Raw genomic sequence first — 57,671 nt, 5'->3', positions numbered from 1 at the left:
TTCTAATCGTTGTCGAGAGGTTGTCGTCTATAAAATCAACCACCCGACGGATTTGCCAAGGAGCCAGTGTGCCGCGGTTTCGGTTTGGCGAGCTTGGATGGAGAAATTTCAGCTTGTCCGAGAGAGTCTCTGGCAAGGCCGTTGGAGCGGCGGATTTGCAGATGCTTATTTGGGAATGAGCGTTCAAAGCGATTACCTCAGCAGTTTAATAATTTCGCTGATTTTGCTTTGTTTTTCCTCGAAACTCGACTGAACCAAGGGCTCGCGGGCATGGACCTTTGTATAGGTGCGGGGAAGTCCGGTGTTTGCTAGCTGCCCCGTTCGCTGCGTTTTTAGGAGGCTTTTGTTCCAGAAGCCGTCGATCTAGATGGCCGGAGCTGAAGTTGGCCATAGCTGGAGAAGGTGCGACGTTGCATGAGTGTTATAACGCCCATTCCCGAAATTCCCGAGGCTATCAGGATCATCACAACGATCAGGAACTGATAAATTCCAGCGTATAGTGGACTGGATCCTGAGACCATCATCCCTGCCATAACGCCAGGGATCCAAACTAAGCCAAGCGATTTGAGCATATCAAGCCGGGGAAGCAAACTAGCATAAACCGCAGTTTGAATGTAGGGCGCCGCACTGACCGAGGGCTCCGCGCCAAGGCAAAGCGCCGCCTCAATTTGTCCTTGATGGCTGTAGACATCCGCACGGAAGCGTTCCATTGCCTGTGCGCACGCATTCATACTGTTAGCGATTATCATACTCCCGACAGGAACAAGAACCGAGATGTTGGCATCAAGGCTTTTCGACACCAGCATGAACGCAATAGCGGATCCGCCGCCCGCGCCAATGGAATAAAGCGATACTTCGAAAGCATATGGAATATCGGTGAAACGCCTCGATGCGGTAACCGCCGCCGCTACCACCATCGCAAGAAGGATCAGCACCCCAATCATCAGGCTGCCCTTTAGCAAAACCGCAAGCAACAGGCCCACAATGCACATTTGAACCAGGCCACGAAGCAATGAGATACGCGTTTCAGCCAAAACATCAACGCTGAACCGTCGACAGATCAACACCACGCCAAGGGCGAGTGCCGCTGCAAACGCCGCTTGAATCGTGACGGTGATGACTTCGGGGTCAATGAGGTTCGTAAGCATCCAACACCTCCTTCGTTGGGCCGAGCGCTGTCACCTTACCGTTCACCAAGTACATAGTTCGAGGCGCGATCCTCGCAGCCTGAGCCACATTGTGTGTGACGATCAAACACGCCATTTTCCGCTCGGCTGCGATATCCACAACCAAACGTTCGATACCCCGTGCCGTATCCTCATCCAGTGCCGATGTCGGTTCATCCAGAAGGAGGACGTCGGGCATATTCGCCAGCGTTCTCGCGAAGGACACTCGCTGAGCTTCACCTCCCGATAAGGTTGTAACGTCGTGATTTTCGTAGCCGGTCAATCCGACTTGGCTTAGCAATGCATCGATTTGACCGTCAGTGACCGTTTCTCGGTGCTGCGTTGGACCAAAAAGCAGGTTCTGCTTTACCGAGCCCGGAAACAAGTTGGCCGCTTGCATGACCATGCCGACACGCTTGCGGAGTACTGATGGTCCAATCTCCGTATAATCCTGTCCACAAACCAGAACTAATCCCGATGAAGGTTCGTCGAGCCGATTGGTCAGCCGTAAAAATGAGGATTTTCCCGCACCACTCGGGCCTGTGATCGCCAGGATCTCTCCTTGGGCAATCGACACAGAGACGTTGTCGACAAGAGTTCGATCCCCAACTTTGCGACTGAGGCTCCGAGTCTCTATGAGCGCGGTCGATTTTTCGTGGGAGCCGTCCGTTTGCATGCTCATGCGAGATTTTCCGATTTTCGTACACGGAGCGTTTCAAATGATCCACTGCCGAAAGGCCGCGACCTGATAGTGGAGTGAGTGCGGCACCCGGGGATGCCGCATGAGTCGTCCACCGAGTGGGACGACGCGTGTCATCAGCCTTTGATGAACGCAAGGAGATCCGGGTTGATTACGTCCGGATGGACCGTCAGCATGCCGTGCGGGTAGCCGTCGTAGATCTTCAGTACGCTGCCCTTGATCAGCTCGTGCTGAAGGATGCTGGCGTCCTTGTAGGGCACTACCTGGTCATCGCTGCCCTGCGTGACAAGCGTGGGAACGCGGATTGCCTTGAGGTCATCGGTCTGATCCGTCTCGGAAAATGCCTTGATGCCTTCGTACTGTGCCTGTGCGCTGCCCATCATCCCCTGTCTCCACCAATTATTGATGATGCCCTGAGAAATCTTGGCGCCTGGGCGGTTGAACCCATAAAACGGGCCTGCGGGAACATCGATGTAGAACTGCGCTCGGTTGGCAGCCAGCGCCTCCCGGAAACCGTCGAAGACTTCCATCGGCGTGCCTTCGGGGTTGCTCGGCGTCTTCAGCATCAGAGGAGGTACCGCGCTTACCAGGATCGCCTTGGCGACACGTTCTTGAGGCTGGCCGAACCGGGCTACATAGCGGGCGACTTCGCCGCCGCCGGTAGAATGGCCGATATGGATAGCATTCCGCAGATCGAGGTGTTCGACAACGGCCGACGCGTCAGACGCGTAGTGGTCCATATCGTTGCCGTAGCTAACCTGCGTCGAGCGGCCATGGCCACGACGATCGTGAGCTACAACGCGGTATCCCTTGCTGAGAAAGAAGAGCATCTGGTTGTCCCAGTCGTCGGACGACAGCGGCCAGCCGTGATGGAAGTGGATCGGCTGTGCATCCTTGGGGCCCCAGTCCTTGTAAAAGATTTCCACGCCGTCTTTGGTGCGCACAAAAGCTCCACCCTGCATGCGTGCTTCAGATGCGTTGGTGGGGGAAGCATGCTTCTTCTCCGCTGCAGAAGCTGAATTCGCGGCAACAGCAACAGTAGCTACTGCGCCACCTACGAGCGCCTGGCGACGGGAGAATGAGCGGTTGGTTTCTTCGAGCATAGTCTCGGCTCCTTTAAAGATCAGCAATCGCTTGCCTTGTTCAACGCCGACGATCTTAACGCGATGTTTCGTGGTGGATTGTCGATTTCTTGGATTGCGTGTACGGTGGTCGTCTTACGTCCGTTTGGCTATTCGGACTTTGATTTGGAATTGCGCCGCCGGTAAATATGTCAACTTTGAAGTGCATGAAACCGTCTGTCTTCTCGTTCTTTGCAGGCGTCAGCCTTAACGAAGCTGCGGGTGATGAGCCGCTTAAAGTGTCTAGTTTCACATTAGAATTCTCAGCGGCCAACCTTTCCCAATCGCTCAGGTTCGAGGAGGCTTCAGAATTGAGAAGAACGACTCCTACCATCACAACATTTGACTGTTACGTGTGGGAATTGGGCGCGGTCTGGGCGCAAAGATTTTGTGGTTTTTGCCGACAGCGTGATAGTAGGCTACATCGAGCATTTCGTTTGGTACGGAGAAAGGTCGTTGCCTAAACACGTCGCTGCTGACAATCGTAATATGGAATACCTCCGCACGGTGGGTGTCCCACAAGTGTCGTCATCTCACCTCCGTGGTGGTTTGCTTTCCGCCTCAAGGTTTACACGCACGACGGCTGGACACGGTCTGTCTGATGACCATGTGCAGGAAGACGCGTTTATGCTCGCGGTGCAACTACGCGACTATCAGGGTCGACTTTGGCTTGAGCGAAAGCAGCTTGATTTCACCGGAAGCAAAGAAGGAAATTTTACTCTTTACGATTACTCTCAAGCTTGGAGGGCAGATCTTTCGTCGCCATTCGACTGCGTCAACTTCCACATATCGAGAGCAGCGCTAAACACTCTGGAGGAAGACATCGGCACGAAGAGCGTCGGTTACTTCAAAATTGAGCCGGGTGCCGACATCAGCGACTCTGTTGTAAAAGGCATTACCAGCGCAATTCTGCCCGTTTTTGATGGACCATACGAAACCAATCAATTGCTTCTAGACTACGTCGGCGCCGGGTTGATAATTCACATTGCGTCCACTTACGGCGGGGCTAAGCCATTAGCCGGAATGGTAAAGGGTGGTTTGACGCCTTACCAGTTAAGCAAGGCCACGGCGATGCTGGACGCTAACTTGGATGGCAATATCGCGCTCTCCGATGTGGCTCGAGAGACTGGTCTTTCCTTGTCCTACTTCTCCAGGGCATTCAAAGTCTCTACGGGCTCATCACCGTATAAATGGCTAAGCCAACGTCGTATCGAGCGTGCTGTCGATCTGCTCCGAAACACCTCCCTTTCTATCAAAGAAATAGCGGCAGCGTGTGGGTTTGCCGATCACGCTCACTTCACGAGATCCTTCGGTGAAGCGAAAGGAGTGCCGCCAGCCACGTGGCGACGAAACGATCGGAAGACTCATTTTATATCAGGGAGAGGTCTCAAGATCTTCGAGGACTGATTTCCTCGATTTGTGAACCAGATGCCGGTGTCAAACTGGCCCGTGCCTCAGTATAGAAAGCATCGAATTTCCGCGCACAGGCTGAAAGCCCCACCGGCGTCTTCAAGCTGTTCGGGTGATGGGCCAATGGCCAGAAAAATCTGCTCGGGGGGAATCGTTGGCGATTGAGAGAAACTGCGGTCTTGAAGGACGCCGACTGTCATGTATCATTCGCCGGGGCTTACCTATGACTGGATGTAGTGCAACGCCCACTCCTTCAGTGCTATCTGCTATCCCTGCATCGAGACTAGGGGTGTGACGAAGCGAACCGGGCTACGCGTTATCGTCCGCGGCGCGGAGTGTTTGCCCCACCCACCGGGAAGTCGATAATCGCGAAGGAGCGGAGCATATGAGTGCCGACGGACCAGCACCGAAGACCGTTATAGAAGCTCTTGAACTGATTTCCAGCTACATCGGGTCATCAACAACAATAGCCAATACCGAGGTAAGTCATTCACAAGGGCGTGTTGTTGCCGAGGACGTATTTTCGCCGATCACGTTCCCACAGTTCGATAGCGCTGCAATGGACGGTTTTGCCGTTTGTTCGGAAGATGTATCTCCGGATGGAACTGCGATGCTGAAAGTCAAGCATGTCATTCCTGCAGGTCAAACTGGCCGGATTGCCATTTCGAGAGGCGAGGCTGCTCGGATCACGACCGGTGCGATGCTTCCATCTGGCGCTGACAGGGTCGTGATGCAGGAAAATACCCGAACAGCAGGAAACGAGGTTCACCTGTTTGTTCCAATGGGTAGCAAACCTCACGTTCGCCGGGTCGGCGGCGATATCCCTGTAGGAGCCAAGGTGCTGAGCGCAGGTGAGGTGGTTACTGCGGGTCATGTGGCTATGTTAACCGGGCTCGGTATTCGCACGATCAAAGTGCATGCTCGGGCAAAGGTCGGGCTCCTATCGACCGGGAACGAGCTCTGTGATGCGCCAAATCTAACCTCCGTGGGCCAAGTGTACGATACCAACCGGCCAATGCTTTCCATTATGGCGAGAGCAATGGGCGCAGAGGTTACTGACCTTGGCATTGTTCCCGACAATCTTGACACAGTCCTCTCTGTGCTTGTCGGTGCCGCCGCTGAGCATGATCTGTTGATTTCATCCGGGGGCGCATCTGCCGGATTTGCCGATTTCCTGACCGAAGCTGTCTCGCAGCGTGGCCGCGTTGAGTTTTGGAAGCTTAACATGAGACCCGGGAAGCCCATCGGATTCGGCGATGTTGACGACTGCCCGATCCTCATTTTGCCAGGAAATCCAATTTCTGCGATGGCGGGATTTACGCTGTTCGGGCGCCCTATCCTACGGCGTATCAGTGGTGATCGTAGCGGTCAGCGAAAAAGCCTTAGACTTCCTATAAGTTGTGATTATCCGAAGCCCTTTGGGCGCACCCAGTGCCTTCCTGCGACGCTGGTAGTCGATGAGAAGACAGGCCAAACTACTGCACGACCGTTGCCGGACCGTGGTTCCGCTAGCTTAACCGCACTAGCGACCGCAACTGCCTTGATTGTCTTGAACGATCTGCAAGGCGATATCCGAAGCGGAGACGTAGTCGATGTCCACCTTCTCGTCAGCGATCCACTGGGCTTTTGATTCGACTGATGAAACCTGCTGGGCCCGCGTCTGTGCAAGATTTTGAGGGAATCCCAGCTGAATCGCCTCTATTGCCTATGCTGCGGGTGCAACGCGCTGAGTGGGCGAACATCAACTTCAACGCAACTCATACGAAGGTACATACCAAACAAACTCACGTTCAGTCGAAATCAGCGATCAAACAAAGCAGATTCGTGGCTCTAATGGACGCGGTGAGGCGGTGTTTTGTACGTAAATCTAGAAGCCGATAGTTATAGTGCTGCGACAACCGATGTAAACGGGAGCGCTCATGTCGAGCTGCCGGAGGCACCTGCCAGTATCAGTGGAAGGCTCGCGCCCTGGCAGGTTCGTGGGGTAATTGACTTCATCGACAATAACCTCTCGATTGCAATCCGGATTACGGAGCTTGCCAATATTGCTCGTTTGAGCCCTAGTTACTTCGCGTCGGTTTTCAAATCGGCGTTCGGTGCCACGCCCCACCAATACATTATCGATCGTCGTATCGAGAAGGCTACTGCTCACTTGCTGCACTCCGACCTATCCATTAGTGACATCGCTATTGAGTGCGGCTTCGCCGACCAACCCCATATGTGCCGCTTGTTCCGCAGGAAGCTGGGGACAACACCAAGGACATTGCGCAAGCGCAAACGGCAAGATTGTGCACCAGGTCAGACGAACGTTACGACGTCAAGTTAACGAGCTACCGGGAGCCTCAAGAACATTGTTGTCCCTGCAGCGTCAGAGCGTGCTATATCTAGACTACCGCCGTGGAGCTGGGCAATCGTACGGGCGATCGCAAGCTTAATCCCACGGCCTCCGTCCTTTGCAGTATATGTCGGATCGAAGATCGCATCCTGAGCATCTGGCTGAATTCCTAAGCTGGTGTCGGACAGCGACAACTGAACGTGGGTACCCTGCCGGACCGCGGATAATCGTAGCTCGCGCGGCCCTTCTGTGTTTTTCATTTCGCTGATGGCGACACTGGCCAGATTAACTATCGCTTGTTCGATCTGAGGTGCCTCAACACACACCACGCTTTCGCCTGAGAAGTCACATTGGCATGTAACGTTGTTTGCTCGCATCTCCGGGCCGATCAAATCCAAGGCACGTCCAACAAGTTCGTTTAGCTCGGTATTTTGGACGCCCAAGCGGTTTGGATCTGCGACCGACCTGTAAGCGGAGATCACGCGACCTGCGGCGAAAGTCGAAGCTGCAATTTTCCTCAGTGAACTTCTCGCCTTGTCGATTTTTGGTGGCTCCTGGCTTAACCATTCAAGCCCCGCACTAGCGTGAGCTACCACTGCCGACAACGGATCGTTCACTTCTATTGCTACGGACTCAGCGAGCCCACTTAAGATACAAGGGTCTAGATTTTGAACAAGTTTGTTCTTCGACTCCAGCTCGGAGTGAAGGTGTGAAAGCGATAACTCCCGGGCACCAGCGGTCGTGTCTTGATTCCCGTCTGCTCTACAGCGCAGTGCCTCCAACAGGGCTAAGCCGAACAGTTTTAGAGCCTTAGTGGTATGCTCGTGCAATCGTTCGTCCTCTGGCTGTACTTCGACGTACAGCACGAACGACATCGTTCCTGAAGTCGCCATGACGATACAAAAATTTGTGCTGTTGTCTGCTACTGTTAGAGTGTCGGATTTTGCAGCGTGTGCCGTCGCATAATCGAGCGCGGCGCGATACTTTGTCATCGCACGGCTAATTGCGAAAATCTCGTGGGGCGCCAACTCTGCCGCAAGAAGCGGTTCTGTGGCTGGCTGCCCGCAGTGCCGGAACGCTATGCCTGGAAGCAATAGCTCCCCCTTCAAAGGAATCAGGTATCCCACTTTGCCGCCTGTGTAGTCGACGGCTGCAGCAAGTAGATTGCCGATGCGATCAGAGTCAAAAAGATAGTTTTCGCTTCTCAACCGATTGCGTGCGTCACCCACAGCCGTCTCCACACCTGTTTTCATGTCCGTTAACAAACGCTGTCAGTGATAAAGGTCAACGCGAATGATGGAGGAGGACAGATTTTGGGGGCCGAGCCTTCAAGTTTGGCCCACTAAACGGCAATATTGTTCAAGTGAGTGATCACGCCACAGCAGACCGATTACGTGGCAGGCGCGAGGCGGCCCGAGTGAGACAGCCCTTCCAGCTGGCAGTTACGGCGCAACGATCAGGACTGTCTTCCCTATTGTCTCACATGGTGTATAGCCGCGCTGGTTACGTCGCCAGAATGCTTACGGTCATATCAACGAAAGCTCGTAATCTTGCAGACCTTCGGACATCACGGTGATAACCCATCCATATTTCTCGCGATGGGGGGTCGCCACCGAGGTTTATCCTGCGTAAGCGGGCTTGTTGATCGCCCACGGGCCGGGGCAGCACGACTACGCCGACCCCCGCGCAGCTCATTTGAGCTTGAACATTTCGATTGTTGGATTTGAGCGCGACCTTCGCTGCTGGGAGCTTGCTCTTCAACCAGTCAATGTCGGGAAAAGCGCCAAGAGATGTGTCCATCGTTACGAGCTTGAATCCTTCGCCGCTCCCGCTTCGAGGAGTATCTTCCTCGATGGAATGGTAAACGCCATAAGGCATATCCAGCAAACGCCGTTGCACGATATCCGCTTCCGCGAATGGTTGGATACGAAACGCCACATCCGCCTCGCGTTGAGCCAAGCTGAATAGCCGCGTTCCGGTGAGAACCTCAATATCTACGTCCGGATGCGTTCTGCTGAACTTTGCCATAACGGGCGGAAGCACCCATGCGCCAAACCAGTCCGGGGATGAAATACGAAGCGTTCCCTCAAGCTTCTGGACGTCTCCGGCCAACCGGCGCTCCATGGCAAGTGCGGCCTCCTCCATGTGCTCAGCCATGGTAAGAACCGCTGCGCCGTCCTCGGTGAGCACATAGCCATCACTGGTGCGTTGAAACAGGATCTGGCCAGTTGCCTCCTCCAGCGCCTGCAATCGTCGACTTACTGTAGGGTGGCTAATTCTCAAAAGCCGTCCAGCAGCGCCAAGGGTTCCGCTACGCGCAACGGCTAGAAACACTCGTACATCACCCCATTCCATAAGTTCACTCCGTTCAAAATCGTTCAGCGAGTGTGCGGCAACGTTAGTTGATGAACAAGACCGCTCGGCTGATAACCTTGGTCAATCTCCAAAGAAGGATGTGGAAAATGACTTATGTCCGTCAATCAGCCATTGCGCCGAGACTTTCAACGCCGCTTGTATTTGCTATGGCGTTGGCCACCGGTGCAGCGGTTGCAAACATCTACTATAATCAGCCCATGCTGGGGATAATCGCCCGTGAGATCCCAGGTGCGGCCACCTTGATGTCTCCTTTAACGCAGCTGGGCTATGCGTGTGGCTTGTTTTTCCTGGTGCCGCTCGGTGACATCGTCGAGCGAAAGCGCCTTATCGTTGGTCAATTTGCTGCGCTAGCGATCGCATTGCTAGCTCTGTCATTCGCGTCGACTACCGCATCGATACTGACCGCCTCAGTATTTGTCGGCTTCACCGCTACCGTTGCGCAGCAGATCATTCCCTTCGCCGCGCATTTGTCACCTGCAGAGAAGCGAGGTTCGACCGTCGGCACTCTCATGTCGGGTCTGCTTGGCGGCATTCTTCTAAGCCGAACAATCGCCGGTTATGTCGGCGCCAGTTTTGGTTGGAGGGAGATGTACATGATCGCGGTGCCTATCGCCGTAGTCGGTGCGGCTGGAATGTGGGCTGCTCTTCCTTCCGCTAGCCCGTCAAGTTCGCTCCGGTATCCAGCGCTTCTGGCATCAATTCGTACATTGTGGATTGAACTCCCAGATTTGCGTCGTGCTACTTTAACGCAAGCACTGCTGTTTGCTGGATTCTCTGCATTCTGGACCGTACTTCCGTTTCGTTTGGCCGAGCCCCAATTTGGATTGGGCGCTGGAACCGCCGGGCTATTCGGTATCGTAGGTGCTGCGGGTGTTGTCGCCGCGCCGCTGGCTGGCAGGATCTCTGACAAACGTGGACCTGCAATTGTCGTGCTGCTCGGTGCCATCATCTGTCTGCTCTCGTGGGTTCTGTTTGCTGTATCGCCCACAATCGCTGCGCTTATTGTAGGTGTTGTTACGTTGGACTTTGGTATCCAGTCCGCAATGGTCTCCAATCAGTCGATCGTTTACTCCCTTCGCCCCGAAGCCCGGGCTCGCCTTAACACCATTTTTATGGGCTCAATGTTTCTTGGAGGGGCGGCCGGGTCCGCAGCCGGAACGTTCGCATACGCCCACAGCGGTTGGGTCGCGGCGACACTTTTTGCGGGCGTTGCATGTGCCATCGCTGTTGCCCTTCAAGTCGCCAAGCGTCGAGCACAATAAGGGAGGTGCGGCGGGAACGACCCGCCGCGCATTGCGGTCCGTGCGATTTGCGGACAGCCCTGCGGGACGCGCCTATACGATGGTGTAGGTAACCTAGTCCTATGTTCAGTTTCAGCAGATGACTTTGCACCTAAACTGATCAGTCAGAACTCGAGACAGATCACGTATTTCAGTCGACCTTGCAAGGTGGAGCACAACACTTATGGCTATTTCCGCAACCGTGAACGGCAAAGCTGTTCGGCTCGACGGTCCTCCTGATATGCCCCTACTTTGGGCACTCCGCGACCTGCTGGGAATGACTGGTACAAAATTTGGCTGTGGTATCGGGCAGTGCGGGGCCTGCACTGTTCAGCTTGATGGAAAGCCGGTTCGGTCCTGCATGCTCCCTATCGGTGAGATTGCTGGCGATATTACCACGATCGAAGGTATCGGCGACACTGAGGAGGGCAAGCGCATCCAAAAAGCTTGGTTGTCATTAGAGGTCGTCCAATGTGGGTACTGCCAGTGCGGTCAGATAATGGCGGCGGCAGCATTGATCGCCCAGAATCCGCAACCTGATGACAACGCAATCGACGCGGCGATGTCGGGTAACATCTGTCGCTGCTGTACTTACCCGCGCATTCGCGATGCAATCAAGAGGGCCTGACATGCGTCTGTTTGGCTTACTTGAAGACAAGGAAATTCAATCAATCGGCCGCCGTAAATTTCTGGCTGGCAGTGCGCTGGTAGTTGGTTTTGCCTTCGCGGGCTCCGCGCGAGCACTCGTCCCAGAGCCGGATCTTGGCCAAGCAGGCGCCCTCGATGCCGCCGCGACGGGATTTCAGGGCTTTGTTCCCGACGGGTTCATTCGTGTGGGAACTGGCGGCGAGATAATTCTGGTCGTGCCGAGCTCTGAAATGGGTCAGGGAATTGCAACGACTGAGGCAATGCTCCTGGCAGAAGAGCTCGAGGTCGGCCTTGACCAGGTTGAGGTTGCGCTGGCTCCGGCGGACCCAACTGCCTATAACCAGGCAATCTTGAAAGGGCAGATCACTGGCGGTTCGACGTCGGTCCGTGCCTTTTACATTCCGCTACGGCAGGCGGGAGCTGCTGCTCGCATGATGCTTGTGAATGCAGCTGCCGATGGCTGGAAGGTAGCAGCATCGGAATGCGTCGCTTCGCGGGCGGTAGTAACACACCTTCCTACTGGGCAGACCGCCTCCTACGCTTCGCTTGCTTTGGCAGCTCGATCACAGCCAGTTCCTAGCAACGTTGCGCTCAAAAAGCCTGATGAATTCAAACTTATAGGACGGCCACTGAAGAGGGTTGATACACCTGAGAAAGTGGTTGGCGCAGCCAAATTTGGCATCGACGTGATGGTTGAGGGAATGCGATACGCTGCCATTACCATCTGTCCAGTGATGGGTGGTAGGGTCCGATCGGTGGATGGAAGTCTCTCAAGAACCTCGCCTGGCGTTGTCGACATTCTGGAGATCGACGATGCGGTTGCTGTGGTCGGGGAAACCTACTGGGCCGCAAAGAAAGGTCTCGATCAACTGATCGTCGAGTGGGATGAAGGGCCGAATTCGAAACTCTCATCCGATGACCTTTGGAAAGGCCTGCGTGACTCGAAGAGCACCCCCGTGTTGGGAAAGGTGATCGGTGATCCCGATCGTGAGCTCTCTTCAGGTGTCCGCATTCAATCCACCTATGAGTTGCCATATCTTGCGCATGCAGCACTCGAGCCTATCAACACAACAATCCACGTACAGCCCGACAGATGCGATATTTGGGTTAGCACTCAGGTGCCTGAAATTGCGCGTATTGTTGCCTCCGAGATAATCGGATTACCAATCGAAAAGGTAACGGTTCATCCGCACCTGATCGGCGGTGGCTTCGGACGTCGTCTAGCTGTGGATACTATCCAACAGGCTGCACGCTTCGGGAAGCTGGCAAACTATCCGGTGAAGATCATCTGGACGCGTGAACAGGACATCATGCACGACAGGTACCGCCCAGCTTACCACGATACGGTCGCCGCGACGCTCGATGCAAGGACGAGACTTCCTGCAGCATTCTATCACCGAACTACGGGATCGACTGTTCGCCAATATTACGACCGCAAACCGTGGCCAGATGGCAAGCTCGATCCTGACACGATCGCAGGCTCGGTGGACATGCCCTATGCAATACCCAATGCTAAGTGGGAATGGATCCGCGAAGACAGTCCCGTCGCTCTGAACTGGTGGAGAGGCGTGGGTGAGGGACACAATGTTTTCGTCGTTGAAAGTTTTATCGACGAATTGGCCCTCGCCGCGGGCAAAGATCCCGTCGATTATCGATTATCGATGCTCAGGGAAGCTCCTCGAGCTGCCGCTGTTCTGAAGCAGGTGGCAGACGCTTCTGGCTGGGGCAGTGATCTTCCACCGCGAAGGGGGAGAGGGGTTTCGCTCCATCACAGCTTCGGTACTTACGCCGCGCTTGTGATGGACGTTGAGGTCGACAAATTCGGTGGCGTCAAACTTATTAGTGGGACTATCGCTGTCGACTGTGGTGTTGCGATTAATCCAGACAGCATAGTTGCGCAGATGACCGGTGGCGCATTGTTCGGTCTGTCCGCGGCCCTCTACAACGGTGTGACGTTCAAGGATGGTCGGGTAGAGCAAAGCAACTTCAACGACTACCGACAAATTCGAATGAACGAGGTCCCCCCTTTTAAGGTATTCATCATGCCTAGCACTGAAAACCCTGGTGGATTGGGAGAGGTCGGCACTGTCTCCGCACCAGCGGCACTTACTAATGCAATCTTTGCGGCAACTGGCGTACGACTGCGGTCGCTGCCAATCGATCGAAAACTGCTGACGGAGAAGGGGCACGGCGACGATGTCGCGGGCGCCGATGGCATTGACGTCGCCCTCAATGGGAGCGCTGCCCAATGAGTTATCTCCCCCGGTTTCTTCTAATCATCTGCGCCGCTTTGGTTGCAGGCGGGCTAGGTCTGCTCGCCTTCTTCTTCGTGCCGCACAGACTTCCAGAGGTTGCGGCCAGCGCAAATCAACCGCGTGGCGCTGAACTGATTGCTCGCGGGAAGTACCTGACCACGGCAGCCGATTGCGAGGCCTGTCATACAGTGCCGGGTGGTCAGCCTTACGCTGGAGGGCTTGCCTTCAAGCTTCCATTCGGCACCATCTACTCGCCGAACATTACCCCGGACAGAGAGTATGGAATCGGTTCCTGGACCGACGACGAATTTGTCCGGGCCGTCCGCTCTGGCGTAGGAAAACATGGAGAAGACCTATATCCTGCCTTCCCGTACACTTCCTATGCTCTCCTATCCACAGACGATATTCTTGCGATCAAATCCTACCTGAACACACTCCAGCCTATTTCTCAAAATGCGCCAGCTAACGACTTGGCTTTTCCGTTTAATCAACGTTGGTCGCTCCGCGGTTGGAAGCTACTCTTCATGCCCTGGGGTCAGTTCAAAGCAGATCCCGCAAGAGACGAGCAATGGAATACGGGTGCTTATCTGGTTGAAGGGTTGGCGCACTGTGGAGAGTGCCATACTCCGCGCGGCCTACTGTTTCAGCGCAAACAGGGAGAGGCTCTGTCCGGTGGTGAAGTTGATGGCTGGAGGGCGTGGAACATCACACCTGATGAGGCGACCGGTATTGGGACCTGGTCTGACGAAGCAATCGCATCTTATCTGTCCAAAGCGCATGCGGATGGTCACGGTCCCGCTGCAGGTCCGATGCGTCAGGCGATCGACCTCAGCCTGAGCAGATTGCCTTCGTCAGATATTGACGCGATTGTCTCCTATCTTCGAACCGTTCCCGCCAAACCTTCGAGCTACGGCGGACCGTCGGTGGGTGACACAGTGGCGGCCACCCGCGCATCGAAGCCTTGGGCTCCCAGCGAAAAGGACGCGAGCATTGGACGACAGATTTTCGCAGGATCCTGCGCGAGCTGTCACGGCTGGGACGGTAGTGGTCAAAATACTGCGCGAGCTTCCCTCGCTGGATCTCACTCTGTGAACGACCCAACTGGATCAAATTTGGTGCGCGTTATTCTTCAGGGCAGTTCGGACCAGGTGGGAACGCTGACAACAGCGATGCCGTCATTTGGGAAAGCGTACTCCGACGCGGAGGTTGCCGCTCTGGCCAACTATGTCATCGGACACTTCGGCGGGAAAAGGGGAGAGGTGACACCAAAAAGCGTCGAAGACGCCAGATAGTGGATCTGGTGGGAGAGACATAGTGGAAACGGCGCTCGTCCTCAGGCATGGGGGCGGGTGCCCGTTTGTTTGCGGCCGGTTAGCAGAGTTTCGACGTACAGAAGCCCTTACAAGACACTCCAGGCCTATGTCTTGGCATACTCGATCTATGCTTAGGTTTAGTTGCGGTTCCATCATCAAGTTGTGAATGTGGCAGATGATTACAAGCCGAACTCTTAGGAGTTCGCCCCGCCACTCACGTTAAGGAGCGCACTCATGTTAGGTTTCAGCGCACTGGAACTTGCGCGATTTCAATTCGCCTTCACCGTCTCGTTTCATATAATATTTCCCGCAATCACGATCGGGCTTGCAAGCTATCTCGCTGTGCTTGAGGCACTGTGGTTGATCCGGCGAAATACCGTTTATGTCGAGCTTTACCACTTTTGGTCAAAGATTTTTGCCGTCAATTTCGGGATGGGTGTCGTCTCCGGCCTTGTCATGGCCTACGAGTTCGGGACGAACTGGAGCGGATTTTCACAATTCGCTGGTGGCGTCACCGGGCCACTACTTACCTACGAGGTGTTGACTGCTTTTTTTCTTGAAGCTGGTTTTCTAGGCGTGATGTTGTTCGGCTGGAACAAAGTGGGTCCCGGCTTGCATATGTTCGCCACATCTATGGTAGCATTGGGAACTCTGATCTCCACCACCTGGATATTGGCGTCTAATAGCTGGATGCAGACCCCTCAAGGCTTTGAGATTATCAACGGGAAGGTAGTCCCAACAGACTGGCTTGCCGTCATCTTCAATCCATCATTCCCGTTCAGACTTGCCCACATGACATTGGCTGCCTACCTGTCGACAGCTCTTTTTGTTGCGGCAGCTGCAGCTTGGCATCTGCTCCGAGGGCGTTCCACACCTGCGATCCGGAAAATGTTTTCGATGGCACTGTGGATGCTTCTTGCTGTTGCACCAATCCAAATGGTGGTGGGCGACGCCCATGGGCGTAATACGCTGCAGTACCAACCGGCGAAGATAGCGGCAATTGAAGGTCACTGGGAGAATGATCCCAAACAGACAAGCTTGCCTCTGATCGCGTTTGGTGTTCCAGATATGGCTGCCGAGAAGACGAAGTACGCAATTGAAATCCCTTACCTTGGCAGTCTCATTCTGACCCACACGCTTCACGGCACGATCCCGGGCCTAAAAGAGTTTGCACCTCAGGACCGGCCAAACTCCACGATCATCTTCTTCACGTTCCGTATCATGGTTGGCCTGGGCCTTGCGATGCTCTTACTCGGCGTTTGGGGTGCTTATCAACGTTGGCGCGGCAAGCTCTATCAGACCAAGCTCTTCTTGTTGTTTGCGCTCTGCATGGGCCCTGCTGGCCTTGTTGCAGTGCTCGCTGGCTGGGTCACCACCGAGGTAGGCCGTCAGCCCTGGGTGGTCTATGGAATCCTCAGGACGCAGGACGCGGTATCCAGTCACTCTGTGATGACACTGTCAGTGACGTTGATCATGTTTATCGTGATGTATTTCTTCATCTTTGGCACGGGCATCAGCTTCATGCTCAAGATGGTCGGTCATGGGCCAGAAGAAATGGGTCTCAACCGGCCACCGCAGGATCCTGGCCAAGTTCGCCGACCCTCAAGACCGCTTTCTGCAACACCTGACAATATCGATCCCGCGTTGCTGCGCGACACTAAGGAGAGCTGAGATGGGTATCGATCTTCCCCTCATTTGGGCTGTTATCATTGCATTCGGCGTCATGATGTATGTCATCATGGACGGCTTCGATTTGGGAGTTGGAATACTATTCCCGTTTATATCCAATCCGACAGACCGCGACACAATGGTCAGCACGGTTGCGCCCGTCTGGGACGGGAACGAGACTTGGCTCGTGTTAGGTGGAGCTGCGATGTTCGCAGCGTTCCCGCTGGCGTACGGGTTCCTTTTGAGCGCCTTGTATTTACCTCTCATGCTCATGCTCGCCGGTCTAATTTGGCGGGGTGTCTCTTTCGAATTCCGGTTCAAAGCCTCGCCCAAGCGTAAACCGTTTTGGGATAGAGCATTTGCGTTCGGATCATACGTTGCCACTTTCTCTCAGGGCATCGCGCTCGGCGCATTTATCGATGGCTTTAAGCTTGACGGTACCGAATTTGTCGGCACCGCAACGGATTGCTTCACGCCATTCAGCATCTTTACAGGCTTTGCTCTGCTGTTTGCATACGCGCTCCTTGGGTCGACCTGGCTCATAATGAAGACAAGCGAGGACCTCCAACGTCGGATGCGCTATCTCGCGCAATGGATAGCGATGGCGCTATTCGCGATCATCGTTATCGTTAGTGTATGGACGCCGGTAGTGCATGACCAAGTTTTGCGTCGCTGGTTCACTGTTCCCAACGTCGTCTTTCTCGCGCCGGTCCCTGTTTTGGTTCTCGCGGTAACGTGGCTCCTTGTCCGGTCCCTCCAGAGGAGAGAGCCCAAAGCCGTGCCGTTTATATTGGCGCTTCTGCTAGTCTTTCTAGGGTACACCGGGCTTGCTATCAGCATGTGGCCGACGATCATCCCCCCGGCGATTTCAATCTGGGAGGCAGCAGCTCCTGCTGAGAGCATGGGATTTGCACTCGTTGGCACATTGCTGATTATCCCTGTTATCTTGGCCTACACTGCGTGGTCCTATTATGTCTTTCGCGGGAAGCAAACGGCGGGAGAGGGTTACCACTGATGGCAAGTTTACAATTAATGGTTGGTCCTGTCCGTCGTATCGCTTGGCTGGTTGCTATCTGGGCCGCATCGGTTCTATCGCTAGGTATGTTCGCGATGGCATTCCGCTTTATCATGTCGATGGCCGGATTGACTGAGTGAACCTGAGTAAGCGGTTCCCGGTTTAAATTCCGGGAACCGCTGTTCATCCTATTATGCAGGAAGTGAGACTTTCCTCGTGTCCAAAGTATCGTGGTGCCAGCAGGCTCTGGCAACCCCAACCGTACGAATACAGTCTGAGGATTTCGATCTGCAGGCGGAGATCGAGCATGCACGGAAAGCAAGTGCTGGTATCGGTGCTGTAGTTACATTCTCTGGGATTTGCCGGGATGAGGGCGGGATACTCTCCGCTCTGCATTTGGAGCACTATCCGGGAATGGCGCATGCGAGTATACAGCGCATTGCGGACGCAGCGATAGCACGCTTTGGGTTGAATGCCCTCTCCGTCATCCACAGGTATGGTACCATACCGGTCGGCGACAATATTGTGTTGGTGGTCGCCGCCGCTCCGCATCGTCAATCGGCTTTCGATGGCGCCAATTACGTAATGGACTATCTTAAGACTGAGGCACCATTCTGGAAAAAAATGGTCTCAACAGACGGGACTGACAACCATTGGGTCGAACCCAGGAACGCGGATACCGAATCTCAAGTAAGATGGATCGCCCCGCCTGCCTGAGAGCGACGAGAGAGGCCGAAACAACAACTAGTGGGAATTTACAATGGCCAAACGTTACCCGCCATTCGACTTCCCTACAGTTCCGCGACGTGCTGAAACTCACAAGCTCGGGTGGCTGCCTCGATGCAATCAATTACGCTCGAAGCGTCGGCAGGCTTCGTAAGATAAGCCGATGCACCTCCAAGGAAAGCACTTTTCCTTAGAGTCTCATCTGCATGTGACGTAAAGAAAATCACAGGTGGCTTCGGCGGCTCCGCGTTCATTCGTTCTTGGACTTCAAGACCATTCAGACCTGGCATGTTCACGTCCAGCAGAATACACGATATGCAGTCACGGCGGCCATATGCAAGAAAATCTATCCCGGACTTATAAAGCTGCGTTTCATATCCGCATGATCTGACAAGATCATCGAGTGCTTCGCGGATGGCATCGTCGTCATCGACGATGGCAACAATTGGTGTGTCTAACACTGTGCGGGCTTTCTTTAAAAGATCTGTTTGACAACAATCTAGGTCGAGGGGGTGTCGTGCGATACCATACGAGGGTCTGGTATCGGCAATCCTATTTGTGGCTATGGCTAGGCGAGATCCCTAGTGATCGCGCCTATGCAGACCTCATGCTCAGGTGTGGAAGATAATCGATATAAAAATTGCTATAGTTCAAGACTGTCTCTTCTACATGCCATATGTGTGGGCAGATCTCTCGCCTTGATCGCTGTCTGCCGCGAAGGCGGCTGCCTTTGAGGCGCTGCCGACACATACGGATTTCGCCATGCTTGATACTCCACAAACGATAGCTCCACGAAGTGCTCAGCGGCTAGAGATGGGCGGAGTTCGGATTGAGCGACTGCGTGCTCAGGAAGTCACCGATTCTATCTACGACGACATGGATGACGTCGGCAGCTTCGTTGTCAGGTCGCACCTTGTTGCGACGAAGGGTCTTAGGCTTTGGAACGCTAACGATATTTTGTCGACGAGAGACTGCCGCGATGGCGATCTGGCAATCTTTGATGGCGGTCGAGGTTGGCGAGTTGAACAAGGCGCCCCAAGCGATGTAGTCCGCTTTCAGTTTCCTCGTGCTGAGGTCGAGCGTTTCGCTAACGAGAACGGTCGACCCGGCTTCGAAACATTGGTAAGCGAGCCCGGGACTGTCGACCTAATAATAAGAGGGTTATCACTGGCCATGCTACCCTCGCTGATGGAGCCGAGATCAGTGGAACCGGCGTTTGTTGAGCATGTCTTACTGGCTGCTATGACGCATCTCACGCAAAACTACGGCGGGCTCTTCTACCCGCCGCAACGACCGGGCAATCTCGCCGTCTGGCAGGAGCGTCGCGCAACAGAGTACCTAGCAGCTCACATTAACACCCACATCTCAATTTCGGATCTCGCTGCCGAGTGTGGTCTGTCTAGGAGCTATTTCATCCGAGCATTTCGTTTAACTTTCGGAACAACACCGTATAAATGGCTCATGGAATATCGAATATCTCGAGCGAAGGAGATGCTCAAGGCGGGCGCTTTGATCGCAGATGTGGCCTCAGCTTGCGGGTTCTCCGATCAGAGCCATTTCACTCGTACCTTTTCTTCGCTGACTGGCGTCACTCCAGGTACTTGGAGGCGGCAGCTCCTCTAGTTGGTGACGGATTCCAAAGGGCGGCCACCAGCTCCGCAGTCGGCCGCACGTCGCAACTCAATCGTCCGACTGCTGAAGAACGGTTCGAAGTTGAACCATGGCTATAGCGCTCTTCGCTTTCGCCAAACGCCGGGAGGCTCGCCATGCGCGACCCGAAATGCGGACGTAAACTGGCTCTGGGTCCGATATCCACACAATGTGGCGATCTGCGCTAGCGAGACTTTTGGTGTCGAAAGCAATGCCCGCGCTGTCTCCATCCGCTTGCCAAGAATCCAACTAAATGGAGTTTTGCCGGTTGTGTTCTTGAAGGCCTCTAGGAACACTCCGCGCGTCATAGCGCAGGCAGTAGCAAGCTCATCGATAGAGATATCGCCTCCAAGCCCACTGCTCAGCATTTCCTTGACCCTAGCAGTCTTTACCGGCGAGAGGGTCCTCCGATATTTAAGAGGAACGTCCTTTCCTCCTCCGTACGTCTTAACAACGTGGAGCCCAATGGCGTGAGAGACGTGATCCAGGAACAGTGCCGACATCTCCTTCTCGTATGGCGCGGAGAAGAGAGTTGCCACGAGTGCGCCAAGTGTCGGGTCGGGGACAGCAACTGCTTCCCCCAACCTTTCAACACCACCAATGCCGACATTTTCCGCAATGCTTTGGAGGCCCAACCCCGAAATCTCTAGCAAAACAAAATCAAAAGCACCGCTGAGTTCTGCTCTATAGTCTTCGTCAAAACCACGCACATACACGGAACCTACATCGAAGATGTGTGAGGCTTCCGTCTGACGCCCGTAGATTTTTCGCGTGTGCCCTTCCGTCATTGAAATTCCGACGAGAAAACCGCGCTTGTTTGCGGGCATGACCACTTTTACGGGTGAGGGCCCCGATTTTTTTCGGTAGATCTTGATGTCGTTACCGACTCGCCGGAGACCGGTCTCCATACAGTCTAGCTGGCAGCCGAATTCATCGGGGAACCCTTGAGATATAAGTTGGGAGGAGCTTGGAAACATCGCCGATCGTCTCTCCGTTGTACTCCTCCCACCTCGTTCATATGGTGGTCCGTAAGCGATGTCAAAGCCCGCAGCTGGTTTGACACTTCGATGCCTGCGCCGGGACGTACGTAGGCCAACGTTGAGACCTATACCAAGGTATAGACCTCGCAACACCTTGGCTTTATGGCTCACCAACAGCCGAAAGTAATAGGGTTCCCAAAGTGAAATCACCTTGGAGTTTCTAATGTCGGAAGAAATTCGTCCTCGCGACAAAGCAAAGCCGTTCACTCCCGCTCTGGCTGCTTTCGTCGATGACCCGCTGTTCTCTAGAGTTTGGGCCAGTGAGGGTCTCTCGAAGCGCGATCGGAGCCTGATAACTGTGGCGGCACTTGTTGTGCTGTACCGGCCTGGTGAACTCGGTGCACATCTCCAACGCGCGGTCGCCAATGGGCTCACAAAGGAAGAATTGAGCGAGGTGATCACCCACCTTGCGTTCTACGGTGGCTTTCCCGCTGCAATCAGTGCTTCCGTCATCGCGAATGAAACACTTGGGCCACTAGGACAATAACCTCGTACGAAGCGCTGCTCTCGCCCGTTCAATTCTGAACACTGACTTTGCGAAATCGTCTCTGTTACTTCCACGAGTTTTGACCGAACTCTACTCGCGGACAGATCGGAGCGAAGATGATCCTAACTGATGATTTCTATAGCTTTCGCCATGGCGTTTTCGACATCACGGTTCTATCCGACGGGGAGGCTCCCCGCTCTGGAGGCAATTGGGAGCCGCAAAGTCGACGGCGAAGAAGACTGCCATGGAGCCGGAAATCGATTGAGATTGACGATTTCATCGTTGCCCAATCGAACATACCGCTGATTGTTACGGATCAGGACATTGTGTTGATCGATGTTGGGTTGGGTGATCAACTCCATGGCGACTCTGGCCGCCTGGAAGAAAATCTCTCACGCATCGGAGTGCGGGCATCCGACATCACAATGGTCGTGTTAACGCATGCCCATTCGGGACATATCGGCGGTATCACGCGAGCTGATGGAACCCTCCGCTACAAGAACGCTCGGTACTTCATGGCTGCCACTGAGTGGGCCTATTGGATGACGGGAGCTGCTTCCCCATCATCGCGGTATGAGACCCTGGTCCGTAGTACTGCCCAAGCAGCACTGAAGGCGGTTGGAGTGCGGCTCACTTTGGTAGATGACGGCGATGAGATTGTTCCCGACATGCGCGTGCTAATCACCGAAGGGCACACGCCTGGACACATCTCACTAGTCCTGGAGAGTGACATTCCGTTGATTATAACTGGCGATGCGACAGCGAATGACACGGTGTCCTTTGAGAACCCTGAAATGACCACGTGCATCGACCGCGATCCTTCTGTGGCGAGCAATACAAGACGGCGTTTACTCGAACAAGCAGTGGCCTCCCATGCAAAGCTTCTCGGGTTTCACTGGCCATATCCTGGCGTCGGTCGCGCAGATCGCGACGGCGCAGCTTTTCGGCTGCGGCAGATTGGGAAGTTCGCACAATGAGACGAAGAAACTTCGGCAGGAAAGCCAGCTATCTTACCTCGATAGCAGTGGTCGCACACACGATATGGACAAGCGCTGCGCCAGCCTTAACATATCCGGTTTATGCAAAAGAATGGGGGCTCACCACCTTTACGACGACGGCAATCTTTGCCGTGTATCCCGTGTTCGTGGTTCTCGTTCTTGTTCTGTTTGGAAATGTGTCAGACTACATTGGACGCCGCGAGACTATGATGCTCGGATTGCTTGCCTCCACTTTAGGAGCATTGGTGTTCACTGTCGCACCGGGTGTCGGGTGGATATTTGTAGGACGGGCATTCATGGGGATGGGAGTCGGGCTATCGGCAGGGCCTTCTGCTGCTGCGGTCCTAGAATTCAGCGCACCTAAGCATACCCGGAATGCCGGAGCTATGACTGCCGCTGCGCAAGCGATCGGCATGACCGGTGCGGCTGTAATCGGGGGAGCGCTGATTCAATACGGTCCCTATCCCACCCGATTGAATTTCGCAGTTCTGACCGTGATACTGGTCTTCGTCATTATTGCGACGTGGCATCTGCCAAACCACACTGCATCCCGCCCACATGGTCGATGGAGGCCGAGCATCCCTTCGATTCCGAATGGGTTCTTTCGGACTTTTGTCACAGCTACGTCGGCAGTAACTACGTCGTACATTCTTGGAGCAATGACGCTGTCTCTTGGGGCGCAAATTGCTCACGATCTCGTTTCTTCTGAGAACGCGCTTGTGAATGGGGCGATCATAGCAGTCTTTGCTGCGGCCTCGCTTATTGCAACAGTGCCGCTTCGAAAAAAGTCATCTGGATTTGTAATTCGTGTTGCTTCGATTGCGTCAATGCTCGCAGCGGGCTGCCTGTCGGTTGCCGCTGAAGAGGGGCTTATTTGGGCTTTCGCTGTTGCTCAAGTTTGCGCGGGGGTGGCTTACAGCCTTTTGCTTCTCGGCGGCCTTTCATTGGTCAATGAAGGGGCTCCAAAGACACACAGGGCGGCAACTCTATCTGCCTTGTTTCTTGTGGCGTATCTTGCGCAGGCAGTTGTTGCCCTTTCATTGGGAAGACTGGCAACCGCTTTGGCCCTTCCTTTTGCGGTAATTGCAGGAGTTCTACTGATTGTATTCCTTTCGTCTGTGACGCTGATACTGAATTCGGCCCGAAGCCGGTTGGAGCGATCCTCCAGGTCTCATGTCAGCGCCGATAGTTGAGGGGCGACGACATGGTGATCTCTCAGCAGCATCTAGTGACAAATCCTGTCCGAGCAGAGTTGACTGACGATCAGACGCGAGTTCTTGACTTTGCTGTGAGGGAATTTGCTCACGGTGATGTTGCACTTGCAACGCTGACCGAAATCCGTGGTGGAGCGGCACGGGCTTTGGGAGCTCATATGGCAATAGCTGGCGACGGCCGCTATTGCGGATATGTTTCGGGCGGCTGTGTTGAGGCTGCAGTCGCGGCTGAAGCACTCGACGCAATCGCAGCTGGTTCTGACCGGAGTATTATGCTGGGGGCCGGATCTCGTTTTTTCGATATCTCTCTACCATGCGGAGGCGGCATCACCGTTGCTGTCCACGTCGTCAATGACATTCGGCCATTAAAGCAGGTTCTGTCGAATATATCGGGCCGCAGTCTTACAGCGCTAAGATATTGTCCGAAATCGCAGACACTGCAGGTTTGCCCGACACGCTCAAGGTCTGGCTGGTGCGACGGAGCCTTTATAACCGTGTATCGACCGCGAGTTCGCCTCCTTATATCCGGCAACTCGATTGAGGCTGATACCGTTGCCAGACTTGGCAGGAGCGCAAACTTTGACGTGGGAGCGATCGATCCAGCGCACCCAGAGCAAATTTACGACAGGATAGACCCTGCGACTGCTGTAGTGCTGTTGCACCACGACCCCGAAGCCGAACTTCCAATTCTAGAGGTAGCGCTGAGGTCGGAAGCTTTTTATGTGGGGGCACTCGGGAGTACTCGCACTCACCGTAGGAGATGCGAGCGCCTGCACGAAGCTGGCTTCCTCGAAAGGGACACAGCACGGATCAAAGCTCCGATTGGCATGTTCGGGCCAACGAAGCAGTCAATTCCCCTCGCACTCTCAATTCTGGCCGACGTTTCGGCGACAAACTTGACGAGATTTGCGTAGCTAGTTTTGTTTAGCGGGCAACTAAGCGTCGTTGGGACAAAGCAATGAAGCAATTAAGAGTCAGCGCTGTTCTTCTGGCGGCCGGGAAGTCCTCCGGATTGCAAGCGGGCGACATAAATTGCTGGGATGATTGACGGAGTGCCACTTGTACGTCGGTCGGCAACACTACTGCTCGACGCCGGATTGGACAATGGTATCCGTTGCGAACACCCCACACGGATTTTGCTTGACGGTTGGCGAGACGCCTCTGGGGGATCTGTCCTACGAGATGTCGTTTGCAGGAGCGCCGGGATTGAAGCGCATTGGTTTGCAGTGCGCGTAGATGGTTTCGACGGCGGTTGGGATGACGCGCCATGCGTCTTTAAGGAGGGCCTCTGGCGGCGTCGGGTACACTGCTGAGACCATTTCGAGCAGATCTGGCTCCGTGGCTTGCATCAATATGGCCATGATGGGTTCGCCAGTCTGTTTCTCGGCCATGAGGGGCGCCCAGGCTGCCTGGTTCAGTTTGATGGCGCCATAGAACCCATCGGCCCAATCGCCAGGCAGGACTTCCTCATCATCCGTGCGCATTAACATCGGTGCATACCGGCCGGGCGCCGTCAGTTGGTGAGCGATGAGGTTGTAGTGATCGACGATCGTTTCGACCACGGCGTAGGTCTTGTTTCCGACGAACGCCTTTTCCTCGTGCTTCCCAATGACATGGAACATCCAGTCATTCGGAAGCAGGAAGACCGGACCCGCGGCCAATCCCGTCAGGAAGCCATTGAGCGTCGACACGCCCCGGCATGGCGGCGCCGGCTCTGCCTTGTCGAACCATGTCTCCAACTGATCAAGCGTCAGAAGCTTTGCTTGCTTGGGGGCCTTCACGCTGCTACCGCCATGTTCATATCCGCGTGTTCCTGTTTCCAATGCCACGGCAGGCAACGCCCAAGCGATGTCGACTTTATCTCCCCGGACACGATGCGTTCAAGGACGTCATTGAGCCAGGTGTAGGGATCGAGCCCGTTCAATTTTGCCGTGGTCAGCAAGGAGCCTAATATGGCCCAGGTCTCGGCACCGCCATCACTGCCGGCGAACAGGCTGTTGACGCGCCCGAGTGCAACGCTACGCATATTACGCTCAACGGTGTTGGAATCGATTTCAAGTCTTCCATCCTCAAGGAAGAGGGTCAGGCCAGCCCAATGGCCCAGCGTGGATTTGATGGCAGAGGCGACTGGGTCCTTGGCGGATATATCTTTGAGCGCATCCATCAGGAGCATTTTCAGATCAGCCATCAGGACCTTGCTTTTTGCTTGCCGGACACCGAGCCGATGTTCGGCGCTCGTTGAGCGGATTGAGGCCTCGATCGCATAGACCTCAGCCAGGCGTTCGATCACCACCTTGGCCAGCTCGGATTTGTACTTCTTGAAGACATCGACAAACTTGCGACGCGCGTGGGCCAGGCAGTAGGCAAGCGCAATGCTGCCGGCCCGACGATCCTGCCGGGTCAGGCTCTTGTAGGCCTTGTACGCATCAACCTGCAAAATCCCGCTATAGCGGCACAACTGCGACTGGATCTCCGTCTTTCCCCGACCTTGCGCAAAAACATAGGCAACAGCCGGATAGGCTGGTCCATTCCAGGGCCGATCATCCACGGCGTGAGCCCAGAACTGGCAAATCTTGGTTCGTGTTCGGTCTCGCTTGAGGACCGGCATTCGGGTTTCATCGACAAAGACCCGAGAATGACTATGGATATAGGCCAATAGCTTGTCGTAAAGCGATTTCAGCCACCAGGCCGAGCGTTTCACCCAACCGCAAAGCGTTGACGTATCGAGCCGGACACCCGGACCCTTCAACATCTGAACCTGACGGTTGAGCGGCAGATAACATTCCAATGAGGACGGCTCGATGACCTCGACAACCCGCTCAAGATGCTCCGGCAAAGCGCCGATGTTGCGACGAGGCTGAGAATGGGCGCCTGCTTGGCGCGGCATTTTTGGGAGGCCTGCACTTTCGCTAACCGAAGCCACCTCAGGCTCAACGGCCACGTCTCCCAGATCGAGACGGATCTGGCCTTCGACCACATGGGCCAACTGTTCTGATCGTTGGCTAAAGGGCCTTGCATGGGCCGCCTTCAACAGCACCTTCAGACGCTCGATTTCAGCGTCTCTTTCCAGGATCATGCCGACCAGAATGTCAGGATCCCGCGGCAGATGTTGGCCACGATCGAGCATGCCAAAATCTAGCAGATCGGCACGGAATTGTCGATCAATTCCAATGGGATCAAGCTATTTTTGCAGGCCGTTTGACCGGCTTCTTCTCCACCCGTGTCCAGTCTAGGCCATCAAGCAAAAGCGCCAATTCGCTGGCGCTGAGACGAACCGCTCCATCGTGAACAGCCGGCCAGGTAAAACGCCGATCCTCCAAAACCTTGGTCAACAGCACCATGCCGCTGCCATCCCAGACAACCATCTTCAGACGATCGTTCCGCTTGCTGCGGAAGACATAGATGTCGCCTGAGTATGGGTTGGCGCCGAGCGCAGTCGATACCAGCGCCGCCAGCCCATTGATGCCCTTCCTGAAGTCCACCGGCTTTGAAGCGATCATGATCCGCAAATCCGATCCAAGTGAGATCACGCCGAGGCCCTGAGCGCTTTGAACACCATGCACAGTGCCTGCTCATCAATGCCGCCCTCGATCACGGCACAGGCACCGTCGATTTCGACACGGATCGTCAGCGCCGTCACCGCGGCCGGGCCGCCCAAGCCTTCATCGGCTCTGACAACCGGCACAAAGCGCATCTCCTCGTCATCCGACATGTGCTCTCGCGCGCAGCGCCGCCAATAGTGCAGCAGCCCCTGGCTCACGCCATATTGGCGCGCAACGGCAGAGATATTTGCACCAGGCACAAAGCTGGCCGCCGTGATTTCCGCCTTCTCATCAGCGCTCCAACGGCGCCGGCGCTCTTTACCGAGCAAAACCTCGACATGGCGAGGTGCCCGACTATCATCGAAAACTTCACTCGTGGCATAGTGCTGATGACTGTCATCAGCACTATGCGGTGAAGCCTTCTCGTCGAAATTGACTGGTCCAAAATCCATAGTTCCCTCTCACACAATCATGTCAGAGCCGAACTATGCGCGAGCCGAAACCCTCTGGAAATGTGGGGTGCTCGCAACGGTTACGGACAATGTGGTCGTCGTCACCGGAGCGCGACGCTGCGAGATCGAAGACGCTTTGGAAGTGCTGCCGGTCACGATGGCCTTCAATCCGCGTGTTGAAACTGTTATGGGGTCCTCGCTATCAACCGGATTCTCAATTCGCCAAGGCGCAACAGACGGCACTTTGGTCATGCTGGCCGATATGCCTCGACTAACATCGAGCAACATTCGACTAGTCTCGCACCATTTCGTGATGGAAAACGGTGCACATGTCGTGCGTGGGAGCCATGGAGCGAAACTTGGCCATCCGGTGATCCTTCCCAGTACTCTCTACCAAGCGGCCAGGCAGCTCGTTGGCGACATGGGTGCTTCGTCTATCGTCCATCAAAGCAGACTGAGGACGAGACTAGTGGATTTGGGAAGTGCAGCAGTAGTAGATATTAGCAGCGAAGACGATGCGTTGAGGGAAGGGGCTGTCCTTCGAGCCTGAATGTCGTCGATGCGCGAACATGAGAAGTTCGTACCCCCGAACAGGGATGTCGAAATTGTCAATTGCTCGCAAAGCCTGGCAAAGCAACATCGAACGCCTGCAGGATCAATAGGAGGTTTAGGAGCAAAATCACAACGGTTCCAGTTATCGCGAGGAAATCGGTAGCACGACCGTTGGCAAAACCCGCCATTATAGTGTGATTGCGTGTGAATCTTACTAGTGCGATCAGTGGAAAGGGCAGGGCGAATGATAGCACGATCTGACTATAGACCAGTGCTTGTGTAGTATTGACGCCCATAAGCACAACCGCGAATGCCGGGAGCATCGTGATGAGCCGACGGACTGCAACAGGAATGTGAAAAGCAACGAAACCCTGCATGATCATCTGTCCCGCCATAGTGCCGACAGTCGATGATGAGATTCCGGAAGCCATCAAAGACACGAGGAAAAAGCTCGCTGCAGCGCCTCCCAGGAGCGGGGTCAATGTATGATACGCCGTCTCGATCTCAACGACTTCCGGATGACCCACGTGAAAGGCGGCGGATGCCATGATAACCATTGCGATGTTGACAGCACCAGCGACGGCAAGTGCGATTACGCATTCCCAGTTTGAATAGCGTAGCAATTTTCGTCGTTCGCTATCGTTGCGTGCAGGCACGCGGCCCTGTGTTAGACCTGAATGGAGGTAGATCGCGTGGGGCATGATCGTGGCACCGATAATCCCTACCGCGATAGTCAATGCTCCGCCGTCCGGTATCGATGGTGTCACCAAGCTCCAGCCTGCCTGGGCCCAATTGACCGGAGCAAATATCATTTCGGCGACGTAGCAGAGGCTTATTACCGCAACCAAGCTCCCTATGATCAGTTCGATTGGCCGAAAGCCGCGACCTTGGATCATCAGGACGCCGTAGGTAGCAACTCCTGTGATGGTCATCCCAGCTATCAGCGGGATTTTAAATAGGAGCGCGAGCCCGAGGGCCCCACCCAGAAACTCCGCCAGATCCGTCGCCATGGAAGCAATTTCGCTAACAATCCACATCACGATGCGGACAGGCATCGAGAACTCGTCTTGGCAGATCTCGGCTAGGTTCCGGCCTGTAACGATGCCTAACTTCGCAGACAAGGCTTGAAAAAGCATCGCCATAAGGTTTCCAACAAGCACAACCCATAGCAGCGTGTAGCCGTACTTAGATCCGGCTTCGATGTTGGTCGCAAAATTACCTGGGTCCATATATGCAATTGACGCAATGACCGCTGGGCCCGTGAACAATAGCATCGCTCTTGGACCGCCGGTTCTCCCAGACAGAACCCCCCTTATAGCCATGTCAGTTTGGGCGGAAATTGATCGGTTCACAGAAGCATTCCATCTTGGGCAACAGCTAAGCGGTCTTCGCGCCACGCAGGGGTGTTGTGCGGACAATCAATGTACTGACATAAAGCGTGCTGCCGCTGCTACCTAGACCAATGTGTGGCTTGCCGGAAGGCAGAACGCCCTTCTCTAGTGACGAGGCCATTCGATCACGAGTTTTGAGAAGAGTCGTTTGCGAAGCTGCTCATGACGCGCAACTTGTATCCAACGGCCCGCTCATTCTTGTATAAAATGACTGGAACTTGAAGATTACATGCGCGAAGAGCGCCACCCGCGAGCTGTGTCCTTGACACTAGGCGCTTTTGGCGGTTTTTCGGGAATTTAGAGCGCAACCTGCAACGGTGAAACATGACTTACGTTTTTGGTGACCGCCAAATTTTTGGACGGGACTCCGAACTCGCTACATTGCGGCAGGCGTACGAGCGGGTTTCGAAAACGGGCTACGGTGAAATCGTGTTGGTCGGCGGGCCAGCGGGGTACGGGAAGACAACGGTTGTCACTGCATTTCTCGGAAATTCTAAAAACCTAAGAATTGCGATTGGGAAGGCTGACGAAACGCTTCGGCGGGTTCCATACAATGCTGTTTTAAAGGCTTTGGGCTGGCTGCTTCCCGCTGATGAGCTTGAGGAATTAACGCGGGTGCGCGACGCGGGTGCCTTGTCCTCAGCATCGCGAGTCCGAGATCGGTTGATCGAGACAATCCAGAGAAACGCTTCGCCAACAGAACCTTTGGTAATGTTCGTCGATGATATCCAATGGCTTGATGACAGCTCGGTTCGCCTCATGCGTGCCCTTTCAGAGAAAGGCATAAAGGATATGTTGCTGGTAGCAACATATCGGCCAGACGACTCTAAGCAGTTTCGCGAACGAGGATTGGCTGATTTTCTCGGTAATTCAGCTGTGAGAGTAACAGATATCCTTTTAAAAACTCTGCCCTACGAGGCAGTTGAGGGCTTGATCTCAGCTCAGCGGTACGGCGATACGGCTAAATCGCTAGCAAGGCTTGTGCAGTCTGTTGCGGCCGGAAATCCGTTTCACATTCAATTGATTCTGGATGTCCTGAACCAGGCTGAGTCTGCCCCGGACTTGGCCCAGTTCGTTTCCGACCAGAAGAACTGGGGTCTGCACTCGCTTTTGGGCCGCATCATCTCGGAGTTCCCCAAAGAGACCAGGTCAATTTTGGAATTCGCTTCTTGCGTAGGCTTTCAGAGTGCTCACTCTATCCTTGGGGCGGCGACCTATCTAAACATGGAGCAGATCGAACGCGCTCTACAACCCGCGACGGCACTTGGCCTCATCCGTACCGATGGCCACACATGCCAGTTCGCGCACGATGCTGTACGCGAATATGTGCGTAAGACGCTAGATCGAGACCAGCGAACAGCACTTCATGCAAGGATTGCGAGAAGCATGCTGCAAGCTGGGGCGGGTTCTACGGATCAACACCTTGCGGTCGCTGAGCAGATTGTCAAAGCAAAGTATGATCCAATCCTTTTAGAGCATGCTGCCATTGCGGTCGAAGCGTTATATCAAGGGGCACAGATCGCGAAGACGGTTGGGGCACCCGAGGGGGCACTTCGCTATGCAGAAAAGGGAATCGAGCTTATCGAACTTGCGGATGTACCAGCGTCCTACGTATGGGATTTTGCGGAACTTCGCTGCACGTTGCTGGTCGAGATACACGGCGCCGCAGTTGATGACGCCGAGCTCGAAAGTCTCCGTTCATTGGCAGCCTCGCCGTTGCAAGAGGCTCGCGCCATACGGCTGAAGGCCGCAGTCCTCATTCTCAGAGGCAAGTTCGAGGAGGCGATAGAGGGCGCCCTTTGGGGGCTTCATTGCCTTGGTATATGCGTACCACGTCGGCCTTCGAAGAGTGAGATTGACGAAGGTTACAAAAATATGAGGACAGCACTGGCAACGCTGTCCTTAGAGAACATTAGCTCCTACCCGCGCCTACAAGACAAAGCGATAGTTGTCGCAATGGATCTACTGGCGACGCTCCAGGCCTCTTTCTTTTCCGATGACAACTTGAAATTTCTTCATGTAGCGAAGATTGTCGAGTTGTCAGCGATCCATGGAGTATCGGAAGCGACGTGTTACGGTTTGGCTTGGTGTGGTGTCGCGATTGCGAGTGAATACGGTGACTATCATACAGCGCTCGCGATGGCAGAGGCGGCCGTAGCGCTCTCCCATGAAACGTCATTTCAGGGGTACCGTACCTCGGCTCTTGTGGCGCTCGATCAGGTGAGCGTTTGGCTTCGTCCGCTTTCATACTCGTTGTCGAGAGCAAGGGAGGCATTTGAGCACGGAAAAAGTAGCGGCGACCTCACGATGGCTTGTTTTGCTACAAATCATGTCGTCTCCGACTTGTTGGCAATGGGCGCACCTCTATCAGTCGTCGCAAATGAAGCCAATCGTGGTATCGCCATGGCTACCAGCGTCGGCTTCGTTGAAGTTGTGCGTATTCTGGAGGTGCAGCTAGCCTTCGTAAAGGCACTGAGGGAACGAACCTTCGAGCCGGGTGAGTTAGTCACGCTTGCGACGTCTGATCGAGCTTCTGAAATGTCGCCGCTGGTATTTTGGGGCCACCTATTTGATGGAATAGCTGCGGTCTTCCATGGACACATGCAAATTGCGGCAGATTACCTTCGCAACGCCGCTAAGTGGAAGTGGACCACTCCGGCGCACATTCACATTGCCGACTTGCATTTCTATTCTGCGCTGGTCGCGCAAATTCTGGGAGACGACATCCAAGGGCGGGTCCATCGCGCCGCCGTTGAGGAGTTCGCGAGGCATAATCCCACAACTTTCACCAACAAACTAAAACTCATCGATGCCGAAATATCAAGAGCAGCTGGCGATACAATTACAGCGCTCCGTTTTTACGAGGAGTCTATTAGCGCCGCCCGAAGCGCGGAGCTATGGCAAGAACTCGCTTTCGCTCATGAGCGGGCAGCGCAGCTCGCTCGGGATGCAGGCTTGCCGGTTGTCACCGCAGAACACATCCGTCAAGCGCAGTCATGTTACCGCAAATGGGGTGCCTCTCAACACGCAGAGCGGCTTCGGTCAGAATTCGCTGATATTCTATCAGGTTCACTTGAAAGCCCGGCGGAACCCAATCATATCGACCTCTCAGTGGGGCTGACAAGCGAGCTTGTCGTCGCCGCGGCCAAGTTTTCAGGGGCAATGCGCGGGCAACTGATAAGTGTCGAGGGTGATGCCCTGTCGATTGTTGCTAATACTTGGCTTCGCGATGGCGTTGCAAACATCATCTCGAATAAGGCGGATTTTTCAAATGAGATGGCTCCAGCTTCAATTATCAAACTGGTAAAGGAGAGTGCGCACTCGCTGCGATATGGCCATGCTAGTCTAGAGGCGGGTGCCGATCACGGAGCTAGTTTGCGCGAATGCCCAGTGAAGTCACTGCTTTGCGTTCCGCTAAAGGAGCAAGATCGGGTGTTCTCGGTTCTCTATCTTGAGAACAATGCGGTCAGCGATGCGTTCTCATATGAGACGGAGCAAGCTATAGAGCTTTTCGCGCTTGCTTCCGCCAAAGCAATCCTTCTGAAGTCGCAGCTTGAGGCAAACAGGTCTGGGCAGGCCGCGCAACAGTTCCGCGAAAGCGAGCTGGTTAATGCCCGCGCTGACCTTATCAAGAATTCGCACATCACAGTTTTAGGCGGGATGGCCGCGTCAATCGCTCACGAAGTGAACCAACCTCTTTCGGCAATCGTTACTCACGCAAATGCCGGTTTGAGGTGGATCCGCCAGTCTGTTCCGCAATTAGATAAAGCGATCAACAACTTTGAAAAAATTGAGCAGGCCAGCATACGTGCCAGCAGTATCATCCAAGCACTTCGGTCATTGGCAAAGCAGTCGCCAGCAAATCTAGAATTTATCTCTATGAATGATGTGATCAATGATGTGCTTGAAGTGGTGAAAACCGATAGCCGTACAGAAGGGGTCGAGATAGATTGCTCACTTGCGGACGGAGGCCTGATTTTCGCAGATTCCATTCAGGTACAACAAGTTGTGTTGAACCTAATCACAAATGCACTCGACTCCATGGAAGGGCAAATCGGCCCCAAGACTCTCCGTATTAAGAGTGATGTCCGTGAGACTTCCGTGGTTGTAGCTGTATCTGACAGTGGCAGTGGAATTCCCGCATCAGCTCGGGATTCGATATTCGACCCGTTTTTCACCACTAAAGGAAACGGGCTTGGGATGGGTTTGGCGATCTGTAAGACCATTGCCGAAGTTCATGGGGGAGGATTGAGCATAGGGAGCTCAAATGCCTCCGGAACTACAATGATCTTCAATCTCCCAGTCACGGTTAATCCGACCGCGTCATCGGATGATGTCTCAGTGACACCAATGTGACGTCCTTTAGCGGTACTGTCGGCCAGTCGCTGTGGGTTTAGTCTCGACGGCAGTCCTGCATCACAGCTTTTTATATTCCGTGATCACAATCCTTGTCTCCCTCAGCATCTCTGCGTTCAGAAGTAGTGCAGCCCTTCTTTCAGTGGGTGTGGCTGCGGACAAGCCGAACTTTGCTGCGTCGAGTTGCGTCGCCGCAGCTTCTCTTACGGCCACAGTTGCTTCTTCGTAAGCGCGAATTTCCATGCGCCTTCTGAAGCGCAGTGCTCTGATGCATGAAGTGTCCACCAAAAATAGGTGGACACCAAATCATGGACGATGCTCTTAAACTGCAAGTGCGGCTTGTTGGCCGCGACGGCCGCCGTCGATATGACCCTGCTTCTCGTGATCAGCTCGTCGCAGCGTGTTTAGAACCCGGCGTTTCGGTCTCTCGGCTAGCACGGGAATACGGTGTGAATGCCAATCTCGTTCGTAAGTGGATAAAGAAGGCCCTGGAGCAGCGTCCTTCGCCATCGGTCTCGGCCTTCGTTCCAGTTCAGATTGCTCCATCTATGCGGCCGGGTTCTGGCGGCGATTTACTGACGAAGAGCGTGGCGGTGTGCAAGCCGTGTCATGCATCCAAGGTGAGCGCACTCCTGCCCAACGGGATCAGCCTGACCGTTGAGTGCGACGATGAGAGTGGACTGATCGCAATCATAGGAGCGTTGGGTCATGTTCAGACTGGGCGCTGATCTGAAGGTCTACCTCCATCGGGAGCCGATCGACTTCCGCGCGGGCATCAACAGCCTCGCGGTCCTGGTGCAGGAGACGATGTCGATGGATCCGTTTGCTCCTGCGGTGTTTGCCTTTTGCAATCGGCGTCGTGACCGGATGAAGTTGTTGTTCTTTGATCGGTCCGGCTTTGTCATGGTGCTGAAGAAGTTGACGGAAGACAGGTTCCGCTGGCCCCGCCGAGAGACTGCGGTGGTGATGCTCTCGACCGAGCAACTGCACTGGATCCTCGACGGCATCGATATCGACGCGATGGTGCGCCATCCGGTGCGGCAATATCAGATCGCCGGCTGAAGATGGCGAATTGAGCTGTTGACGCGCGGGGGCGGTTCAGATTCAAGAATCTGATGACTCGGGCCAGCGAACCAAGCGTTGCAGAACTGATGGCGCAGTTGGCGGCAAATGCCGCCGAAATCGCTGCGCTCAAGGTTGAGAAGGAAGCGCTCTCGCAACGGGTCGTCAAGCTGGAAGAAGAACTGGCGCTCGCAAGGCTGCATCGATTTGCGCCGCGCAGCGAAAAGCACATTGACCGCCTCTTCAACGAAGCCGAAGAAGCCGCGGACGAGAGTGATCGTGATTATGGCGACGACGTTGCCGACCTCCCGGATACAGGCCTGCCAGCAGTCGATAGCGCCGTGGGTAAAAAGCGGGGTCGCAGACCTCTACCAGAAGACCTGCCGCGCGAGCGTGTCGAATACGACCTTGCTGACGATCAGAAGGCCTGTCCGTGCTGCAACAACCAAATGCATCGCATGGGCGAGGCCGTTACCGAGCAGCTCCATATCGAGGTCAAGGCAAAGGTCCTGCAGAATGTGCGGTTCAAGTACGCTTGCCGTCATTGCGACCGCACCGGGATTAACACGCCTGTCGTGATCGCGCCTATGCCGAAGCAGCCTCTGCCGGGCAGCATTGCTACCGCCTCGACGCTCGCCTTCGCGCTCGTCCATAAATACGTCGACGGCACACCGCTCTACCGCGTGGCGCAAACATTCGAGCGAGCCGGCGTACCTATCAGCCGGGGTACTCTTGCTCACTGGGTGATCGGTTCGAGCGAGAGGCATCTGCATCGTATCTACGATGCGCTGAGGCTGAAGCTTCAGTCGCAGCCTCTCATTCATGGCGATGAGACGACGGTTCAGGTGTTGAAGGAAAAGAACAAGGAAGCCACCAGCACGTCGTACATGTGGGCGTACCGCAGCAGCGAGGACAGTGACGAGCCAATCGTGCTCCTCGACTACCAGCCGGGCCGCGGTCAGGTCCACCCTCAGACCTTTCTCGGCGACTACCGCGGCATATTAGTGAGCGATGGCTACACAGCCTGGCGCACATTGCATGGCGCAACCCATGTCGGATGCATGGCTCATTCACGGCGGCGCTTTGTCGAGGCTCTCAAAACCAGGAAGAATGGAGGCGGACCGCCGGAGCAGGCGCTCCGGTTCTTCGAGCAGCTCTATCGGATCGAAAAGCAGGCACGAGAGAGCAAGCCTAACGCCGGTGAAACGCAGGCCGATTGCGTTCGCCGTTTCCGGCAGCAGCACAGCCTACCTGTACTGAACGCACTCAAGTCATGGCTCGACAATATCGCGCCGAAGGTCGTGCCGGATACCAAGCTCGGCGATGCCGTGTCCTACACCCTGAACCAATGGGGTTATCTGGCGCGCTACATCAACGACGGTAGGATGCCGATCGATAACAACGTTCTGGAACGTGACATTAGAGTTTTTGCGACCGGAAGAAAATCGTGGCTGTTCAGCGACACCGCTGACGGAGCCAAGGCCAGCGCTGTGATTTACAGCCTCATGCTGACCTGCCGCGCCTGCGGCGTCGATCCGCTCGCCTGGCTGCGCCACGTCCTCACTGAGTTACCTCAGCGCGAAGAAACTGCCGGCATTGGCGACTTACTTCCGTTCCGCTTCTCCAAAACCCCCGCCAATTGATGGACCGGGATATCGCTTCGCAAATGCGGCCGGTGCGGTGATGCCGCCTACGTCAATGTGCATCGAAAATCGCGCTTACGCTTCTTCGTCTAAGATTCCCGAACAAAGCCCGGTCATCGCTGTCACAGCGCGGTTCAACAGAAGGCCCATTTGGACGTCGCTCAGTTGGGCGCTTGAATTGGCAGCTTTGATCAGTTCGGCCACGAGCCTCGGGATGGTATCCATTTCTGGTACTGGCATTGTGAGCTATCGGCCAACTGAAACGGTTGCAGTCAAGCCAGCGGCAAGCCGGACTTCTGGAGGGAGCGGGTTATCAAGTTCAACCCGTACTGGCACGCGCTGCGCAAGACGCACCCAGGTGAACACCGGATTGACCGTTGCAAGCCCCGAAGCATCAGCATCAGCGTTAGCAACCGAAATTCCCCTTCCGACGCCAACGACGCGCCCGTCTAGTTTCATCGGGTAAGCCATCAGCTTCACCATTGCCTTGTCCCCAACATCAACCTTGCTGAGAAGAGTCTCCTCAAAGTACGCATCGACCCAGAAGCTATTGCTATCCACCACGGACAGGGCCCTCTGCCCATCGCTTGCATAGTCGCCAGGCTGAATGGCCAAGTTTGTGACATAACCATCGACAGGCGACACGATCCGTGTGCGGTCAAGATCGAGATGTGCTTTGTCGAGGTTGGCACGGGCCTGCCTGTAGGTCGCGGCCGCCATGTTTGCGGTAGTTATGTAAGTTTGCTCGGATTCCTTAGACACAGTTAGCTCATCCAGCTTCACTCGCCTGTCCGCTTCGGCCTGCTTGTTTTCCATATCCGCCTTGGCGATAGCGACCGCAGCCTCTGCGCTTGCGACCTCGATTTGGAAATCAGAAGGCTCGATAGTCATCAGGAGGTCGCCTTTCTTCACAAATTGGTCGGCCTTGACAGCGAGGTTCGCAACCCTCCCAGAGACCTGGGGGGTGACAGTGACCACATATGCTCGAACGGTGCCGTCGCGTGTCCACGCGGTTTGCATGTAGTTCTTCCAGATAGCCCAGCCGCCGAGCGAAGCGAGCGATACTGCAATCAATGTGATGAGGAATGGGACGCCCCGTTTCCAGGACGAGGGACGTGCCGAGGCAGACTCTATGGTCGTCATGTTTTTGCTCCGGATAGTACGACAATTATGGCTAGGATGATTAGGTAGATTGACAGGTTGAAGAGGCCGCGATGCCAAACTAGTCTGGGCAGGCTGTAGCGGTTGCTGAGCATCAGCACAGGCAACGTAGCGATCCAAGCCGCGATCATCATCACGACGAACGGCGCAACATAGACACCCAAGATGTTCACTTCTGAATACATTGAGGTAACTCCCTCAGGGGTGATTTTGGGAAACGGCAAAGTCTGGTCGAAACAGCGAGCCATGTGCTTTGATGATGTCGAGGAGAACCCTGAGTTCAGCTCGAACATGGATGCTCGTAGTGCGAGGGGCGGAAATTGCCGGTGAGGCCGCAAGTTCGTCCATTTGCTTGATACCCTGTTCGGCCTTTAACAGTTTACCCTCAGCGAGATCCTCGAAGGTGCACTGCAGGGTCGAGAGTTCAGAATAGGAAGCCATTTGCCTCCTTAATCTGCTGATTGACCGGCTGGCCGCTGAAATCGCCACCAACTCGGTGAACTGCGCGTCGCTTGAACCGGGTGGAAGGGCGCATAGGCTCGCAGCATGTGCTCGTATCCATCGCAACGGGGATATCGGTGTGGTGTCGCGGAGCATCGCTCTAAGATCGCTTTGGGAACGCGCAATCAAACGACGCTCTCTCACAAGGGGACTGATTGTTGGGAATACTGCAAACATGACAGTACCAAAGACCGACCCCGCAAGAATTGCAGAGGAGAGGTTGAAATAATTCGTGGCGTTGTAAACCGGCGGATTTCCGATGCCCAATATCGGAAGGCAACACACAGACATCGCGAGGAAGATAACACTGTGCCACTTTCCCGCTTGCATGAAGCCAACGACGGCTAGGAAAATCATCAGCACCGAAAGCAATTCAGGATAGCTGTTGAGCGCTGGCAGGATCGCAAAATATATCACACCGCCAACTGCGACCATAAGTGAGGCGCCTGTCGAATAATCCAATGACAGAGCTCTCGCTTCGTCTCCGAATGACGCAAACACCAATGTGGCAATTGCTGCGAATACGATACAGAATTGGCCGATTGACCAGGCTGTCTCCACCCAAAAGATCGAGGTAAGCAGGACCGCGGCAAACACTCGCAAACCCGCGAGCAAAATCGGGAGTGGGTCCATTACAAGTGGCAGCCAAAATCTGCCCTCACGAGCAGGGCTTCCCTCGACGCCAAGTAGGGCCTGGCAATCTCCGGTAGCTTCCAAGAACCTAATAATTTCGATCAAGCCGTCGGTCACGATTTGAGCGCCGGGACATTCGTGCTCGCTACATTCCAGTTCTGCTAAGGCGGTCCGACATGTCCGGGCAAAGGTGGTGTGGTCACTTTTGCTTCGTACGCCGTCGAGATCAGTAACCATGCGGTGCGCTTTGGCCTTGGCTTCGTGGATCTGGTCTTCATCGGCGGAGCCTAAATGATCAATATTTCGCCAGCCAACAAGAGCTGCGAGGAGGTGCTCAAGTGTGAGGCGCATGTTGCCTCTACGAGAATGGAGGTACGATGACTCTCCGACTGCGGCATCGACCTGATTACGCAGTAAGCCAAGGGAGCGGACAATATCGTGACGGATCACTGTCTGGTCCGCGTTCGCATGGGCTGGATCTAATGAATCGTCAAACCCTCTAATAAGTTGGTTGGTCGTGCTTTCTAATGTGTTGGATAGTTGACGAGCCGCTGCCGCATTCTCGGTCAGCAGTGCGACAAGCGCAGCGGCGCCGATGCCGATACATATTTCGCCAACTCTCGTCAAAGCCAGAAAGAATGCAGTTGTGGGGTCCGAAATTGCATCCGCGAAAATGATTGTGGCCGTTATGCCGGAGAGACCCGCAGCATAAGATGCATAGTTACGCAACATCACTACCGCGCAACCGCATAAGCCGCACCATAGAGACAGTAGTAGGATCACCGTGTTACGTTGCTGGGCGAAGAACGCCAGGCATGTGACGATTGCAATTGCACCAATTATCGTCCCAAGGACGCGATAGCGACCCTTCTGCAGAGATGCTCCGAGATTGGGCTGGCAAACGATTGCCGCCGTTGTCGCTGCCCAAAACGAATTTTGAAGCTCTAGCCAGTATGTGATGAATAGAGCTAGACAAACCGACGCCGACAACCGGAAGCTGAACAGAATACGCGGCTTTAACGAGGCTAGGGGTAGTGAAAGGAACCAAGTAACCAAGCGCTGATGAGGGCACAGGTTAGACTGGCTTTGACTAGTGGTTTCCATTGGAATCTTTCATGCAGCTCCAGTTGGCTCTGTCATGAGTATAGGTTTGGCACGCGATGGATGAACCATACGTGAGGTCGGCCGGACCTATACAAGGGTGTAATTTTTAGCTCGGGCCATTTCGGCTAGCAGATTGGCGTCCCCAACGATGTTTGAAGAACCATCGGGGTCGAATTTCTATCCAACCCCGAAAAAATTTAAGAAAGGTCCCGTCATGTCTGAAGCGAAATCAGGTGAAGCATCTATCTATGGGGCGCTCGCCGGGGAAACATTTCGGGCGGAGCGCGACATCTCCTCCAGCAATCAAGGGCCCAAAAACTTGGCCCTGATGAAGATCAATCCAAACTCGGATGTGCCACCCCCAACAGATCACGGTGTGGTTGAGCCATTCTGGTATTCTTTCGACCTCACGCATCGCCGCGTGCAGGAAGGTGGCTGGACCCATCAGGTGACAAGCCGCGAGCTGCCCGCATCCACAGAGATGGCCGGGGTTAACATGCGCCTGACCAAGGGAAGCTTCCGCGAACTGCATTGGCATCTAGCCGATGAGTGGGCGATCATGCTGACCGGCCGCGCCCGCGTAACGGTGTTCACGCCTGACGGCGCGATGTTCATCGACGATGTGGAAGCGGGTGACCTTTGGCTCTTCCCGGCTGGTGCTCCTCACTCGATCCAGGCTCTGGGCGACGAGGGTTGCGAGTTCCTTCTTGTCTTCAATCAAGGCAACTTCTCGGAAGAGAGCACGCTTCTCATCTCGGACTGGCTGAAACACACGCCGCCAGAGATCCTGGAAAAGAACTTCCGTCTGGGTCCGGATGCTATCGCCAAGCTCCCGAAAGGCGAGCCGCTGTACATTTTCCCGAGCGATGAACCTGAAAAGTCGCTGGAGCAAGAAATTGCTGAAGCAGCAAAGTATGCGGCCAAACCGAAGGTTTCATACACTTTCAAGGCCAGCACGATGGTTCCGACACGCCAAAGCGATGCTGGAAACGTCAAGATCATCGACTCCCGCAACTTCCCCGCATCTGAAAAGATCGCTTCGGCGATCGTCACGCTCAAGCCTGGTTGCATTCGTGAGATGCATTGGCACCCGAACGGTAGCGAGTGGCAGTACTGGATCAAAGGCAAGGGCAGGATGACCGTCTTCCCAGGTCAGGAAGCGGCTCGTACCGTTGACTTCAATGCGAACGACGTCGGTTTTGTCTCCAACATGGCCGGTCATTACATCGAAAACACCGGCGACGAGGACCTTGTCTTCCTCGAAATGTTTGTTGCCTCTGAGTTCCAAGACATCTCGCTGAATCAGTGGATCCGGGCTCTGCCGGAACAGGCCGCCCGCGCTCATACGAATCTGACGAGCGAGGAAATCCAGCAGATCCCCACTGGCGTTAATCCGCTGCTGCGATAGGTCTAAGATCGCCGCAGCGGACGTGGCACCCCGCTGCGGCGAACCTACCAAAAGGATCGCACAATGAGCATCTCGCAAGGTGAAGTCGGACAGGTGCGTGTGGCGCAGGCCATTCCCCCTAAGCATCCGTTGACGCTCGCAACAATCCTCACGGTCTTAGCGGGCTTCCTCGATGCAGCAGCATATATTGAGCTAAACCACCTGTACGTCTCATTCATGAGCGGGAACAGTACGCACTTGGGACTATCGATCCCGACGGCGGATCTTTCACAGATCCTTGGCGTTCTCATCGTAATTGGAGCCTTCGTCTTCGGAGCTTTTGCCGGTACCTGGGTCTCCGACAACAGCGGTCCTCACTCTTTGATCCTAACACTCGCGGCGGAGACGGCGATGCTTTTCATCGCCGTTATATTGGCGATGATGTCTGCTCTGCATCCCTCGCTTTTTGTTGTCGCCGTCGCAATGGGAATGCAGAATAGCCTTCACCAAGTTGTAGCAGGTGCCGATGTTGGCCGCGGCTTTATCACCGGCGCATTGTTTAGCCTTGGTCAATCACTTGCACGTCTGAAAGACGGCAATGGTCAGGAATGGCGTGCTGCTTCAAACTTCCTCAGCTGGCTGGTTTTCGTGATCGGGGCCTCTATTGGCGCCGTATCACTATCGCACTTTGGTCTTGTTGCGTGTCTGACTGGCGCGTTGGCGGTGGCATTAGTTCTCCTGCTATTCCTCTGGCTGAGACGCCTTTGAGCTGATCTGTCCATCGGGTGAAATCATTGGGCTTGCTCCTATTCATGCCAAAAATGGTGTGAGCTCAGACGCATTGATGAGCCGTGAAATACGATCGCTGGGATCTAGCGTCCGCCAATAACGCTGCACAGCGGCTTGAAGCGCTCGCTCGTCAACGCGCGACAGTGCCATGAGCTTGCAATGTGAGACAAATTTACGCAGGCTTGCACAGCGTCTCCGTCATCGGCATTCGGCTCTCGCTTCCAGAAGCCGCCAAATTTGCTTTCCCGTCTATCATCAGGAAGTCTAGCAGGTGAGCATTCTTCGGAAGGTCGGGCCACTGGGTCGTCGGCTTCTGAACGTCAACAGCTGAAGCTGCTTTTAGGAAACCCTGCACTTTGGTTCAGGTAAAACTAAACACGAAGGTCATGCCAGGGAATAATCCAGTCGGATATATTTGGTCATCGAACATCCTGCAATGGTGATCCTAGATGGCTTCCACGATAATCCCCGGTCAGAACTCAGCGCCATGGATAGACGCCAAAACCTCTGCGGCCAGTCGAGACCCGGACAGCCACGGCGCCATGTGTCATTTCAATCTATCTATCCGTCGGCTTCTGTTCTCAGCATCCTGCGGGGAAATCACTGGCTGGCGTCCGAATGCAGACGAGTTCGGCTTGTGCATTGAGGGGGATGCTCTCGTTGCTATTGCCGATCGCTTTGGCAACAGGCAACTATTCGTAGTTGGTCAGGGCGACCTTTTCTTCTTTCCCCAAGGGAGATTGGACGAGATCATCAACATCGGTGGGAGGCAAGCCGAATTCGCAGTTGCATCTCGATTTGATCTGTCCGCCGCTGCAGCAGCAGACAGGCGTACGTCGAATATTGTCGCGAACAGTCACAAGGGGCTAGGCAACCCAACGAAGCCCGTCAGACTATTCCGTTTCACTGTCGACGTAGGCGGGGACATTAGCGGGTCGATGACCGCTACGAGGCATTCTGGCGGACGAGAGCCGTATCCTCTGTTAGAGGATGTGGCTGTCTATTCGGTCCGCGTCCCAATTGGTACGCAGGTTGATTGCCTGTTGAAGCCAGAGACCAACGAGCTCAGCTCGGTAATGACGGGATCAGGAAAGGTAACGGTTTGTGATCCCTTTGGTATCACGGACAGCTACGACATCAAAGCCGGTGATGTTTTCTGTATTCCTGCGGGGCACAGCCGCTCACTGAAAGCGACCGGTGCTGAAGGTCTTCATCTTGTGTCCATCTTTGACCAGAGCACATTGGAGGAGAATGTGATCCGGACCATTAGCTCAGTGATTGTCGGCGACGTGTCTGGAGTCGAGTTTCGAACTCATCGAAACCAAGTTGCCAAACCGCCAGTGATCGTTGGCGATGCGGCAGGCCAGTTGCTGAGACACTGATTGTGCCGGGCATGCGATCTTGCGCTTTATCAGTCGACAAAGCCGGTCCGGTGGCACGCAGTTGCTGACCCGATGCAGAGATCTGGAAGACGGGGAAGGGGGCCGCCGCGTGAGTGCTACCGCCAAGCGAGGTCATCATGGCGGAGCGGCTACCATACCTTGGAATAGGGAAATTCGCCGCTTGTATAATTTCGAATCGAGTTCAAGCGCAATATCTTCTGAGCGTGAGGTCGTCGCGTCGCAACAGGAACTTTGACCTCGCAGTATTGTTTATATGCGCCAGCTATCAGGAACGGACTCCTTAGCATCGATTAGGTTGCTGGTTTGCAGATTTTGAACGAGTTTGATATGTCGAGACACCAATTTGAAACGCCTGTTTTTGTCCGGCAAGCGCAGTCCGTCGAGGAGATATGTGATCTTGATGGCGCATTGGATTTGCTTGAGCGCCTTCCGAACGATATGCGGGGCCTGGCCTACGAGACAGTGCGTGATGCATGCGTCCGCGCGGCGCAAGGAAGTTTTCCTTTTGCTGCGGTCCGAGAGAACTTCCGGAAGTTTCTAAAGAGAGTCGAGATGTTGGTTGAGGACGAAAGCTCGCTTATCTCCGCTTAAAGTAAGCCAGATCCGACAGTGCAGGAAACCTCCGACTTGAAATACAGTTGCGCAAAATGATGAAGCTATCGGTAGCAGGCATGAAAGATCGGCTCTTCGTATTGTAACGCTAGGTGACGTTGGCGGCGTCCCAATAATCGGGGCATAGGATGAGGGTGTAAGCCCTGCGCTGACGCTATCACACTTAGTGGCAAAAACCCGAAGCGATACTACTGTAGGCGAACCGTAAGGTGGCCGTGCCGCGGGTCCGCGCAAATCAGATCTGATAGGCAACTTCCTCACCTGTGAGATTATCCATTCAACTGCGATAGGAGTTAAGGTTATGAAGCTTGAAGAAATCCGCGCGGAGGCAGAGGATCGCTTGGAGGCGTACCATGGGCGCCTGTCTGACTTGGATGGGAATAATATTCAGCATTTTCGTCAAGAGAGAGATGGTCCGTTGATCAATGTCACGCACGCCATCAGAGACGAATATCGCAATCATATCGAAACTTACGCCGCCCTCATCGCGCAGATCGATGCGATGCTAGGGGCCTAAGCGGAACCTGCCCGACGGTATGCACACTACTCAAAGGCAGTTTGGCGCTTCGCGCTTCTGGCTGCCCCATACCTGAGTATAGTTGCGCTACGCCAATGGATATGACGCCAACTTTTTTGCTTTCGGATATGGAAATCAGAAGGCGTTTCCCGCGTTAGATCCACGTCCGTGCGGACAGGGGAATGTCGAGATAAAGAGCGAAATGAGAAGCAGGTCGGAGCTTCGCTCTGCATAGATTAGAGGACTTTAGATGGAGAATACAAAGTCGACGCAATCGGGTAGGCGAGCGCGTGCATCTGAGATGGCAAAGATTGCTAGGGTAACTACCTCGTTGCGTCAACTTCGCCATTTGGGATTTCATAGAGTTGGAGTTGCCCCTTAAAAACCGTGTGTGGACACCTCTCGCAATGCAAGTGATTTTTTCTTCGGTCATGAGCATGCGGTTGAGTTCCGTCGTGTGTCCGGCCTGTTGAAGTGCATCGCTTTAGATGCTGGCCATTATGGTTCGTGCGGGGATTCGGTCCACATCGGACAGGCGTGCTCGGGGCACGTGGTTTTTAACTGGGTTTCCGATCCCGTCACTCTCAACTTTCGCCCATAAACCTCCGCTTAGATCACGCGCATGCCGACACTCTAGCCGCCGCAGTCAGGACGGTAGCTGGAGATTCATATACCCCGCCGCGAGCCATCAACGCCCAAGCGACACGAGCAATTTTGTTTGCCAACGCCACTGCCACTAGCATCTTTGGTTTGCGCGCTAGCATTCGCCCAAGCCACGACTCTTTTTCACTGACCTGTTTGGCAGTGTGTCGAACAACTGCCATCGCGCCGATAATCAAGAGTCGCCTAAGATCACGTTGGCCCATCTTTGACGTCTTTCCAAGACGTGTTTTACCCCCTGTAGAGTCCTGTTTCGGCGTGAGTCCAAGCCAGGCCGCAAAATCCCTGCCCTTGGAGAAGGTTGATGTATCTGGAGAAAGAGCGACCATTGCTGCAGCAGTTATCGGCCCTATCCCCGGAACCTTCATAAGCCGTCGTGCTGTTTCATCCGACTGTGCGGCCTTTCTCACGACCTCGTCCAGTGTTTGAATGCGTTCATTGAGCATCTGAAGGTGCTTCAGGAGTTCTCGACCGAGCTCGACAACTGCCTCCGGCAAATCTGGCTCCGGTTCGTGTAAGACTGCGGCAAGTTGGCGAATGTTTTGCGGGCCTGTTGGGACGACAATTCCGTATTCCGCAAAGTGTCCGCGAAGGGCATTTATAGTTTGCGTTCTCTGAGCCATCAAAAGGTCGCGAGTTTTGAACGCCATGGCTTGGCTCTGCTGGCGGTGAGTTTTCACGCCAACAAATCGCATGGTGGGTCGTGAAGCCGCCTCAGCGATGGCTTCAGCGTCGGCGGCATCATTTTTCTGACGCTTTACAAAAGGCTTGACGTACTGAGGGGCAATAAGGCGCACATCGTGGCCCAGCTTTCCAATTTCGCGACCCCAGTGATGGGCTCCGGCGCAGGCCTCCATTGCAACAAGGCAAGTCGGATGCTCGGCTATGAAAGGCAAAAGTTTTGCGCGTGATAGCTTTTTTCGAAAGGCGACTGATCCATCAGACGCCATTCCGTGCAACTGGAATACATTCTTTGCGAGATCAATTCCGATGATAAAGCGACCGTTCATAACAACCTCTCCGTTAAAGACACTACTATCTTGGCATATTGCGATGCCGGTAGGAGGTGTCCACACCATCGGACAGGATCAGATTTCTGTTTGACGGTCTAAGAACTCGCGCGGTGAGCGATATCCCAAAGCTTTATGCGGGTGAAGCGTGTTGTAGTGCTCGAACCACAATGGCAGTTGGGCGATGACAGTTTTAGCGTCCGGAATGGAATTGACTGAGACATAATCCCGCTTGAACGTCTTTACGAAGGCTTCGGCCATTCCGTTGGACTGAGGGCTGCGGACCGGGGTCGTACGAGGCTCCATCCCGATGTCCAGCAGCAACGATCTCGTGTCTGACGCAATAAAGCACGATCCATTGTCAGTCAGCCATTCGATAGGCTTAGGAAGGATATTGATGCGGCCGAAGCGGTTTTCGACGGCCGTGATGACAAGGTCCTGAACATCTTCACTTTTGATGCCTTCAGTAGTGGCGACATGGGCAATTGCCTCGCGGTCACAGCAGTCGAGCGCAAAGGCAACGCGGACCTTTTCTTTGTTATCGCAGCCGATTTCGAAACCGTCCGAGCACCAACGCAAATTCGATTGAGCGACAGCGACACGACCATCGTGGCGACGGCTATCAATAGCTCCAGTGTGGCGTTCGAGAAGCAGGCCATGCACCTTCATCACCCGATAAACGCGTTTGACGTTCGGCCATGAGCGGCTTTCGTTACGGGCTTTACGGCGTAAGAGCGCGTGAACCCGGCGGTATCCATAGGTTGGCATCTCGGAGATGATCGCTTTGATCTCGTCGACGAGATCATCATCCGCGAACGGCGGCCGACCACGGGCTTTGGGAGGACGCTGTCTCACTCGCTCCGCCATGTTTGACCGGGCAACACCAAAAGTCTCGCACACAGCCGTCATCGGGAACTTCCCTTCGGCAATGACAGCGAGCGCAACAGGTGTTTATGGAATGGCTCGCCCACCGAACATCCGGCACAATGCCGCACGTCACTAGGAAAGGGATCGGTCATGGAAATCGCTTTGATGGGTGTTGATCTTGGTAAAAATAGTTGCAGCGTCACTGGGCTCGACGCGACCGGGCAAGTGGTGTTTCGACGAAGAGTCCATCGTGACGGCGTTGTGAAGCTAGCGGACAAATATCCTAACTGTATCGTTGCTATGGAAGCATGTTGTGGAGCCCATTTCCTCGGTCGTCTCCTTCGAGCTGGGGGCCATGAGGTTCGCTTGATGTCGCCGGAATACGTGCGTCCATATGTAAAGTTATGCTCACCTCGCCATAACTTGACTAATCACGAGGTCGTCGTAATGCGGAGGAGCGCGGCCTGATCGGCGGATTTTCGCTGTTTTCCGATCGGCTTGCTTTGCATTATTCGGTGCCGAACCTCTGCGGGTCAATCGACCAACAGAGGACTCGCCAATGCCCTATATCCGTCACGAACTAATTGCCGCACTCAATTCCTCCCTTATCAGTCAGCGATACAGCCCGGTCGTGGTGAGGAATTACTGCACCTACGCATCTGGATTTCTCGATTATCTGGGACAGCGGGGCATCCTGGTCGCAGACGTGATCGACGTGCAGGTAGAGCAATACCTGCGGCACGCGATCGTAAAGTTCGAAAAGGAGCGTGGTCGACGTCCCGGCGCACGCTGGCACGAGGTTCCGCGCTCCGGAATTCATGCGCTGTTGCGACTTGCTCACGGTCAATGGCCGCCAGCAATCGAGCCTATCTGCGCGGCCGATGTGGCCCGATTTGCAGTTTGTGACGAATACGAAATCTGGCTGCGTGAGGAACGCGGGTTGGCTCGCTCCAGCGTCGCAGCGCTGATGTGGGAAGCCCGGAACTTTCTTGCCTGGCAGATCGATTACGGAAGCGGCGGCTTGGCGGGGCTGAGCGTCGTTGACGTAGACCGTTACATGGATCTGCGCGCGCCGAAACTGACGCGCTGCTCGCTGAAGTCTGTCGCAGAGCGGCTTCGCTCGCTGCTGCGATATCTCCACATCACGGGTCGCGTCACAACGGACCTGTCAGGGCATGTGATAGCTCCGACGCTTTATGCATATGAAGGAGTGCCCTCAATCCTGGAGCGAGACCAGATCGCCGCGGTGCTGGAAACCGCGAGGGCGGACAAGACGCCAGCGGGGCTGCGGGACCATGCAATCCTGCAACTCCTTGCAACATATGGGCTACGGTCTGGAGAGATCCGCAATCTGCGGATCGAGGACATCGACTGGCGGACGGAAGCCATCCATGTTCGCCACCACAAGACGCGGGCCAGCACATCGCTGCCCCTGATGGAGCCGGTCGGTGAAGCGTTGCTTGCTTATCTGCGTTCCGGGCGGCCCGTGACGGACGCCAGGGAAATCTTCCTCCGCACGCGCGCGCCCTATCGCAAGCTCGACAAGCTTTACAGCGTGGTTCGCCGGTGGCTCCGTGACGCTGGTGTCCAACCGCCTGGTAAGTGTGGACCCCATATCTTCCGCCATGCGCGCGCTGTTGAGATGTTGCGGGTCGCGGTGCCTCAAAAGGTCATCGGCGACGTGCTGGGGCACCGTTCGACGGGATCGACGGCTCCCTACCTCAAGCTCGCCACCGAGGACCTCAGGGCCATTGCGCTTGACGTGCCGGGAATGGAGGTGCTGGCATGACCGCCCGCTGGCCCGATCCCGACCGCGCGATCATTGACCGCCATGTCGCGATCCTTGATCTGCACAGCATGAAAAGCCGAGCCTGTTATCGGCAGGTCCTGCATGGCTTCCAGGATGTGGCCGAACGTTACGATGCACTCGGTCAGGAAGTGCTGATTGCGTGGCTGCGTAAATCGGCCGAATGCTGGGCAGCGACGACGCGGCTACACCGCACCCGCATCATTGACCGGTTCCTCGAACGCCTGGTGGAAATCGGCGCGATCGAACGCAATCCCGTCACCGCTCTGCGAGATGCGTGCAATATCAAGCAGTGCATGCCCATCTGGCGGGCATTGGCGTCGCGGGATCCGGAACAGGCTCTCGCCGAACTGCGCCAGCCCAGGCCGTTCGGCAGCGTGCTGGGCGAAATGATGGCTGAGCATGTCGCGATGATGCGGCGCAGAGGATACAAATACACTTCGCAGCCCCTGTTGCTCTTGCGGTTCGACCGGTTCCTGCAGCTGCATCCGGGACCGGAGGCCGAACCGCTGAGCGCCATGGTTGATCGATGGGCGGCAACGAATGTCACGCGTCACCAAGTGGAGGAATGCGAAAAGCTCAAACGCGTCTTTGCGAAAATCCTTCGTCACCGCGACCCGTCGATACCTGTGCGGCGACCGGACCCGAGACCGAGGAAGGAGGCGGCCAGGCAATGGCGAAAGGCTCATATCTACTCGCCTGCCGACGTGCGGCGGATGCTCGAGGTTGCCCGCACCTATCCGTCTCCACGGGTGCCGCTTCGGCCGCTGAGCATGTACACAATGCTGCTGCTGGCCTATTGCGCAGGCTTGCGGCGCGGCGAGCTTGCCCGGCTCGATCTTGGTGACGTTGACCTGCGGGACGGTACGGTAACCGTCCGGCAGACCAAGTTCTTCAAGACTCGGATACTGCCGCTTCCCGACAGCGTTGTAGTCGAGCTTCGCGCCTACGTCGATGCACGGCGTCGTGCCGGTGGATCACAGGACGCGCGCTCCGGCTTGTTCTGGCACGAGCGAGGCGACGGTCACTACACGCCGGAAATGATCACGTGGTTGCTCTCTGACGTCATACGTCGCGCTGGGTTGAAGCCATTGCGAGGAAAAGCGGGCCCTCGCGTTCATGACCTGCGCCACTCGATGGTCGTGAACAGAATCCTGGAATGGTACCGGACGGGCATCAACCCGCAGGATCGCCTGCCGTTCCTCGCGACCTATCTCGGCCATAGGGATATCAACTCTACATTGGTCTACATCACCGTCACGCAGGAGCTGCTGCATTACGCGAATGAGCGGTTCCGGGCAGTTGGCGCACCGTGCCTCAGCATGGGGCAGGAGATGCGGCCATGAGCAAGGTTGACCGGTTCCCGGCCCTGCTGCGCGCGTTCTTCTACGAATGGCTGGTCGAGCAGCGCAACGCATCCATCCATACAGTCCGATCATACCGCGATACCTGGCGGTTGTTGCTCCGGTTCGTCGCCCAGCGTACTGGGAAGAAGGTGGCTATGATCACGCTGGCCGATCTGGCCGCCAGCGAGGTCGCCGCGTTCCTCAGTCACGCCGAACATGACCGTGGCGGTACGATCGGCACGCGCAACTGCCGGCTTGCGGCGATCCGCAGCTTCTTCCACTTCGTGGCCACAAGGGATCCTGGATCGATCGCGCAATGCGTGGAAATCCTCAACATACCGATCAAGCGCGCTCCGGTGTCGGAACCGAGCTATCTGGATCCGGCGGAAGTGACGGCGATCCTCGCTCAGCCAGATCGTTCGACCATTGAGGGCATGCGGGATCATGCGCTGCTCTCGTTCCTCTACAACAGCGGCGCACGAATACAGGAAGCGCTCGACCTTTGCCCAGAAGCAATCCGGTTCGAAAGCCCGAGTTGCGTGCGTTTGACCGGTAAGGGACGGAAGGAACGTATCTGTCCGCTCTGGCCAGAAACCGTGATGTTGCTGCGGAAACTGCTTGAACGGCAACCACGGGCGCCCGACCAGCGGCTGTTCGTCAACCGCTATGGCGAGCCGCTCAGCGCCTCCGGGGTCCGGTTCAAGCTCGCCGCCTACGTGAAGGCGGCGGCCGAAACCATGCCAACGCTGCGTGCCAAGCACGTAACGCCACACGCCTTCCGGCACGCCACCGCCGTGCACCTCATCTCGGCCGGCGTCGACATTACGGTCATCCGAAGCTGGCTCGGTCATGTCAGCCTCGACACGACCAACCACTATGCCAGGGCCAATCTGGAAACGAAGCGGAAAGCCCTGGAAAAGGTCGCCGTTCCAGCCACACCCGGCAGCCAGCCATCCTGGAAGCGCGATGCCAGCGTGCTCGCCTGGCTCGACACACTCTGAAATAATGCGGAGGAACATCGACAAGAACGGCGAAAATCCGCCGATCAGGCCGCGCTCCTCCGCATTACGACGACCTCGTGATTAGTGAAGGCGCAAAAGAACGATGATCGAGACTCCGAGGCTATTGCGGAAGCGGCGACACGCCCGACAATGCGCTTTGTAGAGCTGAAGTCTGAGGAGCAACTCGACATGCAAATATTACATCGGGCCAGAGACCGTCTCGTGGCCGAACGCACAGCGTTAGCCAATCAAATCAGGGCAATTCTGTTGGAGCGTGGGATCACGATACCTCAGGGTAGGCAGAAACTCGAAAGCGGACTGCCCAAGGTCCTCGAAACGCATGACCTTATGCTCAGCGATAGAATTCGAACCCTGCTTCAGGAGTTGAACGAAGAGTTGCAGAATCTAACGCGGCGCATAACTCAGTTTGATAAGGAGTTCGAGATGTTTAGCAAAAGCAACGATGCCTGCCGCAGGCTGTCAACGATACCTGGGATCGGCGCACTGAACGCCACGGCCTTTGTCGCCGCAATCGACAATGCTCAAACTTTTGCTAGAGGCCGAGATCTGGCAGCATGGCTTGGCTTGGTCCCACGACAGATGACGACGGGCGGCAAACCTAAACTCCTCGGCATCAGCAAGCGAGGAAACTCCTACTTGAGGCGAATGCTAATTCATGGTGCTCGTGCAGCGATGCCCCATATTGCGCGATTGGAAACTCCAACCGGAGCTTGGCTACGAAGATTGCTGGCTCGGGCTAATCCAAATGTCGTCGTCGTCGCTTTGGCCGCCAAAATGGCCCGTGTGATATGGGCAGTGTTGCAGCGGCGAACGACTTACCAGCAGGCCGCCGCCTGATTGGCGCGTACGACCTGAAAGCTTCTGCGGGTGGAATGAGGAAGATGGCCTGACAGTTAAACGGTGTCTTGAAAACCTGACCAAAAAAATGGCGCGCTTTCGCACGCCGAGGTGTTTATGAAGGATCAGGGCGCGCGAAGCTCCATCTTGGCCAAGGTCAGCCTTGAGACCGGATACGTTGGTGCAGATTGTTCAGCCTTGTTTATTTGACCACTTGCGGAGGGGCGAGCCATACGTTTTTTGGGCCGGTGGCGATCTCAAGCGCCTCTTTGAGAATCTCGCCTTCCATCGTCTTCTTGCCGAGGAGGCGCTGAAGTTCTTTCACCTGGTTCTGAAGCGTTCTGTATTCGGATGCCGGCACCACCTCTTCCTGCGATGCGGTGGCCGTAAGCGCACCTTGCGCCGCAAGTTTGCGCCAAGCGAACAACTGGTTCGGCTGAATGCCATGCCGTCGCGCAACGATGCTGACCGTGACGTCAGGCTCGTAGGTCTCCTGGACTATCGCGAGCTTCTCCGCTGTCGACCAGCGACGGCGGCGCTCAGGGCCGGAAAGCACTTCTATCTTAGGTATGTGACTGGTCATAATGGGCACATTACTCCTAACACTTAACGAGTGGGAGATCGTGTCCGGGGATTTAGGGGGCCACTACAAGAGTGGACTTACCCGCCGATAGTGAGTTTGTATCAGAAGGTCCTTCCCTGCTTCATGAAGTGGGGTACTGCTCCTCTGGGGAAGTGCTCCTGCTTGTGGGGCATGGGTTTGAACGGGTCGAAACTTTTACCGTTCGCCAAGGCGATGTTTTTTTCCTTCCCGCCGGAAGCGCGTACAGCATCCACAACACTGCGATGGGAGAGTCGAAACTGGTTGTCGCAGCTTCGCGTGACGGGCTTGAGCCGTCCGAGCTTCCGTTGGAAGGCGGACGAGCTGTTGTCTTAGACGTTGTGATTGGCAACTTGCAGATGGAGCTAGGCCCGCCGTCGCGCTCAAGCGAAAGCGATGGTTACGAGGTCCTCTTTCATGCCCAGCCAAATAGCAGTTACGGTGAGCGCACGGTGGGAGAAGTCTTCAGCAAAGACATACTCGCGCGAGAGTTTGGCGTGTCAGAAGCTCAACTATAGCGCGGCAATCTGGAAGGAACTCGCGCGACAATCTAGATGGGACTGTTGTGTCGCGGACAGTGGGAGTTTAGCAGCGTGATTGACGCTGGCAAGCGGTCATTGCTCTTCTAATTGTCGCGGAGCGTCAATCTGTGTAGCCTCGTTGATTGTCGCGTAGATTGGAGGCCGCCCGCGTTGCCGTTTTGCCTCCATAGCTGAGCGGCGACGGTAGCTCTCGACGTTCATCTCGAAGATCGTGGCGTGATGAACGAGGCGATCCACCGCGGCGAGCGTCATGGCGGGATCTGGAAAAACTTTGTTCCATTCGCCAAAGGGCTGATTTGCGGTCAGCAGGATAGATCGCCGCTCATAGCGTGCCGAGATGAGCTCGAAGAGGACGCTGGTCTCAGCCTGATCCTTTGCGACATAGGCAAGATCGTCGAGGATAAGCAGATCGAACTTGTCGAGCTTGTTGATGGCGGATTCCAGTTGCAGTTCGCGTCGCGCGACCTGGAGCTTTTGAACGAGATCCGTCGTCCTGGTGAAGAGCACGCGCCAGCCGTTCTCGACCAGCGCCAAGCCGATGGCTGCCGCAAGATGGCTTTTACCGCCCCCCGGCGGCCCGAACATGAGAACATTAGCCCCCTTCGCCAGCCAGCTATCTCCCGCCGTCATCGCCATGATCTGCGCTTTGGAGATCATCGGCACGGCGTCGAAGGCAAAGCTGTCGAGCGTTTTGCCCGGCGGCAACCTGGCCTCGGACAGATGGCGTTCGATCCTGCGTCTGTCACGTTCGGCAAGCTCATGCTCGGCGATAATCGATAGGAAGCGGGCCGCGGGCCAACCCTCTCTGTCGGCCTGTTGGGCAAAGTCTGCCCAAAGCATCTTGATCGCCGGCAAGCGAAGCTCGTTCAACATAATGCTCAGACGGCCAGCATCGATATCATTGGGATTGGTCATGCGCGTTCTCCCACCTGGTCGGCGCTGACAAGGACCTCGTAGCCGCTTAGCGGTGCCAGATGGACGGAGACGACGGGTAAGGCGGCGGGGTCGGGCGCAAAGTGCTTTCGCAACTCAGCCATATCGGGAAGCTCGCCGGCATCCAACGTTCTGGCCAGTTGCTCGGCCAGTTCGCGTTCGCAGGTTCGCTCATGGGCCAGCGCCAGGATCTCGACCATGGTCTTGCAGGCCTGCTTGTCGGTCAGCCGCTCCAGCAAGACCTCGAAGGTTTGCCGATATTCCAGCCTCGGGAAGAGCTGGTCTCGGTAGACGAGCCGCAATAGCGCCATCGGCTTCTGACGGAGCGAGTGAATGACGTGCCGGTAATTGACGACCTGGCTGTGGCGACCATCTGGATGTCCCCGCCCTCGGGAAAGCGTCATGAGATAGGTGCCGCCGACGAACACATCAAGTCGGTCATCGAAGAGGCGCACCCGTAGCCGATGACCGATCAAGCGGGAAGGCACACTGTAGAAGACTTTGCGCAGCGAGAAGCCGCCGGTGCGCATCACCCTGACAACCACCTCCTCGAAGTCTGTCGTCCTGCGCTGCGGCAGGTCCTGAAGATGAGGTCTTTCTGCCTCGATACGCTTGAGATTGTGTGCATTGCGGCGGCTAACGATCTCATCGATGAAGGCACGGTAGGCGGCAAGATCGTCGAAGTCGTTGCTGCCGCGCATGAGCAGCGCATCACGGATCTCTGCCTTGATATGCCCGTGCACGCTCTCGATCGAGCCGTTCTCGTGGGCGATGCCTTTGTTATTGCGCGTTGGCTTCATGTGATAGTGAGCGCAAAGTTCCTCGTATCGACGCGTCAGATCCTCCTGCTCGTCGGCAGTCAGGTTGCGGAACGCCGCCGACAGGCTGTCGCTGCGATGGTCATGCGGCGCGCCGCCAAGGGACCACAGGGCGTTTTGTAGCCCTTCCGCCAGGGCGACAAAGCTCTCGCCGCCGAGGATGACATGACCATGTTCGAAGCCGGAATAGGCAAGGCGGAAGTGATACAGGAGATGATCGAGCAACTGGCCGGCGATCGTGACCTCCAGACTATCCATGTTGGTGAAATCCGAAAGGCCCAACCGGCCGGGCTCGTGAACCTGCCGGAAGATGACCTCCTGCTCTGCGCCATGCACAGCGCGCCAGGAGCGAATGCGCCGCTCCATCGTCCGACGAATGCCGTCCCCAAGCTCCGGGTGGCGGCGCAACATCTCCTCGAATATCGCCACCGCCCGTATTCCGGGCGCAGCCTGAAGCAGCGGCACGATCTCGGCGTCAAAGATATGGGCCAGTGGATCCGGACGCCGGCGCTCTCGCGGTTTTGTTTTTTGAGATGGCAGACGCGGATCCTTCTCGATCCGGAAAGCTGTCGTGCGGCCGATCTCGGCTTTTGCGGCAGCAACCGTGACGGAATGATTTTGACGTAACTTCATGAAAAGCCTCATTTGATGATCGTTTACATGGCGACCTGGCACAAAGTGATTCTCCGGTTATGGAAAATCGCCAGATTGACCGCGATCACAGGCGCAAGGCATGCCTGAATTTGCGCCACGGGTGGTGGGCATAACTTCGATCGGGCTACGCCCTCACTCCGTTACGCCCACCACCCGCAAAGTCCCATCCTGATTGTCGCTCGAATTCCACGTTGATCGTCGCGCGGCACTCAACTCCCGGACATGAGCTTTGGCTTCTGTGACCCGCTGGTCGTTAGACCGATAGGCCAAGGTGTGCAGAGTGAAGACGACCTTGAGGCATTCAACTTCAGTTGAATTCGCGGCGGTAGACTTCAAACCCATGATCTATGTCAGTTAGCTTGATTTCGGTAGCCGACGGTTCCGGCGGAAACGCTGCGTCGGTTTCAGAGCAGCAAAGGCGGGTTCGCTTGAGGGCGCGGCCGCCGACGTCCTTCGTCGGGATCCCCCGCCACCTAAGTGTAGGCTCAGGTGAACGGGTGTATGATACCGATCTTCTCAGGAGCCGGTATTTTGAGTCCATCATCTCCCGATCGACGAGTTGGAGATGATGAACCAACATAACGGATCAACCTTTGCCTCCTACAGCAAGAGCTGTTGTCTCAGTTGCGCGGGAGCCTTTGAAAGAAAACTCGATATGAAGCACACCCTCAAAATCACCACAGCAGTGGTAATGGCATCTCTTGCATCCGCCAGCATGGTTCGCGCGGACAGCTGGGACATGGAAAGCAGCCATTCGATTGAACGAACGCTACGGCACTTCCAGGGCAAGCGGTTCGACATTCGCTACATCCACAACTGGAAGCATTTCTCCGATCGGACAACAGGACCTATCTCGGTGCCTCAGCGGAGCCCATCCGCCGTCAAGCACATTCAAGCCTCGATCGCTTCGAACCGGACCTTAGTCAGAGCACTTCGCGCAAGAGGAGTTGATTTCCGAACGATCGTGAACGCCGATCAGGCAGCCGACGGCAGCATTACGTTCTATATCCGCTGAGATCATTTGTGTTGCGCCTGGTTGATATTAGCAGTCCGATCAGGCGCACCCCAAACGCAGTCCACGCCCTTTGCCCGCTTCACCTTGTCAGTCGACAAAGCTGACCCTAGAGGACGCGCCTCGAGCTTGAGGATGAGGACTCGCGCTTCACATTGTGTCCCGCCGGAAAGCAAATAGCCCGTCCTCTTCATGTGTCGGCGGGCTTCGATATGTTGTTCGACAAAACTGTCTTACGCGGATGGCTGGTTCGGGCACTGGTAGACGGAGTGCTCCTAGCAGGCCGCCGTACTCCATCTTCGTTTCCAAAATCAACAATGAGCTCGGCCGGGATCGCCGCAAGTGGCCAGCCGACTCAGTACCGTCGGCTCTGGAACGCTTCTCTCAGTAGCTTCCAATAGTAACCCATACAGAGGTTTATCTCCCGCTACACCTACGTGGAATTTTTCTCTCGAATTGATCACGGTAAGAATGGGTCAACGTGGAAAGCAGTGGTTGCTTACCGCAAAATACGCCGACACAAGGAAATTAAATGCGACCGCAGTCCAAACCGTTCATTGTCGAAATCAAGAACTCCAAGAGCTCGAAAGTCTCAGCGCCTAGAACTATCTGGGGCGATCTTGGATTCGCTGCATTCGCCGAAGCGCAAGGTTCCCGCATTCGCATTGGTGAAAGGTCTGAAGGTTCGCCCCTCGCTAACGCCTCCCGATCGCGGCAGACATCCAGCCGGGAGATGGGCCATGAAGCCGGTTGATCGAAAGCCCAAGGCGGCCGACGAAATCGTCAGCGAGAACCTACGGCGGCTTCGAACGCTTAGTGGCCTGAGCCAGGGCGAACTTGGTGAACGGCTTGGAGTAACTACGCAGCAGATTCAAAAGTACGAACGCGCAAGCAATCGCTTGAGCGCGGGCGCTATCGTTGATATCGCGGACGTCTTGGGCGTTGAGATAACCGATCTATTCCGTGGTTGTCGCGGGACAAAGGCGGAGATTGGGCGGGCTTTGAGTGCCGGGCAGCTTACTGTTGCGGTGGAATTCGGAAAAATCTCTGACCCG

At 55.3% G+C, this 57,671-nt stretch carries 51 protein-coding genes and 4 pseudogenes (2 of these 55 only partly in view); 34 read left to right on the top strand and 21 right to left on the bottom strand.

Translation table 11 applies throughout. The annotated features are described in order from the left end of the window. From ACVTFQ_RS27875 to ACVTFQ_RS27860, 4 genes are all read right to left on the bottom strand, one after another. Positions 1-187 carry the 5' portion of a helix-turn-helix domain-containing protein gene (locus tag ACVTFQ_RS27875; protein ID WP_162724626.1) on the bottom strand. It extends 257 nt beyond the left edge of the window, so only the first 187 of its 444 coding nucleotides appear in the window; its start codon is at positions 185-187; its stop codon lies off the left edge, out of view. A 145-nt stretch (positions 188-332) separates the two neighbouring features. After that, entirely contained in the window at positions 333-1,148 is an 816-nt protein-coding gene (locus tag ACVTFQ_RS27870; RefSeq protein ID WP_113201177.1) for an ABC transporter permease, read from the bottom strand. Next, complete coding sequence (locus ACVTFQ_RS27865) at positions 1,129-1,848, bottom strand: ABC transporter ATP-binding protein (RefSeq protein WP_470424308.1); 720 nt, start codon at positions 1,846-1,848, stop codon at positions 1,129-1,131. Before ACVTFQ_RS27865 ends, ACVTFQ_RS27870 begins: the two co-directional genes overlap by 20 nt. A 134-nt stretch (positions 1,849-1,982) precedes the next feature. After that, positions 1,983-2,828 carry an alpha/beta fold hydrolase gene (locus ACVTFQ_RS27860; RefSeq protein ID WP_470424622.1) on the bottom strand — a complete coding sequence of 282 codons (846 nt, stop codon included), beginning with the start codon at positions 2,826-2,828 and terminating at the stop codon, positions 1,983-1,985. 615 nt (positions 2,829-3,443) lie between these two features. Between ACVTFQ_RS27860 and ACVTFQ_RS27855 the strand changes: the two genes are divergently transcribed. The 3 genes from ACVTFQ_RS27855 (at position 3,444) to ACVTFQ_RS27845 (ending at position 6,723) form a co-directional block, all read left to right on the top strand. Further along, positions 3,444-4,394: a helix-turn-helix domain-containing protein gene (locus ACVTFQ_RS27855; protein WP_470424307.1), complete on the top strand. Its 951-nt coding sequence runs from the start codon at positions 3,444-3,446 to the stop codon at positions 4,392-4,394. 388 nt (positions 4,395-4,782) lie between these two features. Then, positions 4,783-6,027, top strand: coding sequence for a molybdopterin molybdotransferase MoeA (locus ACVTFQ_RS27850; protein ID WP_113201176.1), 1,245 nt, complete (start codon positions 4,783-4,785; stop codon positions 6,025-6,027). Between the two features lie 225 nt (positions 6,028-6,252). Then, a complete protein-coding gene (locus ACVTFQ_RS27845) occupies positions 6,253-6,723 on the top strand; it encodes a helix-turn-helix domain-containing protein (protein ID WP_112949928.1) in 471 nt (156 codons plus the stop codon). Here the strand turns inward: ACVTFQ_RS27845 and ACVTFQ_RS27840 are convergent. After that, entirely contained in the window at positions 6,720-7,961 is a 1,242-nt protein-coding gene (locus ACVTFQ_RS27840; RefSeq protein ID WP_470424306.1) for a sensor histidine kinase, read from the bottom strand. The two genes, ACVTFQ_RS27845 and ACVTFQ_RS27840, sit on opposite strands and share 4 nt — an antisense overlap. 274 nt (positions 7,962-8,235) lie before the next feature. Further along, a complete protein-coding gene (locus ACVTFQ_RS27835) occupies positions 8,236-9,087 on the bottom strand; it encodes a LysR family transcriptional regulator (RefSeq protein WP_112949930.1) in 852 nt (283 codons plus the stop codon). Between the two features lie 107 nt (positions 9,088-9,194). Here ACVTFQ_RS27835 and ACVTFQ_RS27830 point away from each other — a divergent pair, with 107 nt between their 5' ends. The 8 genes from ACVTFQ_RS27830 (at position 9,195) to ACVTFQ_RS27795 (ending at position 18,004) form a co-directional block, all read left to right on the top strand. Continuing rightward, the gene (locus ACVTFQ_RS27830; RefSeq protein WP_112949949.1) at positions 9,195-10,370 is read left to right on the top strand and encodes an MFS transporter; all 1,176 of its coding nucleotides are present in this window, start codon (positions 9,195-9,197) and stop codon (positions 10,368-10,370) included. A gap of 202 nt (positions 10,371-10,572) precedes the next feature. Further along, the gene (locus tag ACVTFQ_RS27825; protein WP_112949931.1) at positions 10,573-11,016 is read left to right on the top strand and encodes a (2Fe-2S)-binding protein; all 444 of its coding nucleotides are present in this window, start codon (positions 10,573-10,575) and stop codon (positions 11,014-11,016) included. Position 11,017: 1 nt separating this feature from the next. Next, positions 11,018-13,288, top strand: a complete 2,271-nt coding sequence (locus ACVTFQ_RS27820) for a xanthine dehydrogenase family protein molybdopterin-binding subunit (protein WP_112949932.1) — start codon at positions 11,018-11,020, stop codon at positions 13,286-13,288. Next, the gene (locus ACVTFQ_RS27815; RefSeq protein WP_112949933.1) at positions 13,285-14,583 is read left to right on the top strand and encodes a cytochrome c; all 1,299 of its coding nucleotides are present in this window, start codon (positions 13,285-13,287) and stop codon (positions 14,581-14,583) included. The genes ACVTFQ_RS27820 and ACVTFQ_RS27815 overlap by 4 nt, the downstream gene beginning before the upstream one ends. Positions 14,584-14,838: 255 nt before the next feature. Beyond that, entirely contained in the window at positions 14,839-16,275 is a 1,437-nt protein-coding gene (locus ACVTFQ_RS27810; protein ID WP_112981872.1) for a cytochrome ubiquinol oxidase subunit I, read from the top strand. A 1-nt stretch (position 16,276) separates the two neighbouring features. Beyond that, entirely contained in the window at positions 16,277-17,287 is a 1,011-nt protein-coding gene (gene cydB / locus ACVTFQ_RS27805) for a cytochrome d ubiquinol oxidase subunit II (RefSeq protein WP_112949935.1), read from the top strand. Beyond that, complete coding sequence (locus ACVTFQ_RS27800) at positions 17,287-17,427, top strand: DUF2474 domain-containing protein (RefSeq protein WP_470424305.1); 141 nt, start codon at positions 17,287-17,289, stop codon at positions 17,425-17,427. The genes cydB and ACVTFQ_RS27800 overlap by 1 nt, the downstream gene beginning before the upstream one ends. A gap of 76 nt (positions 17,428-17,503) precedes the next feature. Beyond that, positions 17,504-18,004, top strand: coding sequence for a molybdenum cofactor biosynthesis protein MoaE (locus tag ACVTFQ_RS27795; RefSeq protein ID WP_470424304.1), 501 nt, complete (start codon positions 17,504-17,506; stop codon positions 18,002-18,004). Positions 18,005-18,078: 74 nt separating this feature from the next. Here ACVTFQ_RS27795 and ACVTFQ_RS27790 read toward each other — a convergent pair whose 3' ends face one another. Continuing rightward, complete coding sequence (locus ACVTFQ_RS27790; RefSeq protein WP_112949936.1) at positions 18,079-18,474, bottom strand: response regulator; 396 nt, start codon at positions 18,472-18,474, stop codon at positions 18,079-18,081. 301 nt (positions 18,475-18,775) lie between these two features. Between ACVTFQ_RS27790 and ACVTFQ_RS27785 the strand changes: the two genes are divergently transcribed. Next, positions 18,776-19,636 carry an AraC family transcriptional regulator gene (locus tag ACVTFQ_RS27785; protein ID WP_112949937.1) on the top strand — a complete coding sequence of 287 codons (861 nt, stop codon included), beginning with the start codon at positions 18,776-18,778 and terminating at the stop codon, positions 19,634-19,636. 101 nt (positions 19,637-19,737) lie between these two features. Here ACVTFQ_RS27785 and ACVTFQ_RS27780 read toward each other — a convergent pair whose 3' ends face one another. Then, entirely contained in the window at positions 19,738-20,490 is a 753-nt protein-coding gene (locus tag ACVTFQ_RS27780) for a helix-turn-helix domain-containing protein (protein WP_470424303.1), read from the bottom strand. A 376-nt stretch (positions 20,491-20,866) separates the two neighbouring features. Between ACVTFQ_RS27780 and ACVTFQ_RS27775 the strand changes: the two genes are divergently transcribed. The 4 genes from ACVTFQ_RS27775 (at position 20,867) to ACVTFQ_RS27760 (ending at position 24,316) form a co-directional block, all read left to right on the top strand. Next, positions 20,867-21,190, top strand: coding sequence for a carboxymuconolactone decarboxylase family protein (locus ACVTFQ_RS27775; protein WP_112949939.1), 324 nt, complete (start codon positions 20,867-20,869; stop codon positions 21,188-21,190). Between the two features lie 116 nt (positions 21,191-21,306). Beyond that, the gene (locus tag ACVTFQ_RS27770; RefSeq protein WP_112949940.1) at positions 21,307-22,167 is read left to right on the top strand and encodes an MBL fold metallo-hydrolase; all 861 of its coding nucleotides are present in this window, start codon (positions 21,307-21,309) and stop codon (positions 22,165-22,167) included. Next, positions 22,164-23,381: an MFS transporter gene (locus ACVTFQ_RS27765; protein ID WP_112981869.1), complete on the top strand. Its 1,218-nt coding sequence runs from the start codon at positions 22,164-22,166 to the stop codon at positions 23,379-23,381. The genes ACVTFQ_RS27770 and ACVTFQ_RS27765 overlap by 4 nt, the downstream gene beginning before the upstream one ends. Before the next feature lie 11 nt (positions 23,382-23,392). Beyond that, complete coding sequence (locus tag ACVTFQ_RS27760; RefSeq protein WP_112949942.1) at positions 23,393-24,316, top strand: XdhC family protein; 924 nt, start codon at positions 23,393-23,395, stop codon at positions 24,314-24,316. A gap of 261 nt (positions 24,317-24,577) precedes the next feature. Here the strand turns inward: ACVTFQ_RS27760 and ACVTFQ_RS27755 are convergent, their stop codons facing one another. The 4 genes from ACVTFQ_RS27755 to tnpA (ACVTFQ_RS27740) are packed head-to-tail and all read right to left on the bottom strand — an operon-like array spanning position 24,578 to position 27,396. Next, on the bottom strand, positions 24,578-25,183 hold the full coding sequence (locus tag ACVTFQ_RS27755; RefSeq protein ID WP_470424621.1) for a YecA/YgfB family protein: 606 nt from the start codon (positions 25,181-25,183) through the stop codon (positions 24,578-24,580). After that, on the bottom strand, positions 25,180-26,529 hold the full coding sequence (tnpC, locus tag ACVTFQ_RS27750) for an IS66 family transposase (protein WP_470424302.1): 1,350 nt from the start codon (positions 26,527-26,529) through the stop codon (positions 25,180-25,182). Before tnpC (ACVTFQ_RS27750) ends, ACVTFQ_RS27755 begins: the two co-directional genes overlap by 4 nt. A gap of 49 nt (positions 26,530-26,578) precedes the next feature. Further along, positions 26,579-26,902 (bottom strand): IS66 family insertion sequence element accessory protein TnpB, encoded by a 324-nt coding sequence (tnpB, locus tag ACVTFQ_RS27745; protein WP_470424620.1) that lies wholly within the window; start codon positions 26,900-26,902, stop codon positions 26,579-26,581. Positions 26,903-26,928: 26 nt separating this feature from the next. Continuing rightward, a complete protein-coding gene (gene tnpA, locus ACVTFQ_RS27740; RefSeq protein WP_112989153.1) occupies positions 26,929-27,396 on the bottom strand; it encodes an IS66-like element accessory protein TnpA in 468 nt (155 codons plus the stop codon). Positions 27,397-27,463: 67 nt separating this feature from the next. Between tnpA (ACVTFQ_RS27740) and ACVTFQ_RS27735 the strand changes: the two genes are divergently transcribed. Beyond that, on the top strand, positions 27,464-27,946 hold the full coding sequence (locus ACVTFQ_RS27735; protein WP_162724730.1) for an NTP transferase domain-containing protein: 483 nt from the start codon (positions 27,464-27,466) through the stop codon (positions 27,944-27,946). 58 nt (positions 27,947-28,004) lie between these two features. Here ACVTFQ_RS27735 and ACVTFQ_RS27730 read toward each other — a convergent pair whose 3' ends face one another. After that, positions 28,005-29,270, bottom strand: a complete 1,266-nt coding sequence (locus tag ACVTFQ_RS27730) for an Nramp family divalent metal transporter (protein WP_112981863.1) — start codon at positions 29,268-29,270, stop codon at positions 28,005-28,007. A gap of 393 nt (positions 29,271-29,663) precedes the next feature. On the opposite strand from ACVTFQ_RS27730, the gene ACVTFQ_RS27725 reads away from it, so the two are divergent. The 4 genes from ACVTFQ_RS27725 (at position 29,664) to tnpC (ACVTFQ_RS27710) (ending at position 36,400) form a co-directional block, all read left to right on the top strand. Then, positions 29,664-33,695 carry an AAA family ATPase gene (locus ACVTFQ_RS27725; RefSeq protein ID WP_470424301.1) on the top strand — a complete coding sequence of 1,344 codons (4,032 nt, stop codon included), beginning with the start codon at positions 29,664-29,666 and terminating at the stop codon, positions 33,693-33,695. Between the two features lie 308 nt (positions 33,696-34,003). Continuing rightward, positions 34,004-34,423 (top strand): IS66-like element accessory protein TnpA, encoded by a 420-nt coding sequence (tnpA, locus tag ACVTFQ_RS27720; RefSeq protein WP_470424217.1) that lies wholly within the window; start codon positions 34,004-34,006, stop codon positions 34,421-34,423. Next, entirely contained in the window at positions 34,404-34,757 is a 354-nt protein-coding gene (gene tnpB, locus ACVTFQ_RS27715; protein WP_470424218.1) for an IS66 family insertion sequence element accessory protein TnpB, read from the top strand. Before tnpA (ACVTFQ_RS27720) ends, tnpB (ACVTFQ_RS27715) begins: the two co-directional genes overlap by 20 nt. Positions 34,758-34,810: 53 nt before the next feature. Then, complete coding sequence (tnpC, locus tag ACVTFQ_RS27710; protein WP_470424219.1) at positions 34,811-36,400, top strand: IS66 family transposase; 1,590 nt, start codon at positions 34,811-34,813, stop codon at positions 36,398-36,400. Between the two features lie 246 nt (positions 36,401-36,646). Here the strand turns inward: tnpC (ACVTFQ_RS27710) and ACVTFQ_RS27705 are convergent, their stop codons facing one another. The 3 genes from ACVTFQ_RS27705 to ACVTFQ_RS27695 are packed head-to-tail and all read right to left on the bottom strand — an operon-like array spanning position 36,647 to position 39,799. Continuing rightward, complete coding sequence (locus tag ACVTFQ_RS27705; protein WP_112950678.1) at positions 36,647-37,543, bottom strand: HlyD family secretion protein; 897 nt, start codon at positions 37,541-37,543, stop codon at positions 36,647-36,649. Next, entirely contained in the window at positions 37,540-37,746 is a 207-nt protein-coding gene (locus ACVTFQ_RS27700; protein ID WP_112950679.1) for a DUF1656 domain-containing protein, read from the bottom strand. Before ACVTFQ_RS27700 ends, ACVTFQ_RS27705 begins: the two co-directional genes overlap by 4 nt. Before the next feature lie 13 nt (positions 37,747-37,759). Then, on the bottom strand, positions 37,760-39,799 hold the full coding sequence (locus ACVTFQ_RS27695) for an FUSC family protein (protein ID WP_112950680.1): 2,040 nt from the start codon (positions 39,797-39,799) through the stop codon (positions 37,760-37,762). 148 nt (positions 39,800-39,947) lie between these two features. Between ACVTFQ_RS27695 and ACVTFQ_RS27690 the strand changes: the two genes are divergently transcribed. The 5 genes from ACVTFQ_RS27690 (at position 39,948) to ACVTFQ_RS27670 (ending at position 44,507) form a co-directional block, all read left to right on the top strand. Beyond that, entirely contained in the window at positions 39,948-41,207 is a 1,260-nt protein-coding gene (locus ACVTFQ_RS27690; RefSeq protein ID WP_470424300.1) for a cupin domain-containing protein, read from the top strand. Positions 41,208-41,270: 63 nt separating this feature from the next. Further along, on the top strand, positions 41,271-41,954 hold the full coding sequence (locus tag ACVTFQ_RS27685) for a YoaK family protein (RefSeq protein WP_470424299.1): 684 nt from the start codon (positions 41,271-41,273) through the stop codon (positions 41,952-41,954). 470 nt (positions 41,955-42,424) lie between these two features. Beyond that, positions 42,425-43,357, top strand: a complete 933-nt coding sequence (locus ACVTFQ_RS27680) for a cupin domain-containing protein (RefSeq protein ID WP_470424298.1) — start codon at positions 42,425-42,427, stop codon at positions 43,355-43,357. 324 nt (positions 43,358-43,681) lie between these two features. Beyond that, a complete protein-coding gene (locus ACVTFQ_RS27675) occupies positions 43,682-43,969 on the top strand; it encodes a DUF982 domain-containing protein (protein WP_470424297.1) in 288 nt (95 codons plus the stop codon). Between the two features lie 322 nt (positions 43,970-44,291). Beyond that, positions 44,292-44,507 carry a hypothetical protein gene (locus ACVTFQ_RS27670; RefSeq protein WP_112950420.1) on the top strand — a complete coding sequence of 72 codons (216 nt, stop codon included), beginning with the start codon at positions 44,292-44,294 and terminating at the stop codon, positions 44,505-44,507. Between the two features lie 614 nt (positions 44,508-45,121). Here the strand turns inward: ACVTFQ_RS27670 and ACVTFQ_RS27665 are convergent. Beyond that, the gene (locus ACVTFQ_RS27665; protein ID WP_470424296.1) at positions 45,122-46,177 is read right to left on the bottom strand and encodes an IS110 family RNA-guided transposase; all 1,056 of its coding nucleotides are present in this window, start codon (positions 46,175-46,177) and stop codon (positions 45,122-45,124) included. 78 nt (positions 46,178-46,255) lie between these two features. Continuing rightward, positions 46,256-47,128 (bottom strand): annotated as a pseudogene (locus tag ACVTFQ_RS27660) (IS3-like element IS1312 family transposase); the annotation flags it as partial. 66 nt (positions 47,129-47,194) lie between these two features. Here ACVTFQ_RS27660 and ACVTFQ_RS27655 point away from each other — a divergent pair. The 5 genes and pseudogenes from ACVTFQ_RS27655 to ACVTFQ_RS27635 form a co-directional block, all read left to right on the top strand. Next, a pseudogene (locus ACVTFQ_RS27655) lies at positions 47,195-47,446 on the top strand (IS110 family transposase); the annotation flags it as partial. Positions 47,447-47,603: 157 nt separating this feature from the next. Continuing rightward, positions 47,604-48,833 carry a site-specific integrase gene (locus tag ACVTFQ_RS27650; protein WP_269704327.1) on the top strand — a complete coding sequence of 410 codons (1,230 nt, stop codon included), beginning with the start codon at positions 47,604-47,606 and terminating at the stop codon, positions 48,831-48,833. Beyond that, positions 48,830-50,197 (top strand): tyrosine-type recombinase/integrase, encoded by a 1,368-nt coding sequence (locus ACVTFQ_RS27645; protein ID WP_269704329.1) that lies wholly within the window; start codon positions 48,830-48,832, stop codon positions 50,195-50,197. The genes ACVTFQ_RS27650 and ACVTFQ_RS27645 overlap by 4 nt, the downstream gene beginning before the upstream one ends. After that, the gene (locus tag ACVTFQ_RS27640) at positions 50,194-51,198 is read left to right on the top strand and encodes a site-specific integrase (RefSeq protein ID WP_269704331.1); all 1,005 of its coding nucleotides are present in this window, start codon (positions 50,194-50,196) and stop codon (positions 51,196-51,198) included. The genes ACVTFQ_RS27645 and ACVTFQ_RS27640 overlap by 4 nt, the downstream gene beginning before the upstream one ends. 84 nt (positions 51,199-51,282) lie before the next feature. Then, positions 51,283-52,056, top strand: a pseudogene (locus ACVTFQ_RS27635) (IS110 family RNA-guided transposase); the annotation flags it as partial. A gap of 238 nt (positions 52,057-52,294) precedes the next feature. Here ACVTFQ_RS27635 and ACVTFQ_RS27630 read toward each other — a convergent pair. Then, positions 52,295-52,639, bottom strand: a pseudogene (locus ACVTFQ_RS27630) (transposase); the annotation flags it as partial. Between the two features lie 71 nt (positions 52,640-52,710). Between ACVTFQ_RS27630 and ACVTFQ_RS27625 the strand changes: the two are divergent. After that, positions 52,711-53,175, top strand: a complete 465-nt coding sequence (locus ACVTFQ_RS27625; protein ID WP_470424295.1) for a cupin domain-containing protein — start codon at positions 52,711-52,713, stop codon at positions 53,173-53,175. 96 nt (positions 53,176-53,271) lie between these two features. Here ACVTFQ_RS27625 and istB read toward each other — a convergent pair whose 3' ends face one another. After that, complete coding sequence (istB, locus tag ACVTFQ_RS27620; protein ID WP_113178757.1) at positions 53,272-54,114, bottom strand: IS21-like element helper ATPase IstB; 843 nt, start codon at positions 54,112-54,114, stop codon at positions 53,272-53,274. Beyond that, positions 54,111-55,625, bottom strand: a complete 1,515-nt coding sequence (gene istA / locus ACVTFQ_RS27615) for an IS21 family transposase (RefSeq protein WP_113178755.1) — start codon at positions 55,623-55,625, stop codon at positions 54,111-54,113. The genes istB and istA overlap by 4 nt, the downstream gene beginning before the upstream one ends. Positions 55,626-56,259: 634 nt before the next feature. Between istA and ACVTFQ_RS27610 the strand changes: the two genes are divergently transcribed. Continuing rightward, a complete protein-coding gene (locus tag ACVTFQ_RS27610; RefSeq protein ID WP_470424294.1) occupies positions 56,260-56,619 on the top strand; it encodes a hypothetical protein in 360 nt (119 codons plus the stop codon). Between the two features lie 737 nt (positions 56,620-57,356). Beyond that, positions 57,357-57,671, top strand: the 5' portion of a protein-coding gene (locus tag ACVTFQ_RS27605) for a helix-turn-helix domain-containing protein (RefSeq protein WP_112950416.1). It continues 84 nt past the right edge of the window; 315 of the gene's 399 nt are visible here — the first part of the coding sequence; it begins with the start codon at positions 57,357-57,359; the stop codon falls past the right edge of the window.

Source organism: Rhizobium sp. O111 (genome assembly GCF_055616315.1).
This window is presented reverse-complemented; position numbering and strand designations above follow the sequence as displayed.

What these genes read in the sequence shown, in the direction of transcription:
- ACVTFQ_RS27870 (WP_113201177.1), bottom strand. Translation starts at nt 1,148, where the DNA reads ATGCTTACGAACCTCATTGACCCCGAAGTCATCACCGTCACGATTCAA.
- ACVTFQ_RS27865 (WP_470424308.1), bottom strand. Translation starts at nt 1,848, where the DNA reads ATGAGCATGCAAACGGACGGCTCCCACGAAAAATCGACCGCGCTCATA.
- ACVTFQ_RS27860 (WP_470424622.1), bottom strand. Translation starts at nt 2,828, where the DNA reads ATGCAGGGTGGAGCTTTTGTGCGCACCAAAGACGGCGTGGAAATCTTT.
- ACVTFQ_RS27850 (WP_113201176.1), top strand. Translation starts at nt 4,783, where the DNA reads ATGAGTGCCGACGGACCAGCACCGAAGACCGTTATAGAAGCTCTTGAA.
- ACVTFQ_RS27835 (WP_112949930.1), bottom strand. Translation starts at nt 9,087, where the DNA reads ATGGAATGGGGTGATGTACGAGTGTTTCTAGCCGTTGCGCGTAGCGGA.
- ACVTFQ_RS27830 (WP_112949949.1), top strand. Translation starts at nt 9,195, where the DNA reads ATGACTTATGTCCGTCAATCAGCCATTGCGCCGAGACTTTCAACGCCG.
- ACVTFQ_RS27825 (WP_112949931.1), top strand. Translation starts at nt 10,573, where the DNA reads ATGGCTATTTCCGCAACCGTGAACGGCAAAGCTGTTCGGCTCGACGGT.
- ACVTFQ_RS27820 (WP_112949932.1), top strand. Translation starts at nt 11,018, where the DNA reads ATGCGTCTGTTTGGCTTACTTGAAGACAAGGAAATTCAATCAATCGGC.
- ACVTFQ_RS27815 (WP_112949933.1), top strand. Translation starts at nt 13,285, where the DNA reads ATGAGTTATCTCCCCCGGTTTCTTCTAATCATCTGCGCCGCTTTGGTT.
- ACVTFQ_RS27810 (WP_112981872.1), top strand. Translation starts at nt 14,839, where the DNA reads ATGTTAGGTTTCAGCGCACTGGAACTTGCGCGATTTCAATTCGCCTTC.
- cydB (WP_112949935.1), top strand. Translation starts at nt 16,277, where the DNA reads ATGGGTATCGATCTTCCCCTCATTTGGGCTGTTATCATTGCATTCGGC.
- ACVTFQ_RS27800 (WP_470424305.1), top strand. Translation starts at nt 17,287, where the DNA reads ATGGCAAGTTTACAATTAATGGTTGGTCCTGTCCGTCGTATCGCTTGG.
- ACVTFQ_RS27785 (WP_112949937.1), top strand. Translation starts at nt 18,776, where the DNA reads ATGCTTGATACTCCACAAACGATAGCTCCACGAAGTGCTCAGCGGCTA.
- ACVTFQ_RS27780 (WP_470424303.1), bottom strand. Translation starts at nt 20,490, where the DNA reads ATGCCCGCAAACAAGCGCGGTTTTCTCGTCGGAATTTCAATGACGGAA.
- ACVTFQ_RS27775 (WP_112949939.1), top strand. Translation starts at nt 20,867, where the DNA reads ATGTCGGAAGAAATTCGTCCTCGCGACAAAGCAAAGCCGTTCACTCCC.
- ACVTFQ_RS27770 (WP_112949940.1), top strand. Translation starts at nt 21,307, where the DNA reads ATGATCCTAACTGATGATTTCTATAGCTTTCGCCATGGCGTTTTCGAC.
- ACVTFQ_RS27765 (WP_112981869.1), top strand. Translation starts at nt 22,164, where the DNA reads ATGAGACGAAGAAACTTCGGCAGGAAAGCCAGCTATCTTACCTCGATA.
- ACVTFQ_RS27760 (WP_112949942.1), top strand. Translation starts at nt 23,393, where the DNA reads ATGGTGATCTCTCAGCAGCATCTAGTGACAAATCCTGTCCGAGCAGAG.
- tnpC (WP_470424302.1), bottom strand. Translation starts at nt 26,529, where the DNA reads ATGCTCGATCGTGGCCAACATCTGCCGCGGGATCCTGACATTCTGGTC.
- tnpB (WP_470424620.1), bottom strand. Translation starts at nt 26,902, where the DNA reads ATGATCGCTTCAAAGCCGGTGGACTTCAGGAAGGGCATCAATGGGCTG.
- tnpA (WP_112989153.1), bottom strand. Translation starts at nt 27,396, where the DNA reads ATGGATTTTGGACCAGTCAATTTCGACGAGAAGGCTTCACCGCATAGT.
- ACVTFQ_RS27730 (WP_112981863.1), bottom strand. Translation starts at nt 29,270, where the DNA reads ATGGCTATAAGGGGGGTTCTGTCTGGGAGAACCGGCGGTCCAAGAGCG.
- ACVTFQ_RS27725 (WP_470424301.1), top strand. Translation starts at nt 29,664, where the DNA reads ATGACTTACGTTTTTGGTGACCGCCAAATTTTTGGACGGGACTCCGAA.
- tnpA (WP_470424217.1), top strand. Translation starts at nt 34,004, where the DNA reads ATGGACGATGCTCTTAAACTGCAAGTGCGGCTTGTTGGCCGCGACGGC.
- tnpB (WP_470424218.1), top strand. Translation starts at nt 34,404, where the DNA reads ATGTTCAGACTGGGCGCTGATCTGAAGGTCTACCTCCATCGGGAGCCG.
- tnpC (WP_470424219.1), top strand. Translation starts at nt 34,811, where the DNA reads ATGACTCGGGCCAGCGAACCAAGCGTTGCAGAACTGATGGCGCAGTTG.
- ACVTFQ_RS27705 (WP_112950678.1), bottom strand. Translation starts at nt 37,543, where the DNA reads ATGACGACCATAGAGTCTGCCTCGGCACGTCCCTCGTCCTGGAAACGG.
- ACVTFQ_RS27700 (WP_112950679.1), bottom strand. Translation starts at nt 37,746, where the DNA reads ATGTATTCAGAAGTGAACATCTTGGGTGTCTATGTTGCGCCGTTCGTC.
- ACVTFQ_RS27695 (WP_112950680.1), bottom strand. Translation starts at nt 39,799, where the DNA reads ATGGAAACCACTAGTCAAAGCCAGTCTAACCTGTGCCCTCATCAGCGC.
- ACVTFQ_RS27690 (WP_470424300.1), top strand. Translation starts at nt 39,948, where the DNA reads ATGTTTGAAGAACCATCGGGGTCGAATTTCTATCCAACCCCGAAAAAA.
- ACVTFQ_RS27685 (WP_470424299.1), top strand. Translation starts at nt 41,271, where the DNA reads ATGAGCATCTCGCAAGGTGAAGTCGGACAGGTGCGTGTGGCGCAGGCC.
- ACVTFQ_RS27680 (WP_470424298.1), top strand. Translation starts at nt 42,425, where the DNA reads ATGGCTTCCACGATAATCCCCGGTCAGAACTCAGCGCCATGGATAGAC.
- ACVTFQ_RS27670 (WP_112950420.1), top strand. Translation starts at nt 44,292, where the DNA reads ATGAAGCTTGAAGAAATCCGCGCGGAGGCAGAGGATCGCTTGGAGGCG.
- ACVTFQ_RS27665 (WP_470424296.1), bottom strand. Translation starts at nt 46,177, where the DNA reads ATGAACGGTCGCTTTATCATCGGAATTGATCTCGCAAAGAATGTATTC.
- ACVTFQ_RS27650 (WP_269704327.1), top strand. Translation starts at nt 47,604, where the DNA reads ATGCCCTATATCCGTCACGAACTAATTGCCGCACTCAATTCCTCCCTT.
- ACVTFQ_RS27645 (WP_269704329.1), top strand. Translation starts at nt 48,830, where the DNA reads ATGACCGCCCGCTGGCCCGATCCCGACCGCGCGATCATTGACCGCCAT.
- ACVTFQ_RS27640 (WP_269704331.1), top strand. Translation starts at nt 50,194, where the DNA reads ATGAGCAAGGTTGACCGGTTCCCGGCCCTGCTGCGCGCGTTCTTCTAC.
- istB (WP_113178757.1), bottom strand. Translation starts at nt 54,114, where the DNA reads ATGACCAATCCCAATGATATCGATGCTGGCCGTCTGAGCATTATGTTG.
- ACVTFQ_RS27610 (WP_470424294.1), top strand. Translation starts at nt 56,260, where the DNA reads ATGAAGCACACCCTCAAAATCACCACAGCAGTGGTAATGGCATCTCTT.